Source organism: Streptomyces cavernae (genome assembly GCF_004023625.1).
Lineage (GTDB): Bacteria > Actinomycetota > Actinomycetes > Streptomycetales > Streptomycetaceae > Streptomyces > Streptomyces cavernae.
The window spans coordinates 112772-169136 of record NZ_RPDJ01000001.1 but is presented as its reverse complement, the minus strand read 5'-3'; the positions used below and the strand labels follow the sequence as shown (position 1 = coordinate 169136).

Below are 56365 nucleotides of genomic sequence, written 5' to 3'. Positions count from 1 at the left end.
CTGCTGGGTGATCCTGATCATCCAGGTGGTCACGATGTGCGTCTCGTTGTTGGGGCCGCCACCGGTCATCCCGAAGATCAGATCTGGGAAGTTGAAGATCCAGATGACCCGCAGCAGCACGGTGAGGGCGAGCGTGGTGCGGATGTACGGGATGGTGATGCTGAAGAGCGTGCGCACCTTGCCGGCACCGTCGAGTGCCGCCGCCTCGTACAGTTCGTCGGGGATGGACTGGAGCGCGGCCAGGATCATGATCGCGAAGAAGGTGACGCCGTACCAGGTGTTGGCGACGAGCACGGCGATCATCGCCTTGTCGGGATCGGCGAGCCAGGCGATCGGCTGGTCGATCAGTCCGGCCTTCTGCAGCAGGTCGTTGACGACACCGAACTCGCTGTTGAACATCCAGCGGAACAGGATGCCGATGAGGAACCCGGAGATCGCCCAGGGGAAGAAGACCAGCGCCTGGTAGAGGCCGCGGAACCGGAAACGGCGGCGCAGCCACAGGGCGAGCGCGAATCCGATCACCAGCTGCGGCACGATCGAACCACCCACCCACAGCCCGGTGTTGGCCAGCACGGTGCCCCAGGCGGGGTCGGCGAACACCTCACGGAAGTTCTTCCATCCCACCCAGGAGGTGTCCGTGAGATCGGTCAGCTTCCAGTTGCGGAACGCCATCTGGCTTCCCGCGATCATGGGGTAGTAGGTGAAGACCGCCACGAAGACCGCGGCCGGAGCCATGAAGGCGGCGATGAGCAGACCGCGCCGGGTGGTGAACTCCCGCCTGCGGCGGCCCGGTCGGGCGCCGCGGGCGGGCGGGGCGCCCCCCTTGCGGGAGAGGCGCCCCGGCCCGGATTCCGTCTTCGCCGTGGTGGACGAGGCGGCCATGTCTACTTCCACTTCTCGGTCCAGTACGTGTCCCACCCGGCCAGCAGCTTCTCGGGCGTCAGCTTGCCGAGGATCATCTTCTGCACGTCGGCGTCGGCCTTCTGCTGCCACTCGGTCCACCAGGAGACACCGCGCGGCTGGGTGACGACGAGGTACTTCTCCGGGTTCTCGGTCATGGTGACGTAGCTGGACCAGGGCCCGGTCTTGTAGAAGGGGTCCTCGTTCGCCGACTTGAGGATCGGCACCAGGCTGTTCTTCTTGGTGAACGTCGTGGATGCCTCGCCCTGGGACAGGAACTCGACCAGCTTCACCGCCTCGGGCTTGTTCTTGCTGCCCTTCGCGACGCCCCACCCGGCGGTGGCCAGCGCCTGCACGGTCTTGCCGGAGGGGCCTGCCACGAGTGGCGCGGTGTTCCACTGGTCCTTAGTGATCGACTTGGACTCCGAGACGGTGGCGATCACCTCGGGGTCCTGCAGCAGGAAGGCCGTGGACCCGTTGGAGAAGCCCTCGACCATCTCCGGATAGCCCCAGGACACCGACGACTTGGGCGAGGCCTTCTTGAACAGCTCGAGGTAGGTCTCCATCGCGTCGAGCGCCCCCGGCGCGGAAAAGATCGTCTTCCCGTCCTTCAGCTTGAAGCCGTTCGCCGGATCGACGTCGTCGGCGACATAGGCCTCGATGATCGCGGCGGCGTTGCCGTTGGCGTTGGCGCCGCCGCGGAAGGCGTAGCCGTACTGCCGCTTGGCGGGGTCCTGGATTGCGGAGGCCTGCTTCAGCAGGTCCTCCCATGTTGCCGGGGGCTCACTGAAACCGGCTTTCTCGATCAGGTCGGTGCGGTAGAAGAGGCTCAGCCCGTAGAAGCCGTACGGGATGAAGTACGTCTTGCCTTCGGTGTCCTGGGCGGCCTTGACGGCGTTCTCCGTCATCGCCTCCCAGCCCTTCCAGCCCGTCAGGTCCTTCTTCATGTCGTAGAGCCAGCCGTTGTTCGACCACGGCCCCACGGTGGTGTCCCGCACCTCCAGGGTGTCCACACCGGTGCCGGACTGGAGCATCTGCTGGATCTTCTGGTCGGCCTGCTCGGTGGGCGGCGAGATCAGGTTGACCTTGATCTTGGGGTTCTGCTTCTCGAAGTCGGCTATCAGACCCTTCAGCAGATCGGTTCGGGCGGGGTTGGTGAGGCTTTCGACCATGTTGAGGGTCACCGTTCCACCCGAACTGCTGGGGTTCATGGTGGAGCAGCCGGTCAGGACCAGTGCGGCGGCGGTGCCGAGGGCCAGGGCTGCCGTCCTTCTTTTCATCGTGCTGACCTCTTCGCATCAGGGAGGGGCATGCGGTGGTGCGCAGCTACGGCGTGCCGTGCTGCTCGCGGGCCGCGCGGGCCCACTCGCCGAGGACGGGGACGCAGGTCTCGGCGAAGTACTCGTAGTCCGTGGGGGTGTTGTAGACGTGTGCGGACAGCCGCAGATAGCCGTTGCCGTCGAAGCTGGTGAACGCGGCCTCCACGTTCAGTTCCTCGGCGACCCGGTCACGCAGCGCGTCGGCCTCGATCCGGCTGCCGCCCAGCCCGTCGGGCAGACGCACCAGCCGCATTCCGGGCACCGGCATGCCTACCTCGACCCGGCCGCCGATGCCGGTCAGTTCGGCGAACGCGGCACCGATGACGCGCTCGGCATAGTCGGCCAGGTCGTCCATGTAGCGGCGGGCGGCCTCCCAGCCCCAGGTGTCCTCGATGAGGTCGAGGGCGGTGGGCGCGGCGAGGGGGGCGGTGGCGTCGATCGTGCCCTGCTGGTCGAAACGGTCTGGGTAGGGGTCGGCGGCCGCCCAGGAGTCGATCAGGGGGTAGAGGTGATCGCGGAGCGGGCCACGGGCGACCAGGGCCGCGGTACCGCGCGGGGTGCAGCCCCATTTGTGGCAGTTGCCGACCCAGAAGTCGCAGATCAGACCGTCCAGGGGGGCGGCGATCAGGCCGGGGGCGTGCGCGCCGTCCACGAGCAGTGGGATACCGCGCCGGCGGGCCTCCGCGCCGATCCGTTCCACGGGCATCCGGCGCGCGGTCGCGGAGGTGATCTGGTCGACGACGATGAGACCGGTGGCCTCCCCCAGTTCGGCGGCCACGGCCTCGTACGCCTGCTCCTCGTCCGCGTCCAGGGGCACCCGGGCGGTCCGGACCCGGCCGCCCCAGCGGCGTGCCAGCCGCTCGGCGCCCATGGTGACGGCACCGTACCCGTGGTCGGTCACGACGATCTCGCCCCCGCGGCGGTGCGGCAGACCGGCGTAGACGACGCTGGCTCCGGCGCTCGCATTGGGCACCAGGGCGAGGTCGCCCGGTGCGGTGCGCAGAAAGGCCGCGAGTTCCACACGGACGGCGGCGAGCCGCTGCGGCAGCGCCGGGAACCAGACCACGGGCGAGCGCTCCATCTCCGCGCGCAGCAGGTTCTGCCGCTCCTGCGCCACGAGGGGCACGGCTCCGAACGAACCGTGGTTCAGGTGCAGTTGGGCGGGGTCCAGCGTCCATGCCCGGGCGGCGGGCCGGCCGTCGGCCAGCAGCAGGGGGCGCGGCGCGGTGGTGACCTCGGTCTCGCTCACATGACTCCATATCTGCCGTAACCGAGTGCCCTGTGGGCATCGGGCATCAGAGCACCAGACATCAGACCGTCAACAGGACTCATCTGATGACTCGGGATGATGGCACGATGAATTCCGGCCGACAAGGGGCAGGACAGGGAAAGTCATCAGATGAATCTCGGACGACACATGGGAGACATCTGATGACCGGGCTCGCTACAGTGCACCGAGGGCCACGAGACACAGTCGGCCCCGCACAGGAGGAGTCCGATGTCCGCAGTCGACAAGGCGTTCCACGGCCTACGGCACATGATCGCCACGGGTCGTCTCGGCGCGGGTGAGCGCATGCCCCCGGAGGGGGACCTCTGCGAGGAACTGGGCGTTTCCCGGGGGTCGTTGCGCGAGGCGGTACGGATGCTCACCGCCCTGGGTGTGGTCGAGCCGCGGCACGGCTCCGGCACCTTCGTGTCCCGGCTCAGACCGGAGGACGTCATCGGCAGCCTGTCGCTGACGCTGGAACTACTGCCCCTCACGGGCCTGTTGGAGGTCTACGAGATCCGGCGGGTGCTGGAGGCCCATGTCGCGGCGCAGGCGGCGGCACGCTGCACACCGGAGGCCGTGGAGAGGCTCTTCTCCCTCATCGAGGCCATGGAGGCCACGGACGACCCCGCCGACGCCTCCGAGCTCGACCACCGCTTCCACGCCGAGATCGCCAGGACCGGTGGCAACCCGACCCTGGCGACCCTGTTGTCGGTCTTCCGCGCCCGCTCCCGCAAGTACCAGGTCTTCACCCTCCCCCAGGGTCCGGAGCTGCGCCGCAAGAGCGACGAGGACCACCGCGTCCTGGCCACCGCCATCGCCGACCGCGACCCCGTGGCCGCCGCGGGCGCCGCACAGGCCCATGTCGCCCAGACGGAACGGTGGCTGCGCGCGTTCATGCCGCCCGTGGCGGAGGAGGAGGCTGCGGGCTGACGGCTCCCCGAACCGGGGCTGCGTCGACCGATGGTCGGCCCAGGCAAGTTGACACGAGCTACCTTGAGATCATGGACTCTGGACAGGGGAGATCGTGAAGGGGCGCAGGCCGACTCTGGAGGCAGTCGCGGCGCGTGCCGGGGTGGGGCGGGGCACGGCCTCACGCGTCATCAACGGCTCCGGGCACGTCAGCCAGGAGTCCCGCGCGGCGGTGCTCCGCGCCGTCGAGGAACTGGGGTACGTGCCGAACCAGACGGCCCGGGCGCTGGTGCGCCGGCGCACGGACACCGTCGCTTTCGTGGTGGTCGTGACCGAGGACAAAGGATTCTGGGCGGACCCCTTCTACTCGCAGCTGGTGCGCGGCGCCCAGGCCGCTCTCGCCGCCGAAGGCATCCAGCTGATCCTGGCGATCGCCCAGTCCCAGCAGGAACGCGAACAACTCAGCACATTTCTGACCGGTCGTCATATCGATGGAGTCCTGCTCACCTCACTCCACGACGACGACCCGTTACCGGGGCAGCTCGACGCCGGTGACATCCCGACCGTCATGGTGGGTGCGCCTACCGGCTACACCCCCGACTACGGCGTCGACCTCGACAACGCGGACGGGGCCCGGCGAGCCGCCCGGCATCTGATCGAGCGCGGCCGGCGCCGGATCGCCGTGATCACCGGCCCGCTCGGCATCCAGGCCAGTGTGGACCGCTGGACGGGTTTCCGGGACGCCCTCGCCGAGGCCGGTCTGGCCCAAGGGCCCGTCGAACACGGCGACTTCACCCTCGACTCCGGTGCCGAGGCCATGCGGCGGCTGCTCCTGCGTGACGATGCCGTGGACTCCGTTTTCGCCGCCAACGACCTCATGGCCGCCGGTGCCCTGCGTGTCCTGCGGGAGTCCCGGCGCCGGGTCCCCGAGGACGTCGCGGTGGTCGGCTTCGACGACTCCGCCGTCGCCACCACCACCGATCCCCCACTCACCTCGGTCCACCAGCCCATCGAGGAGATGGGCCGGGAGGTCGCCCGGCTGATGATGGCGCGACTCGGGCGGGAAGCCGCGCGGGAGCGGAAGGTGGTCTTCGCACCACGTCTTGTGGTCCGCGGGACCACCTAATGCGGGTGCTTGGCGGGACCACCTAGTGCCGGGGCAGTAGGCCTCGTCTCATGGCTGTCCGGGGTGGTGTCGGCCGCGTTCCAGGCCGGCTCTGATCCGTTCGGCGTCGTCGTCCAGGGCGGCACGGGAGCGCTCCTGCCACCTGACCTCCAGGCGGAAGGCGTCGTCCCAGGTGCGCGGGAAGACGTGCACGTGGAGGTGGAAAACCGTCTGTTCGGCGGCCTCTCCGTCGGCAAGGAACACGTTCACTCCCTCGCACCGCAGTCCTGACCGCCGCAGCCCTCGCGTCAGCAGATGCACCACCCGGAACAGATGGGCCATGAGGTCCTCGTCGACGTCCTCGAGGCCTTCCACGTGCGCCTTGGGGATGACGAGCAGGTCTCCGGGCGCGGCCGGGTGAATGTCCATGAAGGCCAGGACCCGGTCGTCCTCGTACACCCGGCTGGCTCGCTCCCCGCCGGAGACGATGGCGCAGAAGGCGCAGTCCGGGTCCACGGCGGACGGGCCCATGGGCCCAGCATGCGCCCTCGGCCCGCCCTCCGCCACAGCGAGTCCCGCCCTGCGATCTCCAGGCCGACGGCATGGCCGGCCACACCCGCGGCCACCGGGCCGGAGGAACCCCGACGGGGCGGCTCTCGCAGGCCGGCCGGGGGTCGGCCGCGCAGGCGTGGCTCCGCGTGCGCGGCCTCGACGTTGCCCGGGTGGCCGTACCGCCCTCGGCTCACGCCCCGCAGGAGCGCAGGAACTTCCGGGTGCGTACGGCGATGGGCAGCGGCTTGTCCGGCGGGCAGGGGTACATGTCCTGCTCGACGATGGCGAACAGGTCCACGCCCAGGCCCTGCGCCGCGCTCAGTACCGGCCCCAACTCCGGGACACCGGCGGGTGGTTCACACATCACTCCGCGCTGCACGGCGGGCCCGAACGGCACCTCGTTCTTGACCACGTCGGCGAGGATCTCCGGGTCGACCTGCTTGAGGTGGAGATAGCCGATGCGTTCGCCGTAGGTCTGGATCAGCTTGACGCTGTCGCCGCCGCAGTAGGCGTAGTGCCCGGTGTCCAGGCACAGGCTGACCAGGTCGGAGTCGGTGGAGTCGAGGAACTGCTCCACGTGCTGCTCGGTGTCGATGTGGGTGTCGGCGTGCGGGTGGACCACGATGTCGAGGCCGTAGTGCTCCTTGACCTCCTTGCCGAGCCGTTCCATGCCCTGGGTGAGGTGGGACCACTGCTCGGGTTCGAGCTCCGGCGGCTCGAGGATCTCGGCGGTCTTGTCGTCCCGCCAGAAGGACGGGATGACCACCAGGTGTCTGGCGCCCATGGCCTGGGTGAGCGCGGCGACCTGGCTCACGTGCTCCCAGGTGGACTCCCACACGGCCGGGCCGCGGTGCAGGCCGGTGAAGACCGTGCCGGCCGACACCTTGAGGTTCCGCTTGTCCACCTCGTCCGTGAGCCGGGCCGGGTCGGTCGGCAGATAGCCGTAGGGGCCGAGTTCGATCCAGGAGTAGCCGGCCTCGCTGACCTCGTCCAGGAAGCGTTCCCAGGGCACCTGCTGCGGGTCGTCGGGGAACCAGACACCCCAGGAGTCGGGGGCGGAGCCGATCCGGATGCGGTCCAGCGCGGGGCTGTCGGTCATGTCAAAGGGTCCCTTCCCAGGGCGGCGGCCGCGGTCATCAGGAGGTCTCCTCGGGGGCGGCCGCCACGGGCGCCGTGAGGTCCTCCTCCTCGGGGAGCTCGTCGACGTCCACACCGCGGACCTGCGCCAACTCGTGCTTGAGCGCGGCGAGTTCGGCGCCGCCGGCCATGTGGTTGGTGAGCTCTTCCAGGCTGACCTCGTCACGGGAGGCGGACAGTTCCATGGTGCCCAGGCGCAGCACGCTGAAGTGGTCGCCGACCATGTAGGCGTGGTGCGGGTTGTGGGTGATGAAGATGACGCCGAGGCCGCGGTCGCGGGCGGCGGCGATGTACTTCAGCACCACACCGGACTGCTTGACACCGAGCGCGGCGGTCGGCTCGTCCAGGATGAGCACGCGGGCGCCGAAGTAGACGGCGCGCGCGATGGCCACCGACTGCCGCTGGCCGCCGGAGAGGGTGCCGATGGGCTGGTCCAGGTCGTCGAGGACGATACCCATGGCGCGCAGTTCCTCGTCGGCGGTCTTCTTCATCCTGGCGATGTCGAGACGGCGTACCGGCCAGGGGCCCTTGGTCATCTCGGAGCCGAGGAAGAAGTTGCGCCACACCGGCATCAGCGGCACGGTGGCGAGGTCCTGGTAGACGGTGGCGATGCCCTTGTCGAGCGCCTCACGGGGGGTGGTGAAGTGCACCGGTTCGCCGTCGACGAGGAACTCGCCCTCGGTGTGCTGGTGCAGCCCGGAGATGATTTTGATCAGGGTCGACTTGCCGGCGCCGTTGTCACCGAGGACGCAGGTGACGCGGCTGGGGCTGACGGCGAGGCTGACGCCGTGCAGGGCGCGGACGTTGCCGTAGGACTTGCCGGCGCCGCGCAGTTCGACGATGGGCTTGCCGTCCTCGGGCGCGGTGTCCTTGGTGAGGGTGGCGCCGGGTGTGGATCCGTTGGTTGTCATGGGATCAGATCACCTCCGGGTCGCCTGGTGGCGGACCCACAGATTGACGAGGGCGGCGACCAGGAGCATCACGCCGAGGAACGCCTTGAACCAGTCCGGGTTCCAGTTGGCGTAGACGATGCCCTGGGAGACCATGCCGAAGATGAAGGCACCGATGACCGGGCCGATCGCCGAGCCGTAACCGCCGGTCAGCAGACAGCCGCCGATCACCGCCGCGATGATGTACAGGAACTCGTTGCCCACGCCCTCGCCGGACTGCACCGTGTTGAACGAGAACAGCAGGTGCATGCCGACGAACCAGGCGCCCGCGCCGACTCCCATGAACAGGGCGATCTTGGTGAGGTACACCGGGACACCGACCGCGCGGGCGCTGTCCTTGTTGCCGCCGACGGCGAAGATCCAGTTGCCGAACTTGGTGCGCAGCAGCAGCCAGGTCGCGACGGCCGCGAACAGCAGCCAGTAGAAGACCGTTATCTTGAAGTTGACGCCGCCGATGCTGAATTCGCTGGCGAAGACGCTCTTGGCCTGGTCGAAGCCGTCCATGTCGGAGATCGAGTCACTGGCGACGTTGCCGGTGAAGATCTTCGTCACCGCCAGGTTCGAGCCTTGCAGGATCAGGAACGAGCCCAGGGTGACCAGGAAGCTGGGCAGCCCGGTCTTGATCAGCAGCCATCCGTTGAACGCGCCCACGGCCAGCGAGACGATCAGCGCCACGATCACGCCGGTCCACACGTTCACCGTCAGCTGGAAGCTGAGGATCGCGGCGGTCAGCGCGGAGGTGGTGACCGCGACACCGGCGGACAGGTCGAACTCGCCGCCGATCATCAGCAGCGCCACCGGGATCGCCATGATGCCCATGACGGACGCCTGGTAGAGCACGGTGGCCAGGGAACCGGCCTCGCGGAACGACGGGGCGGCGGTGAAGAAGAAGACGTACACGCCGACCGCCGCTATCAGCGCACCGACCTCGGGACGGGCCAGCAGCCGGCGCCCCAGGGAACGTTCGGTGGTCCGGCCGTCCTTGTGAACGGCCGGCGAAGCCGGCGACGGGGAACCCGTCGCCGGTGCCGTTGCTTGGGTCATACCGAGATCACCGAGTACCCTTCGCGGCGAACTGGGAGACGGATTCGACGTTGCTCTTGTCGACGAAGGCCGGGCCGGTCAGGACCGGGGCCTCCCCACCGCCCATGTAGTTGCCGTTGTTCTTGTAGAGCCACAGGGAGTCGACCGACAGGTAGCCCTGCAGGTAGGGCTGCTGGTCGACGGCGAACTGGATGTCACCGTCGGCGATGGCGGAGGTCAGGTCCTTGTTCAGGTCGAAGGTGGCCACCTTCGCCTTGCTGCCCGCATCGGCCACCGACTGCACCGCGGTCAGCGCGAACGGGGCACCCAGCGTGACCACCTCGTCGATGGAGGCGTCCTGCTTCAGCTTGGCCGTGATCGTCGACTTCACCGACGGCATGTCGGTGCCGTTGACGTACAGGTTCTCGGTCTTGCCCTCGAACGTCTTCTTCACACCCCCGCAGCGGGCCTCCAGGGCGACATGGCCCTGCTCCTGGATGACGCATATGGCTTTCTTGGCGCCGAGCTCGTTGAGCTTGTTGCCCAGGGCCTCGCCTGCGATGGTCTCGTCCTGACCGAAGTACTCCAGCAGGCCCTGGTCCTTCCAGTCGTCCACGCCACCGTTGAAGCCGACGATCGGAATACCGGCAGCCTTGGCCTTGGCGACCACGGCCTTCATGGCGTCGGGCTTGGCAAGGGTGACCGCTATGCCGTCGACCTTCTGGTCGATCGCGTTCTGCACCAGGTTGGCCTGGTTGGCGGCGTTCGGGTCGCTGGAGTAGACGAGCTTGACGTTGTCCTTGGCGGCGGCAGCCTGGGCGCCCTTGCGGATGATGTCCCAGAAGGTGTCACCGGGCGCCGCGTGAGTGATCATCGCGACCGTCATCCGGGGCGTGCTCGCCTTGCCCGCGGAGGCCCCGCTGGTGTCCTCCTCCGACTTCTTGCCACCGGAACTGCTCGAGCAGCCGGCGACCAGCAGTGCGGACGCCGCGGCCATCGCGACGAGTGGGGCAAATCTGCGGGAACGGGGGTGAAGCGTGCGGTCCATCTTGCCTGCACCTCACTGTGCGACGGGAGAGGGAACTGAGCCGGGCGGTCGGGCCCGGGCCTGGAAGAGCCCGGGTCGAAACCCGGGTTCTGCGCCGTGATCCGGCTGTTTCGCTGGGACGGGATACAAGTCCCTGCGATACCCACCTGTCAATACTTTGTTAAGACATCATTTCACTTGCTAGTCCTAATGTAAGTACAAAGCCTTGACATGGGCTCGCTGGGAGGCCTACACCTGTGTGGACATCGGGCGCCTCGTTGCCCGCACTCCCCCGCATGAGGAGCGACGCGCATGCGTGAGCCCGCCGAAACTTTTGATCTCATCACCATGGGACGCATCGGTGTCGATCTTTACCCGCTGCAAGCCGGTGTACCGCTGCCACAAGTGGAGTCCTTCGGAAAGTTCCTCGGCGGCTCGGCGGCCAACGTCGCCGTGGCAGCCGCGCGTCTCGGCCGCGCCAGCGCGGTGATCACCCGCACCGGCAACGACCCCTTCGGCACCTTCCTACACCAGGCACTCCGGGAGTTCGGCGTCGATGACCGCTTCGTGACCTCGGTGGATGCCTATCCGACACCCATCACGTTCTGTGAGATCTTCCCGCCGGACGACTTCCCGCTGTACTTCTACCGCCGGCCCAAGGCCCCTGACCTGGAGATCAACACCGACGAGCTGGACTGCTTCGCCATCCGCTCCGCACGGATCTTCTGGATCACCGGAACGGGCCTCAGCGAGGAGCCCAGCCGCTCGGCCACCCTCGCGGCTCTGAAGGCGCGCGGCAAGTCGGGCACCACCGTCTTCGACCTCGACTGGCGGCCCATGTTCTGGACGGACCCCGACACCGCCCGCCCGTACTACACCGAGGCCCTGAGCCACGCCACCGTGGCCGTCGGCAACCTCGACGAGTGCGAGATCGCCACCGGCGTACGCGAACCGCGGGCCTGCGCCGAGGCCCTGCTGGACGCGGGCGTGGAACTGGCCGTGGTCAAGCAGGGCCCCAAGGGCGTGCTCGCCGTCCACCGCGACGGCACCACCGCCGAGGTCCCCCCGGTCCCGGTGGAGGTCGTCAACGGCCTCGGCGCGGGAGACGCCTTCGGGGGCTCGCTCTGCCACGGTCTGCTCTCCGGCTGGGACCTGGAGAAGACCATGCGGTACGCCAACGCGGCCGGCGCGCTCGTCGCCTCCCGGCTCGCCTGCTCCTCCGCCATGCCGACCGAGTCCGAGGTCGAAGACCTCCTCGCGCGCGGCTGACGGACGCCACACCCCGAACGGAGCGAAGTCTTGAGCATCAGCATCCCCGACCTCGTCACGGTGCGCGCCCGGCACCCCGAGGCCGTCGCCGAAGCGGCCGCCCGCCGCGTCCGCCGCCCGCTGGTCGGCGACAGCGGGCGTCTGATGATCGTGGCCGCCGACCACCCCGCCCGCGGCGCCCTCGGTGTCGGCGACCGCCGCATGGCCATGGCGAACCGTGCCGATCTGCTGGAACGCCTGTGCACCGCGCTGTCCCGGCCCGGCGTGGACGGGGTGCTCGCCACCGCGGACATCCTGGAGGATCTGCTGCTCCTCGGCGTCCTCGACGACAAGGTTGTCATGGGCTCCATGAACCGCGGCGGGCTGGCCGGCGCGTCCTTCGAGATGGACGACCGCTTCACCGGCCACCGCGCCGAGGACATCGAACGGCTCCGCTTCGACGCCGGGAAGCTGCTGCTGCGCATCGACTACGACGACCCGGGCTCCCTGCGGACCCTGGAGTCCACGGCACGCGCCGTCGACGACATGGCGGCCCGCCGGCTCCCGCTCTTCGTGGAGCCGTTCATATCGCGCCGGGTGGAGGGCAGGGTCCGCAACGACCTGAGCGCCGAGGCCGTCACCCGGTCCATCGCCATCGCCTCCGGCCTCGGCGGCACCTCCGCCTACACCTGGCTCAAGCTGCCCGTCACCACGGACCCCGACGACATGGCCGGGGTGCTGGAGGCGTCGACACTGCCCGTGGTGCTGCTCGGTGGCGAAGTGGGCGGGGACCAGGAGGCGGCTTACGAGAAGTGGCGCAAGGCGCTGCGGCTGCCCACCGTGCAGGGCCTGGTCGTGGGCCGTTCGCTGCTCTATCCGGCCGAGGGCAGCGTGGAGACGGCGGTGGACACCGCGGTCGGCCTGCTCTGAGGCCCCTCCCCTGGGACCCCACTTCCCTTGGGCGCCCCTTGGGACCCACTTCCCTTGGGACCCACTTCCTCCGAGACGCCACTTACGACCCTCCAGCCAGGAGACCGCATGCTGCGAAGAAGGGCATCATGACGACTGCGCACCACCTGCCCGCGGGCAAGGCCACGGGCGACGCCTACACCGTGAACGTGACCCCCGAGTCCGCCGGCTGGGGCTACTCCAGCCTTCGGGTGCTGGACCTGCCGCCCGGCGGCTGGCACAGCTTCGACACCGGCGACAGCGAGTGGATCGTGCTGCCGCTCGCGGGTTCCTGCTCTGTCGCCGTCGGCGGTGACACCTTCCGCCTGGCGGGGCGCGCGAGCGTCTTCAGCGGCGTCAGCGACTTCGTGTACGTGCCCCGCGACGCCCAGGTCTCCATCGCGGCGAAGGACGGCGGCCGTTTCGCCCTCACCGGCGCCCGCTGCACCCGCCGGCTGCCCGCCCGCTACGGGCCGGCCTCCTCGGTCCCGGTGGAGCTGCGCGGCACCGGCAGCTGCTCGCGCCAGGTCAACAACTTCGGCGCGGCGGGCGTCTTCGAGTGCGACAGGCTCATCGCCGTCGAGGTGATCACGCCCGGCGGGAACTGGTCCTCCTTCCCACCGCACAAGCACGACGAGCACCGGCCCGGCGAGGAGTCCGAGCTGGAGGAGATCTACTACTTCGAGTTCGCCGATCACGAGGGCACCCCCGGCCTCGGCTACCAGCGGGTCTCCCCGTCCGGCCAGGGCGGCAACACGGATGTGCTCGCGGAGGTGCGCGACGGGGACGTCGTCCTCATCCCGGACGGCTGGCACGGCCCTTCCATGGCGGTGCCCGGCCACCACATGTACTACCTCAACGTCATGGCCGGCCCCGATCCCGACCGGGCCTGGCTGATCTGCGACCACCCGGACCACGGCTGGATCCGCGACACCTGGCCCGAGCAGCCGGTCGACGCCCGTCTTCCGCTCTACCACGCCCCGTCCCCGTGAGCTCCAGTGAGGTCCCGATGAGCCGCCAGTCCCCCCAGCCAACGAGGCGTCTGACCGTCGCCCAGGCGCTGGTGCAATTCCTTTCCGCGCAGTACACCGAGCGCGACGGCGTCCGCAACCGGTTGATCGCCGGCACCTGGGGCATCTTCGGCCACGGCAACGTCGCCGGGATCGGCCAGGCGCTGCTGCAGGCCGGCGAGGACACCATGCCGTTCCACCAGGGCCGCAACGAGCAGGCCATGGTGCACGCCGCCGTCGGCTACGCCCGCCAGCTGAACCGGCTCTCCGCGCAGGCGGTCACCACGTCCATCGGCCCCGGTGCCACCAACCTGGTCACCGGCGCCGCGCTCGCCACCATCAACCGGCTGCCGGTATTGCTGCTGCCCGGCGACTACTTCGCCACGCGCCCCGCCGACCCGCTGCTGCAGCAACTTGAGCACCCGACCGAGGCCGATGTGTCCGTCAACGACACCCTGCGTCCGGTCTCCCGCTACTTCGACCGGATCACGCGCCCCGAGATGCTGATCCCGTCCGTGCTGAACGCGATGCGGGTGCTGACCGACCCGGCCGAGACCGGCGCGGTCACCCTCGCGATGCCGCAGGACGTGCAGGCTGAGGCGTACGACTGGCCGGAGGAATTCTTCGCCGCGCGCGTGTGGCGCGTACGCCGTCCCGCGCCCGACCCGGTGGAGCTCGCCGAGGCGGTACGCGCCATCCGCGCGGCGGAGCGCCCGCTGATCGTCGCGGGCGGCGGTGTGCACCACAGCGAGGCCGAGGATGCGCTCAAGGCGCTGGTGGACGCCACCGGCATCCCCGTCGCCTCCACACAGGCGGGCAAGGGCTCGCTGCGGCACGACCACCCCGCCGATCTCGGCGGAATCGGCCACACCGGCACCGCCGTCTGCGACGACATCGCCCGCGCGGCCGATCTGATCGTCGGTGTCGGCACCCGCTACAGCGACTTCACCACCGCCTCCAACACGCTCTTCCAGAACCCGGACGTCCGGTTCGTCAACCTCAACGTGACGGGGTTCGACGCCCACAAGCTGGCGGCCCGGACGGTGGTCTGCGACGCCCGGGCGGGCCTCACCGCGCTCACCGAGGCACTGGCCGGGCACCGGGTGGAGGCGTCGTACGAGGCCGAGTACCGCGCCGGGAAAGAGCGCTGGGACCAGGTGGTGGCAGCCGCCTACCGGGCCGACGACGAGCACGCCGTGCCCACCCAGACCCAGGTCCTGGGCGCCCTCGACGCGGTCGTGGGCGACGACGACGTGGTCATCAACGCGGCGGGCTCGCTCCCGGGCGATCTGCACAAGCTGTGGCGGGCCCGCTCGCCGCGCCAGTACCACCTGGAGTACGGCTACTCCTGCATGGGCTACGAGATCCCGGCCGGCATCGGCGTCCAGCACGCCGCACCCGACACACCGGTGTGGTCGCTGGTCGGCGACGGCACCTACCTGATGATGCCGACGGAGATCGTCACCGCGGTCCAGGAGGGCCTGCCGGTCAACCTGGTCCTGATCCAGAACCACGGCTACGCCTCCATCGGCGGCCTCTCCCAGGAGACGGGAGGCGAACGCTTCGGCACCGCCTACCGTTACCGGGCCGCCGACGGAAGCTTCACCGGCGCCCCGCTGCCGGTGGATCTCGCGGCGAACGCGGCCAGCCTCGGCATGGACGTGATCCGCGCCAAGACGGTGCGGGAGCTGCGCGACGCGGTCGCCGCGGCCCGCGCCTCGGACCGGCCGACATGCGTGTACGTCGAGACCGACCCGACGCCCACCGCACCCCCGGCCGCGGCCTGGTGGGACGTGCCGGTCGCCGAGACAGCGACCCGCGCGGCCGCCGTCGAGGCCCGCGAACGCTACGACCACCAGGTCGCCGACCGCCGCCGGCATCTGTGACGCCGGCCTGTCACCTCCGGCGTCGGCCAGTCACATCTGACGCCGGCCGGCCCCCGCAGTGACTGGCTGTGCGCTCGGCGACCGGCGGCGGGCCGTTACCGGCCGGCCGACGGCCCCGACACCCCTTCAGGCCCCCTCACGCCCCCTCACGCACCTTTACGAAAGGCCCCCCGCACCATGAAGACCATCACCCATTGGATCGGCGGCAAGCCCGTCGAGGGCACCTCCGGGCGCTTCGGCCCCGTCTACGACCCGGCCACCGGCGCCCAGGAGAAGCAGGTCGCCTTCGCCACCGTCGACGAGGTGGACGCCGCCGTCGCGACCGCGAAGGCCGCGTTCGTCAGCTGGGGCCAGTCCTCGCTCGCCAAGCGCACGTCGGTCCTGTTCAAGTTCCGCGAACTGCTGGACGCGCACCGTGACGAGGTCGCCGCGCTGATCTCCGCCGAGCACGGCAAGGTGCACTCCGACGCTCTCGGCGAGGTCGCCCGTGGCATGGAGATCGTCGAGCTGGCCTGCGGCATCTCCGAGAAGCTCAAGGGCGAGCTGTCCACCCAGGTCTCCACGCGGGTCGACGTCGCCTCCATCCGCCAGCCGCTCGGTGTGGTCGCGGGCATCACCCCGTTCAACTTCCCCGCCATGGTGCCGATGTGGATGTTCCCGCTCGCCATCGCCTGCGGGAACACCTTCGTGCTCAAGCCGAGTGAGAAGGATCCGTCGGCCTCCTTCCGGCTCGCCGAACTGCTCGCGGAGGCCGGGCTGCCGGACGGTGTGTTCAACATCGTGCAGGGCGACAAGGTCGCCGTGGACCGGCTGCTGGAGCACCCGGACGTCACCGCGGTCTCCTTCGTCGGCTCCACCCCCATCGCCAAGTACATCCAGCTGAAGGCGGTCGAGCACGACAAGCGCGTGCAGGCTCTCGGCGGCGCCAAGAACCACATGCTGGTGCTGCCCGACGCCGATCTGGACTTCGCCGCCGACCAGGCCATCAACGCGGCCTACGGTTCGGCCGGCGAGCGCTGCATGGCGGTGTCCGTGGTGGTGGCGGTCGGCGACACCGGAGACGAACTGGTCGCCAAGATCGCCGAGCGGGCGAAGGGTCTGCGCATCGGGCCGGGCAACGACCCGGCCTCCGAGATGGGTCCGCTGATCACGCGCGAGCACCGGGACAAGGTTGCCGGTTATGTGACGAGCGCCGCCGAGCAGGGCGCCGAGGTCGTCGTCGACGGCACCGGTTACTCGGTCGAAGGCCACGAGGGGGGCTTCTTCCTCGGTGTGTCGCTGCTGGACAAGGTGCCGGTGACCGCCGACGCGTACAAGGACGAGATCTTCGGCCCCGTGCTGTGCGTGGTGCGCGCCGACACCTACGACGACGCCATCAAGCTCATCAACAGCTCCCGCTGGGGCAACGGCACGGCGATCTTCACCCGGGACGGCGGCGCGGCCCGCCGGTTCCAGTTGGAGGTCCAGGCGGGCATGGTCGGCGTCAACGTGCCGATCCCGGTGCCCGTTGGCTACCACTCCTTCGGTGGCTGGAAGGACTCGCTCTTCGGCGATCTGCACATCTACGGCAACGACGGCATCGCCTTCTACACCCAGGGCAAGGTGATCACGACGCGGTGGCCGGACCCGGCCGACGGCGGCATCAACCTGGGCTTCCCCAGCAACACCTGAATGCTTCCACGTCGGACGGCGGCCGGTGCGGAGTCCCGCACGGACTCCGCACCGGCCGCGTTTCCGATCATTGTCAGGACAATGTGATGACACGGGTTCCTGTCAACCGGACGACCGGCTACTCTCGCCCCGTGACCACCACCGCGCCCACGGGCCTCGACTTCACTCTCGACCGCAGCAGCCCGGTCCCGCTCTACTACCAGCTCGCGCAGCAGCTGGAGGCGGCGATCGAGCACGGCGTGCTGAGCCCCGGTAGCCTGCTGGGCAACGAGATCGAGCTCGCCGGGCGGCTCGGCCTGTCCCGCCCCACGGTGCGCCAGGCCATCCAGTCCCTCGTCGACAAGGGCCTGCTGGTCCGCCGCCGCGGCGTGGGCACGCAGGTGGTCCACAGCCAGGTCAAGAGACCCCTGGAACTCAGCAGCCTGTACGACGACCTGGAGGCCGCGGGCCAGAGCCCCACCACCCTGGTGCTGCGCAACGCGGTCCGGCCCGCGCCCGCCGAGGTCGCGGCAGCGCTGGGGATCGCCGAGGGGCACCCGGTGCACCACATCGAGCGGCTGCGCCTCACCCACGACCAGCCCATGGCGTTCCTGTCCAACCACGTCCCGGAAGGCCTGCTGGACCTCGACACGGAGCAGCTGGAGTCGACCGGTCTGTACCGGATGATGCGCGGTGCGGGCATCACGCTGCACAGCGCCCGTCAGTCCATCAGCGCCCGTCTCGCCACTCCCGATGAGGCCGAGCGCCTCGGCGAACCGGAGGGCGCGGCGCTGCTCACCATGCAGCGCACGGCGTACGACGACACGGGCCGCGCGGTCGAATACGGCACGCACATCTACCGCGCCTCACGCTACGCCTTCGACTTCCAACTCCTCGTACGGCCCTGAGGATTGACCGTCACTCCGTCTCACCGCCGCACGTCGCACCGCGCTGCGTCGCACCGTCGCACCGCGCACCGTCGCACCGTCGCACCGTCGCACCGATGAGTCGAGCGTCGGCCGCACCGACACCGCTCACCCGACGCGGGCGGCGATGTCCCGCGCGCACCGCAGGGCCTCGGTGTGGGTCGTGTCCACCTCGAGGTCGTAGTCCACTCCCACGTGCACCTTCTCCGCCTGTGCGGCGGCCATCCCGGTGACGCGGTCGCCCCGCGCGACCTCCCGGCCGGCGGCGACCTCGCTCGCACACCGGACGCCGACCCACAGCACCCGCAGCCCGCGGAGCGCCTCCCGCCACCGCCGCTGGGACGCCGCACCGCCGAGGAAGACCTCGTCGACGATCACCCGCGCACCGGCCCGGGCCATCGCGGCGACTCCGGCGATCCACGCCGCCTCCAGCTCCCGGAACCGCGGCCCGACGCTCACCTCGCCGTCGGCGGCGAACTCGATCCCCGTGTCCGAGGCCCGCATGGCCGCGGGCATGGCGTCGACAAGCGTGTCGGTCCCGATGGTCAGCCAGGGGTCCGGCAGGACCGCCTGCAGACACCGGGCGATCCCGGACTTCCCGGAGCTGGAGCCGCCGTTGAGAATGATCACTCGAGTCGTCACCACGTCACAGCAGGGACAGCCCGAGGCAGCGCACACGGAGTTTTCCACGGCCCCCGTCCGCCCGCGTAAAACCGGCTGAATGTCCACGGTCACATCATTAGACTCACCACCCATGCCCGACATCGACGAGCACGGCCGCCCGGAGCCACCCCCGGCCGCCGACGAGACAGCCACACTTCTCGGTTTCCTGGACTACCAGCGGGCGACGTTGGCCTGGAAGTGCGCAGGGCTGGACGCGGACGGCCTGCGGGCCACCGTCGGCGTGTCGTCCATGACGCTCGGCGGCATGCTCAAGCACCTGGCCTACGTCGAGGACTCGTGGCTCTCCGAGGTCCTGCACGGGCGCGCGGCTCAGCCGCCGTGGAACACCGTGGACTGGAAGGCGGATCCCGACTGGGACTGGCACTCGGCCGCCGCGGACACCCCCGACCAACTGCACACGATGTGGCGGGAGGCAGTGGCCCGCTCACGCTCCCTCGTCGAGGAGGCCCTCGCCACCGGCGGGCTCGAGCAACCTGCCCGGCGTGCCAGGGCCAACGGCTGGACGCCGAGCCTGCGCTGGATCCTGTGCCACCTCATCGAGGAGTACGCGCGGCACAACGGCCATGCCGACCTGATCCGCGAGTCGGTGGACGGGCTCACCGGCGAGTAGCCGGCGAACGCGTCCCGGGCACCTGGCAGCTCATGCCAGGGGCACCCAGGTACCCTGCTCGACGGAGCGCGTCATGGCGTCCAGGGCGGCGGCGCTGTGCACGGCGTCGTCCAACGTGGCGCCGTAAGCGGTGTTCTCGGCGATGGAGCGCAGGAACAGGTACGCCTCGATGACCTTCAGGTCGTCGTAGCCCATGCTGTTGGCCGAGCCCGGCTGGAAGGCGGCGTACTCGCCGTGTCCGGGGCCGACGTACACCGTGCTCACGGCCTGGTCCTGGTAGGCCGTGCCGCGGCTGACGGCGAGTTCGCCCATGCGCCGGAAGTCCCAGAAGACCGCGCCCTGGGTGCCGTGCACCTCGAAGCCGTAGTTGTTCTGCTCGCCCACCGAGACCCGGCAGGCCTCCAGGACGCCCCGGGCGCCGGAGGTGAAGCGCAGCAGGCAGTTGACGTAGTCCTCGTTCTCCACCGGGCCGAGTTCACCGCCGGTGGCCCGGGTGTGGCCGGCGGTGGCGCCGGTGGGACGGGCCCGCTCGGGGATGAAGACGGCCGTGTCGGCGGTGAGCGAGGCGATGTCGCCGAGCAGGAAGCGCGCCAGGTCCACGCCGTGCGAGGCGAGATCGCCCAGCACGCCGCTGCCGCCGCGCTCGCGCTCGTACCGCCATGTCAGGGCGCCTTCGGGGTGGGCGGCGTAGTCGCTGAACAGCCGGATGCGGACATGGGTGACGGTGCCGATCCCGCCGGAGGCGATCAGCTCGCGGGCGTGTGCCACAGCCGGGGCGTTGCGGTAGTTGAAGCCGACGGCGCCCTGGACGCCGGCCTTGGCGACGGCGTCGGCGACCGCGCGGGCGTCGGCGGCGGTCAGGCCGACGGGCTTCTCGATCCAGATGTGCTTGCCCGCCTCCGCCATCGCGACACCGATCTCGCGGTGCAGGAAGTTCGGCGCGGCGATGCTCACGGCCTGCACGCGGGGATCGGCGGCGATCTCCCGCCAGTCATGGACCGCGGCGGTGAAGCCGTACTGCCCGGCGGCCTCCTCGGCGCGGCCCGGCACCTCGTCGGCAACGCAGACCAGTTCCGTGCGCACCGGCAGCTGCGGGAAATGGTGCGGCACACGGGCGTAGGCCTGGGCGTGCACCCGCCCCATCCAGCCGAACCCCACGACGGCGACGCCGAGCGTACTCACCATGACTGCCCTTCTTTGGACCGGTCCATTCCCTGCTGCCTCACAGTGAAGCCCACCTAGCCCCATGTCAACCCCGCAGCTGACCCGACGAATCCCCCTTTGACAGCGCCCGCCCGCTTGTGGAACGGTCCACTGCATGAGGTCACCGACGATCCGAGACGTCGCCGAACGGGCCGGCGTGTCGAAATCGCTGGTCTCGCTGGTGCTGCGCGGCTCCCCGCAGGTCAGCCCCGAGAAGCGGCGGGCGGTGCTGGCCGCCGTCGAGGAGCTCGGCTACCGGCCCAACGCCGCCGCGCGCAGCCTCAGCGAGCGACGCAGCCGGACGGTCGGGGTACTGCTGAACGACATGCGCAACCCGTGGTTCGTGGAGCTGCTCGACGGCCTCAACTCCCGGCTGCACGAGGGCGGTATGCGGATGCTGCTGGCCGACGGTCATCTCAACCGGCGTCTCGGCGACGACCTCACCCGTACCTTCATGGACCTGCGGGTCGACGGCCTCGTGGCCGTCGGCACGCTGCCGCCGTCGGAGGCGCTGCGCACGGCGGCCGGTCTGGTCCCCACCGTCGTCGCCGGCGCCCGCGAGCCCTCGCTGCCCGGCGTGGACATCGTCTCGGGCGACGACGAGCACGGCGCCCGCCTCGCCACCGAACACCTCATCGCCCTCGGCCACCGGCGCATCGCCCATATCGCCGGGCAGGGGGTGGTCGGCGCACTGCGGCGGCGCAGCTTCGAGACGGTCATGCGCGAGCACGGGCTGGCCGGGACGGCGATCGTGGCGCAGGGAGACCTGACCGAGGAGGGCGGTTACCGGGCCACCGTCCGACTGCTCAGCAGCGGCCAACGGCCCACCGCCGTCTTCGCGTTCAACGACATAGCGTGCGTCGGTGCCCTGTCGGCCGCCGAGGAGCTCGGCCTGCGCGTGCCGCGCGACCTGTCCCTCGTCGGCTACGACAACACCTATCTCTCACGGCTGCGGCATCTGTGGCTGACCACGGTGGACAACGCCAGCCACGAGGTCGGCCGCCGTGCCGCGGGGCGCCTGCTCGACCGGATCGCCGGCCCGGCCCGGCCCGGCGAGGTCGTCCTCACCACACCGGCCCTCGAGGTACGCGGAACGACAGCGCCTCCCGCGGACGGGCGCGAAGCCTGACGGCAGCCTGCCGAACCAGCCGTAACAGGCTCTGCTGCGTGGGGAGTTCAGCAGGGCGGAGCAGCCCTGGAGGCGCTCGACGAACTCCCGGGCCCGCTCCGCCGCGACCACGTCGCGCTGCAGCATGGCCTCCAGCGGCAGGCCGTGGTTGCGGGCGGCCAGCGGTCCCCACCGCGCTCCGGTCCTCCTCCCCTGCTTCGCCGGTGTGTCGTTCACGGCAGGAACCGGTAGAGGCCCGTGTTGCCCGGCGTCCGTCGGCAAAAGGCCGTTCCCATAGGCCGTTCCCATAGGCCGTTCCCATAGGCCGTTCCCATAGGCCGGGGCCCCGCGGGCACGGCCGATGCCCGCACTCTGCGCCCGGCGGACGCGCCGTCAATCGCGCGGCGGCGGGACAACGCCTGCTGGTTCACCCTTTCGAAGCAGGGGGTTGGGCTGTCAGACTGCGGAGGGTGCCCGACTTCGACATGCTCGTCATCGGATCCGGTCCGGGTGGCCAGAAGGCCGCCATCGCCGCGGCCAAGCTCGGCCGCCGGGTAGCCGTCGTCGACCGCCCCGACATGGTCGGCGGGGTCTCCATCCACACCGGCACCATTCCCTCCAAGACCCTGCGCGAGGCGGTGCTGTACCTCACCGGTCTCACCCAGCGCGATCTGTACGGCCAGAGTTACCGCCTCAAGGAGGACATCACCGTCGCCGACCTGACCGCGCGCACCCAGCACGTGGTCGGCCGCGAGGTCGACGTCATCCGCAGTCAGCTCTCACGCAACCACGTCTCCCTCTTCGCCGGCGTCGGCCGCTTCGTCGACGATCACACCATCGCCCTCGGCGAAGTGAACGGCAACGAGCGGCTGTTGAGCGCCGAGCACATCATCATCGCCACCGGCACCCGGCCCGCCCGGCCCGCGAGCGTCGAGTTCGACGGCCGGACGATCATGGACTCGGACAACGTGCTCAGCCTGGAGCGGGTGCCGCGTTCGATGGTCATCGTCGGGGCCGGGGTGATCGGGATGGAGTACGCGTCCATGTTCGCCGCACTCGGCAGCAAGGTGACGGTGGTCGAGCAGCGCCCCGGCATGCTCGACTTCTGCGACGTCGAGGTGATCGAGTCGCTCAAGTACCACCTGCGGGACCTGGCCGTCACCTTCCGCTTCGGGGAGACCGTCGCCGCGGTCGAACGTCATCCGCGGGGCACCCTCACCGTCCTGGAGAGCGGCAAGAAGATCCCCGCGGACGCGGTGATGTACTCAGCGGGCCGGCAGGGGCTCACCGACGACCTCGACCTCGACAAGGCGGGCCTGTCCGCCGACCGCCGCGGGCGGATCAAGGTCGACGAGTACTACCGCACGGAGGTGCCGCACATCTACGCCGTCGGCGACGTCATCGGCTTCCCTGCCCTGGCCGCGACCTCGATGGAGCAGGGCCGTACGGCGGCCTACCACGCCTGCGGCGAGCCGGTGAACCGGACGCACGGTCTCCAGCCGATCGGCATCTACACCATCCCGGAGATCAGCTTCATCGGGCGGACCGAGGACCAGCTCACGGAGGACTCCGTGCCGTACGAGGTAGGCATCTCCCGCTACCGCGAGCTGGCCCGGGGGCAGATCATCGGCGACTCGCACGGCATGCTCAAGCTGCTGGTCTCCCCGGAGGACCGCAAGCTGCTGGGGGTGCACTGCTTCGGCACCGGCGCCACCGAGCTGATCCACATCGGGCAGTCCGTGATGGGCTGCGGCGGCACGGTCGACTACCTGGTGGACGCGGTGTTCAACTATCCGACCCTGGCGGAGTCGTACAAGGTGGCGGCCCTGGACGCCACGAACAAGATCCGGCAGATCGACCGGCTCCGGGGGTGACCGGGGGGTGAGCGCGGGGGGGTGACCGTCACCCCGAGGGACACCGGATGCGGCGGTGACGCTGATCAAGGCATAGGCTCGGGGAATGGCCAGGTACTTCGACGTTCACCCCGACAACCCGCAGCAGCGCACCATCGGTCAGGTCGCCGACAGTATCCGCTCGGGTGCACTCGTCGTGTACCCGACGGATTCCTGTTTCGCACTGGGCTGCCAGCTCGGCAGCCGTGACGGCATCGACCGGATCCGTACGATCCGCCGCCTCGACGACCGTCACCATTTCACGCTGGTGTGCCGGGACTTCGCACAGCTGGGTCAGTTCGTGCGCATCGACAACGATGTGTTCCGCGCCATCAAGGCCTCCACGCCCGGCAGTTACACCTTCATCCTGCCCGCCACGAAGGAGGTGCCGCGCAAACTGCTCCATCCGAAGAAGAAGACGGTGGGCGTGCGCATCCCCGACCACGTGGTCGCCCAGGCCCTGCTCGCCGAACTCGGTGAGCCGCTGCTGTCCAGCACGCTGCTCCTGCCCGACGAGGAGGAGCCGATGACCCAGGGCTGGGAGATCAAGGAACGGCTCGACCACTCGGTGGACGCCGTGATCGACTCCGGCGACTGCGGCACCGAGCCGACGACGGTGATCGACTTCTCCAGTGGCGAGGCGGAGGTCGTGCGCAAGGGAGCGGGCGACGCGTCACGCTTCGAGTGACGCATCACGCTTCGAATGACGCCCCACGCTTCGAGTTGACGCCTCACATTTCGAGTGACCACCAACAAGCCCTGCCCGGAGGCTGTTTGACCCTGCCGCCACGTCAGGGTGCAGCCTGGACCCATGCCCTACTCGATCGGACAGGTGTCCGCCCTCGCCGGCGTCACGGTGCGCACCCTGCACCACTACGACCGGACCGGACTGCTCTCACCCGGCGGCCGCAGCGCGGGCGGCTACCGGCTCTACGACCACGCGGACCTCGCCCGGCTGCAGCAGATCCTCTTCTACCGAGCACTCGGCTTCCCCCTCGATGAGATAGCGGCGATCCTCGCCGACCCGCAGGCGAACGCCCTGGATCATCTGCGGGCCCGGCACCGGCTGCTGACGGAGGAGGTCAAGAAACTGCAGCGGCTGGTGGCGGTCGCGGAACGCGCGATGGAAGTACAGGCCACCGGGGTCGAGTTGACGCCCGAAGAGAGGGACGAGGTGTTCGGTGAGGTCACCTTCGATCTGAGCTACGCCACCGAGGCCGATCTGAAGTGGCGGAACAGCGCGAGTTACCAGGAGTCGATGGCGCGTGCCGCCGAGCACACCAAAGAGGACTGGACGCTGCTGATGGCCCAGGCCGCGAAGTGGCGGGAACGGCTCCTCAGCGCCTACGACAGCGGTGAACCCGCGCACGGCAGGCCGGCGATGGACCTGGCGGAGGAGCACCGGGCGCACATCACACGGTGGTTCACGCCGTGCCCGCCGGCGATGCACGTCCGCCTCCTCGACGACGCCCTGACCGACCCGCGGGCATTCGCGATCATCGTGCCGCCGCCCGAGCAACGCCCGGGTCTGGTCGAGTTCCTGCACACGGCGGTGCACGCCAACGCCCAGCGACAGCGGACCGACAGCGGGCGGGAGGCGTCGTGAAGGTCCTGATCGCGGTGGCCGGTTCCTACGGAGACGTGGCCCCGTACACCGGGCTCGGCGCCCGGCTGCTCGCCGCCGGACACGACGTGGTGTGCGCGGTCGACGACTCCTTCGCACCGCTCGTGCACGCCGCCGGACTCAAATCGCGTTCCCTGCCCGCCGATCCACGGAACGGCGGCTCGTCCCGGGACGGGCGGCCGACGCTGCGCACGGCCTCCGATTTCGTCGCGCGGTTGGGCTCGGGACTTGCCGACGCGGTGGACCCCGACACCGAGTTGCTGCTGCTGTCGGCGACCACGGCCCCGCTGGGACACCACGTGGCGGAGTCACTGGGTGTGCCGTCACTCGGCGTCTTCCTGCAACCCACCCATCCCACAAGGGAGTTCCCGCCGCCGGTGGGTGGGGCACGCTCGCTGGGGCGATGGGGCAACCTCGCCGCCGGACGGCTCGGGCAACGGGTGGTCGACCGGCTCTACGCGGACGCGGCGCGGGCCCTGCGTGCCCGGCTGGGTTTACCTCCGGCGAGCACACGAAGTGTCCGGCGGCGGCAGGAGGCAGCAGGCCGGCCCGTACTGCACGGGTTCAGCGAGGTGCTCGTGCGCCGGCCCCGCGACTGGCGGCCGGGCCTCCAAGTAGTCGGCAACTGGTGGCCGTACGTGGCACCGGACGCGCAACTGCCGTGGCATCTGGCGGACTTCCTGGCCGCCGGACCGCCACCCGTCTTCGTCGGCTTCGGGAGCATGGGCGCCGGACCCGCCGGAAGGGAAGTGACCGCCGAGGCCCGGTAGCGGGCGGCCACGGTCCGAACCGTGGACCCACAGCTCGTTCCGTCATCTCAGCACCGCCTCGCCGCGTTGCCAAAAGGTCCTAGTAGCTCCGCTACGAGGACCTTCCGGCGCCTTGCGATGCACGGCACCAGACCACGCGACCTGATCGGACGCTCATAGTGAAAGGACCCCTCAGGGCGTGCGGTCGTCGGCGCCAAATCCCGTTGAGATGTCGTCGTACCTGGGAAAGGGTCGGTGGCATGGAGTTCTTCTGCTACCACCGCGACCGGCCCGGCTCCCTCGATGTGCGCAAGGAACTGCAGGAGGAGCACTGGTCCTACATGGACCGGTACGCGGCGAAGATGATCGCTCGCGGCCCCACCTTCGCCGAGGACGGCGAAACGCCCACCGGCAGCGTGCACATCGTCGACCTGCCGGATCCCGCTGCCGCCCGCGCGTTCGTCTTCGACGAGCCCAGCTACCAGGCCGGCGCCTACCGGGACGTGCTGTTGCGCAGGTGGCGCAACCTGCTGGGGCGCACGATGTGGGATTTCCCCGGCGGCCGGACCGGTGGCAACCGGTACCTGGTGCTCGGCCTCGGCTCGGGCGAAGCCGCCGACCTCGTCGTGCCGCCCGACCGGGACGAGCTCATCGCGTACGGGCCGCTGCTGTCCGACGACGGCGCCACCTGGCTGGGTACGGCGGTGCTGCTCAGGGCGCCGGACCCGGACACGGCACGCGCAGTCCTGACCCCGGGCCGGTACGCCGACATCGAGGTCCACGACTGGGAGTTCGGCGGGCGGCCGTCATGAGCCTCATGTCATTGGTGAGCGGCACCGCTTGGAGAGTTGTGGCAGCGCTCAAGGGAGAGGAGCCGGACAACGATGCAGGCGTCTGAGGTCCGGCGTGCGGTGGCCGCGGCCATGGCGACCGCCTCATCACTCGACCTGCCAGTCGACGACGCGACCGTTCTTCATGACTCGAACAAGCTCACTCTGCGTCTGCTGCCTTGTGACGTCCTGGCCCGGGTGGCACCTGTGGCGCATCAGGTCGCACAGTTCGAAGTCGGGCTTGCTCAGCGGCTCGCCGAATCCGGATGCCCTGTGGCTGCTCTCGACCCCCGAGTGGAGCCACGCGTCCATGAGCGTGATGGCTTTGTGATCACGCTCTGGACCTACTACGAACCCGTGACACCGCAAGAGGTCTCACCAGCCGACTACGCCGATGCGCTCGAGCGGCTGCATGCCGGCATGCGCAAGCTCGATGTCCCGACGCCGCAGTTCACGGATCGAGTCGAGCGGGCCCAACAACTCGTGGCGAACCGCGACCGCACTCCGGCGCTCGCCGACGCGGACCGGGAGCTGCTCGGCGACACGCTACGAAGCCTGGGACGAGTGATCGGCGAGCGCGGCGGCACCGGGCAACTGCTGCACGGTGAGCCACACCCGGGCAACGTGCTCACCACGAAGAACGGGCTGCTGTTCATAGACTTCGAGACGTGCTGCCGTGGGCCCGTCGAATTCGACCTCGCCCACGCGCCCGAAGAAGTCAGCGCGCACTATCCGGGCGTCAACCAAGACTTGCTGCGCGAGTGCCGGATCCTCGTGCTGGCGATGATCACAGCATGGCGCTGGGATAGAGACGACCAACTCCCGAACGGGCGCCGGCTGGGCATGGAGTGGCTCGGCCGGATCCGAGCAGCCCTCGATCAAGACGGCGTGGACACCCAAGGCTGATCGCGGGCCTCCGAGGTGGTGGCCCGGTGCCGAGCACCGCGGGACGATGCGCGGCCGTACTCGGCGGTCGGTCGGGGTTCTGTTTCCGATGTTCGACATCGGACGCGGGACGCCGACACCTGAGATCGGCGTCTGCCGTCGCGCTTCGGTGGCCGGGGGTGTCCAGCGGCGCGGGCCCGCTCACCGAGCTCCGCCACCGTCTCGGCCAGGGTCTCGGGGCCGCGGGAGTGCGGTTGGCCACTCTCAGCGTCACAGTTGGCCGGAGAACAGCGATCGATTCGGGTAGCTGATGGGGGTTTTGGCGAAGTCGACCGCGATACCGGGTCGAGCGTCCTTGCTGGGTCGAGCGGCCGTGGACGAGGACCGACAGGTGGCCCGTGACCTTGCACCTGCCAGGTCAGGAGGCTGCCAGGGCCGGGGAGTTGGCCCCACTGGGCAGCCGCTCGCGTCATCGGTTCCCCGGACGACCGTGGGGGGTTGGGAAACTTTCGCTGTCTTCTTCGCCGAAGCGTGACGGGCGCCGATGCCACCGGGCCGCCGCCCGCCGCCGCAGGGGCGTTTCCCGGACGCCATCCTGTACGTGAACCGGACCGGGATCCCCTGGTGTTACCTCTGCTCGCCCACCCGCAACGGCTCGCGGCGTGGTAGGTTATAGGTCGACCACTAACGTAGGAGGGAAGATGACAGCCAAGGAAGACGACGCCGCCCGCCGCGCCGCTGCCCAGCACGCCCTGGCCGAGCACCTGCGCCTCACCGCCGCAGGACGCGTCGAGGAATGGGTGGAGCTGTTCGCCCCGGACGCGGTGCTCGAGTTCCCGTACGCGCCGGCCGGCGTGCCCCAGCGGGTAACGGGGCGAGACGCACTGGTCGCGCACATGAGCAACTTTCCCGAGACCTTCGACGTCGAGTTCGTCGACCTGGTGTTTCACGACACGGTCGACCCGAGTCTGGTGATCGCCGAATTCCGCTCGAAGGGCACGGCGCTGCCGACCGGCAAGCCGTACGAGCAGACGTGCATCTCCGTCGTCCGCACCGATGACGACGCGCGCATCACCCACTACCTGGACTACTGGAACCCGCTGGTGGCGATCGAGGCGCTCACACCCGACGACGTGCCGTCCGACCCCGACCTCAGCGTGACTTTTGGAAGCTGAACGGAGCCGTGTTTAACTGACGCCCATGCCCGCCCCCGGCACCAGCACGAAGAGCGACGAACGACGTCGGGCCATCATGGCCGCCGCGGTCGAATGCTTCGCGCGAAAAGGTTTCTACGGTACGACGACGCACGAGATCGCAGAGTGGGTCGGTATCTCTCAGCCGTATCTGTACCGCCTGTACCCGAACAAGGAAGCACTGTTCGCGGCGGCGGTCGACCACGTGTCCGTCGTCATGAACGAAAACTTGGTCGCGCACTCACCGGCCTCGGGTGGGGCAGGGCCGACGCCCGAGGCGGCGTTGGCTGCCGCACGCGGCGCCTACGCCGCGCTCGTCGCGGACCGGAACATCCTGCGTTTCCTCATGCACGCGAACTGTGCGGCCGGCGAGCCGCTGGTGGCACAGGCCGTGCGCCGGTGCTACGCCAAGCAGGTCGACACCGTCCGGCAACTGCTGGGCGACGACGACGCCGTGCGGCGCTGGTTCGGCGCCGGCATGCTCGACAACGTGGCCGCCGTGCTGGGCCTGGCCGACATCGACGAGCCGTGGGCGCACGTCCTCACCGCTCGATGACCCGACACCGGCAGTTCGGCGACGACGGTCCCGAGCCTTCCTCGTAGCTCAGCTCGGCCAGCGGGTTCAGGACCCGCTCGGCGACCACGAGCTCCTCCCGCTCACCCGCTCGTCCCAACCCATCCCCGCCCTCGCGCAGGGGCGGCCCCTCGGCCTGTATCACTCTTGCTCCGGAGGCTGAACTGTGGCTGACTGGTCGCGGCGCCGAGGGGGAGTGGATGGGCAACTGGGCCGTGGTCGCGCAGTACTACAGCGACATGTACAGGACCGAGTTCATCTGCCGTGGGCTGGAAACGAAGGACCAGGCGCTGAAGGCACTCCGTACAGCCATCCACACGTATGTACCGAGCAAACATATCGTCGAGAAGCGGCGTCACGTGTACCGCTTCGCCGACCAGGAGACATACCTGGTGGTGATCAAAGGCAAGCTGTCGGAGTGGGAGTGCACCCTGCGCATCGCGGAGCTGGTCGCGGACTCGACCGATCCGGCCGTGGCCAAGCCGGCGCAGATGGACGACGGCGCGGCAGAGGTGACTGACGGGCCGCAGGACCGGATCCCGCCCGGCTACTGAGCGGCGGACCGATCTCCGCTCAAGCCAGTCGCCCCGCAGAAAACCGTTGCCTGCGGCGCTCAAGCAGCCAACTCAAGCACTCAGCGGCCAGATCAGCCGCTCAGCCACAGCCCAAATGGCGCAGGACTCAAGTGGCCAACCATCGCTGTGCATGGCCAACCAACGCTGAGCATCACACCCCGTGTGACCTTCAGCGATAGTTGGCCAGAGACGGTGACAAAACCCCTGATGGCCGGCCTGTACTCAAGGACAGTTGGCCATTTCTCTCAAAGATAGTTGGCTACTGCGGCTTCGACGTCATCACAGAGGTGCGTGGAGGCGTGCTTCTTGGGGTGGAGCAACGTGCGAGACCTGCGGCTTCGACGCGCGTGAGCTGAGTGGCCTGGGCGAATGCCGTGAGGCGTTCGCCCAGGCCCAGGAGGAGCCGGCCCGAGGTGTAGGAGTCTTTGGACGTCCGAAGGCCGGTTCGTGCGAACAGCACGGTGGGCGAGAGGTCCAGGCGGTGGGCCAGCCTCAGGGTGAGCCCGGGCAGTCCTTCCCCGGGCAGCGGAGCCAGGCTCGCGGCAGCGGTTCAGGAAGTCGTGACAGGGCTGGTCACCGGTCCGCGGCGGCGGGGCCGCCGTCGTCAAGGACGGTGTTCCGGGCGGCTTTGGGTGGTGTCCTCGGGGTGGAGGATCCGGGGATGGATGGGATCTCCCCGGCCTGCGGGTCGCGGTCGGGATCGTCGAGACTGAGGATGATCTCGTCGAGCAGGTCCTCGTCGAGGGTCTCCTTGCCGCTGTCCATCGCCTCTTGGCAGCCGGCGGGCTGAGCGCCCTCCACTCGGCGAGGGTCAGCTTCGGCGCGGGCGCCCTTGTGCGTGCCGCCCCGGGCCGAGGGCACGTGGAAACGCGGGTCGTCCAGGACGACGGCGTGATACCAAAGTCCGCCGATCTTCACGCCGCGCCGGGGATGGACCTTGACGTAGTGGGCCTTGAGCAGGCGGTAGTAGAGCTCCGGCCTGGGGATCTGCAGGGCGAAACCGCCCTGCTGCATCGCCGCGGTCCTCGCCCGGCCCCCAGGCCGGGGCGTACTCGCCCAGGATCCGGTTCTGCCAGACGGCTTTACCGACCGAGGAAACCCGTAAGCCGACTCTGACCTGCGACGATCCATAGACTACATGTCCGCGACGGCGGGCCGGGTTGGTTGCTGCAGCTCGTCCGGGTGGTCTCAGGGGGTGTACTCCGCAGGCTCTGGCCTGTCTGCGCGGAGCGCCTCGTTGTCGTGGTGCGAGTGCCGATCACCCGGCCGGGCGGTCACCGTAGGGTGACTTCGCTCGGGCCATTGAACGGCGCCCAGGAAAGCACGGTCCTTGGTGTCCGCAGCCCGTCATTCTGCGTGAAGAGCTTCCGTGCCGCACCGAAGGGGACGTCGTCGCAGGCCGCCAGTGAGGTCCGGTCGTAGAGTTCACGGATCGCGTCCGTCATCTTCTCGTCGCTGTCCGGTCCCGTGCCCCATATGTCCCACAGCAGCGTCTCAACTTTGTTCAGCGCCGCGAGGTCGAGCCGAATGTTGCCTGCCACGAACCACTCCCCGAACAACGGCCCCTCCTGCGGTGGGTGGAGTCCGAAGGTCTTCGGGTCCGCCCCGCCCGCTCGGATGGCTTGCCACGCCTTGCCCGCGACCAGAAAGCGGTCGCGCGGCACGTCCATCGGGTCGAAATCGATCCTGAATGTGTCGATGACCATCGGGTCGGCCAATTGCGGATCGGCGAGCAGCCAGCCCCGCTCGTTGTCCCAGTACTCGGTCACCACGTGGTCGCCGTGGAACCCGTCCGAGCCGAAGTAGTCGGCGAAGCCGGACCGCAGGCGCGCGGGAATGCCCGCGTGGCGCATGAACGAGCAGTGCAGCAGCGCGAAGTCGCGGCAGACGCCGACGAAGCGGTCATCGACATCACGCCGCTGCGTCAGCGGGGCGTCGTTCCGCTCGATGATGATCCGCAAGATGTCGTCGAGGTAGCGCGTCTCGGCATCGTTGTGCAGGCGGTCCTGCGCGATGGCATAGCAGAACTGTTCGCCTTCCAGGCGGTGGATCATCAGATCGCGGGCAACGCAGGCGAGTTGAGCCGGATCATCGGGTAGGTTGGCATAAAGCGGGGCAAGGCTGCCAGGGTCAGAGAAGGCGCTCTGCGCGGCATAGAAGGCGGCAGCATCCGGTGCGAGGCGGGCGGATGGCATGGCTGGACCCCCAGAAGGCATCGGCCGCATGTTCGATTCCCGGGCCGGTGAACCTCACCGTGTCAAAATTCCCCCGCAATTGTCCAGACCACTGAACTGACAACTGAAACCCGGGACCCACAGCCTCCATCAGGGCGATTCCGCCTCATTGTTCGGCATGCCCTATCGACACTCTCATCGAACGGCACGTCCACCGAGACATTGGACGCGCCGTGAGGTGGTCAGCAGAGCTGGATCACATCACGATCCGGGGTCGACGACCTGGGCTTCGAGGTCGGCGATGCGTTGGTCTTGGAAGCGGAGGTTGGAGCGGGCGACTTTGAGTCGCTCGTCGAGGGTGCGGTTGTCGGCGGTGAGCTCGCGGACGCGCTGCTTAGGGCTTGCCGGGATACAACTTGCGTGCTCCGGGTCTTGACACTGCAGCTCAGGACAGATGCTCGCCGACGATTTATTTCCCGGCAAACCCTTAGGGGTCCTTTCACTATGAGCGTCCGATCAGGTCGCGTGGTCTGGTGCCGTGCATCGCAAGGCGCCGGAAGGTCCTCGTAGCGGAGCTACTAGGACCTTTTGGCAACGCGGCGATGGGGGTGCCCCTGCTCGAGCGCAGCCGAGAGCTGGGGGGAGCGGTGCCAGACCACGCAACCCGGGCGGGCATAGTGAAAGGACCCCTCAAGGGTGGTGTTCTCGGTGGTGATCCGTTGGATGGCTTCCTCAGCCCATTCGGCCTGCAAGTCCCGGATCTGCCCGAGGAGTTCCCCGATGCGGGTGCGCTGGGTGAGGATCTCGGCTTGGGCGACCTTGAGACCTTCCTCAGCGTTCAGGGCGCGTTCGCGCCAGGTCGCTTCGCGCTCGTCAACCTGCTCGGCGGGCAGGCGGGACCGGAGGTCGCTGGCCTCGGCCATCGCGGAGACGATGGCGGCTCTGGCCTCGGGGTTGTCGTAGAGGAAGGTGCGGGAGACTTCCGCGCGGCGGGCGACGGCGGCGACGTTGACCTGGGCCTTCTCGCGTCGGAGCCGGGTGATGGCCTGGTGAACCGGTTCCAGGGCTGTCTCAGTCTTGCGGCGGCGGGCGGCTAGGGCCGCTGCGGTGCGGGGCTCGGAAACGGTGGCGGGATTCATGCAACTTCCTGTTCGGGATCGTTGCCGTCGGCCGTGCACGTTTCGCTGTACTCGTCCTGCTCTGCTGCCCGCGTCGGCGAGGTCGGCGGTCCGGAAGGCGGTGGACCACACGCGGTGGAAGTAGTCCAAGGCCGGGTACCAGCAGCAGATCACCTACCAGCCCGCCGGTAACTTCTGGGCCCTGCAATGGGCCGAAACCGGGATCTACCTCGGCCTCACCGCGGGCCTAGCCGTCTTCTGCACCTGGTGGATCCGCCGTCGACTGACCTGCCCAGAAGACGGTCGGGCAGCCCGAAGCAGGGCTTGAATTTGCCGAGGGGCAGCCAACACCGGCTGCCCCTCGGCAGTCTTCAACGCTCAACTGTGCCGAAGCACGATAGGTGTCACCACCGGCATCCGCCGAACTGCGGCTTCAGTCGGGCGAAGCACAGTGGTTGTCACCGATACGGCGCGTTACGCGTCACCAGCAGACCCCGGCGTGATCAACGTGGTGAACGCGCTGCCGCAGGTCGTGGCGCCCGCCCTTGCCGCGCCGACCGTGACGTACCTGGGCGGCTACCGGGTGCTGTACCTGGTGGTGGCCGTGATCGGCGTGGCGGAGGCGGTGCTGGTGAGGCGGATCACAGGGGTGGACTGACCCGGCGCAGTGACCGTCACAGGGCTCCGGCGTCCCGGGCCGTCCAGACGCTCGGGTAGATCGGCCGGAAGCCGAGCTCCCGGCGGATCCGCTGGTTGGACATGATCCCGAACCACGGGTCGGGGTCCGTGAGCTCGTGGAGCCCAGCGGGCACCTCGACGCCGTTGAGCTGGTACAGCTCGACCGTCGTGACGGGGGCGTCATCGGCGATGTTGTAGATCCGGCCGGCGATGCCCGGCGCGTACAACAGACGCATCAGGCCCTGGGCGACGTCCGCGTGGTGGGCCATCTGCAGGCGCTGGTGCGGCGCCCAACGGGCGGCCCAGTGCAAGGAGTTGGCGAGGTGCGGGTCGCCCTCGCCGTAGACGAAGGGGAGCCGCCCGATGCGTACGTCCAGGCCCTTGAGCGCGAGCAGTTCGCGCTCGGCCTCGGCCTTGGACTCGGGGTAGGCGCCCCACATCTCGCCGCCCGGCCGGCTCTCGTCCGCCTCGGTCAGCGGGCGGCCCCGTCCGACGCCGTACACATTGCTCGTGCTGACCTGCACGAACCGCTCCACGCCGGAGGCCTGCGCGGCGCGGCCCAGGGCCACCGCGGCGTCCCGGTTGACGGCCCACGCCTCCTCGTCCGGCACCCCGCGGAAGGAGGCGGCGACGTTCACGACGGCGTCCACGCCGGCGAGCGCCTTGCCGAGTGTCTCCTCATCGCGCATATCTCCTACGGCGACCTGGGCGCCCAGCTCCTCGAAGCGCTCGCCGCGGGCCGCGTCCCGCACCAGGACTCGCACCTGCTCGCCCGGCTGCCGCTGGACCAGCAGCCTCGGCACGAAGCGGCGTCCGATCTGTCCCGTCGTACCGGTCACCAAGGTCAGCATGATGTGCTCCTCACGCACTGTGTCGCCTGTCGTCGGTGACCAGCCTCAGTGGATGCGGGAACGACCGGGAGAGACCTCTTCATCAGGGGATCGAGAGTCCCTGGATAAGCCGGCCGGCGTCCTACACCCTGGAGAGGTGAACCGAGCCGAACTCGCCGACTTCCTGCGCCGCGCTCGCGCCCGCCTGGACCCCTCCGACGTGGGTCTCACGGCCGGAGCCCGCCGCCGTACGCCGGGGCTGCGCCGCGAGGAGGTGGCCCAGCTGGCCGGCATGTCCGTGGACTACTACACGCGGCTGGAACAGTCCCGGGGCCCGCGCCCGTCCCGCCAGATGCTCACCGCGCTGGCCCGCGCCCTGCGCCTGACGGAGGACGAACGCGACCACCTCTTCCACCTGACCGGTGAAGAGCCGCCGCGCCGGGAGGCGACCAGCACGCACGTGCGCCCGGGCCTGCTCCTGGTGCTGGACCGGCTGCACGACACCCCGGCGATGGTGGTGACCGACTGCGGCGAGGTCCTGGCCCAGAACGCGCTGTCGCGGGCGTTGAGCGGAGACGTCCTCGCCCGCCCGCCCCGAGGACGCAACATGATCCGCCGCTTCTTCCTGGACCCGGCGGCCCAGGAGCTGTTCCCGCTCGAGGACCGCCCGGAGCGCGCCCGCGAGCAGGTCGCCGGCCTGCGAGCGGTGGCCTCGGCCCGTCCCACGGACCCCGAACCCGCCGCCCTCGTCGCCGAACTACGCGCCGCGAGCGAGGAGTTCGCCCACCTCTGGGACGAACACGAGGTCGCCGTACGCCGCGCCGCCACAAAACGCTTCCGGCACCCTGCGATCGGCATCCTCGAACTCGACTGCGAGATCCTCGTCAACTCCGACCACAACCAGCAACTCGTCATCCACACGGCCCGCCCGGGCACGGAGTCGTACGAGCGCTTGCAGTTGCTGCGGGTGGTGGGCTTGCAGGACCTGACGCCGACGAGCTCCTGACCGCGTGCGCATTTCGAGTTCGCTCCCTGCCCATCGCACATCGCCCACGGTCCCGAACTCCCGCGCCACCTGGGGCCGACAGCGGCACAACGTCTGCCACAGGCACAGGCACAGGCACAGGCACAGGCACAGGCACAGGCAGACGACCACCCCTACTACCGAGCACTCAAGCCCCTGCCCGACGCCCACACCGAGCAGCTGGCCAAGGCGATCCACAACACACCGCTGCCCGCCAGTGACAACAAGCCTGCCTATGTGACAACTATCGTGCTTCGGCTCATCAACTGAAGCAGTCGATGTACAGGACAGTGGCCAAGTAGCTCTGCGAGTGGCCAACTATCGCTGCGAGTCACGCCCCGGCGCATCACCACCGCACCAGTAATCGAACATGTGATTGAATTTGGCCCATGAAGTACTCGTCCCCCGGTGACCCGGTCCCGGCCCGACCGGCGTGTGGCGCCACCGACCGGGCCGTGCGGGTGGCGTCGCGGGGGCCCGGGCCCGGGTGGCGCGGGGAGCGGGCGATGGCCGGCTCCGTCGCGCGCCGCGGCGGTGTTCGCCATGTCCGCCCTACCGCCTGACGCGCCGCGCCTCCGCGCGATCCTGGTGCACCTCGAGGAGCAGGTGGCCGAGAACGAGACCGTCGGCGTCTACCTGCGGCTCCAGCTGCGTGCCGTACGACAGGCCCTCGCAGAGGCCGAGGCCGGGGCGGAGGCGGGGGCCGGGGCGGAGGCGGGGGCCGGGCCAGGGACCGGGGCAAGGCCAGGGGCCAAGCCACGGGCCGGGGCAAAGTCAGGGAGTCCCCGGTCGGAGCCCCCCTCGGCGTCGTCCCGCCGCGCCTCCCACCGCAGCGAACGGTCGTCCCCGGGATACGTGGTGCAGCGCAAGCGCACCCCGCCGGGCAGGGAAGCCGTCTGCGTCCACACGGACGACTGCACGATGGCCGACGGCTCCACGCGCCCAGTCAGCGCCCAGGACGCGCGGGGAGCGATCAGCGACCCCGCTGTCGAGGCCTGTTCGTTCTGCCGGCCGGACACCGAGCTCGGGCTGCTCGAGTGAAGGACCATGGACTATCGTCGATCACCGATGAGAACGCACGCCGAGCCGGTGCGGGTCGTCCCTCTCACCGCCACCCACGCGGAGCAGGTCCTGGAGATCTACCGGTTGGGCATCGACGAGGGCAACGCCACCTTCGAGACCGAGCCGCCGACCTGGGAGGCCTTCGACAGGTCCAAGCTGCCCGGCCACCGCTTCGTGGCCGTGGACGGTACTGACGACCGGGTCCTGGGCTGGGTCGCGGCCACCCGGGTCTCCGACCGCTGCGCGTACGCAGGTGTGGTGGAGCATTCCGTGTACGTCCACCCCGACGCCCGAGGGCGCGGCGTGGCCCGGGTCCTCCTGGACGCGCTGATCGAGTCCACCGAGGCGGACGGGATATGGACGATCCAGTCCGGCATCTTCCCCGAGAACACCGCGAGCCTCGCACTGCACGAGCGCGCCGGTTTCCGCGCGATCGGCATCCGTGAACGCATCGGCCGCCACCACGGCCGGTGGCGCGATGTCGTACTGGTGGAACGACGCAGCCCGCGCGTCGGCGACTGAGGGGTCCTTTCACTATGAGCGTCCGATCAGGTCGCGTGGTCTGGTGCCGTGCATCGCAAGGCGCCGGAAGGTCCTCGTAGCGGAGCTACCAGGACCTTTTGGCAACGCGGCGATGGGGGTGCCCCCTGCTCGAGCGCAGCCGAGAGCTTGGGGGAGCGGTGCCAGACCACGCGACCCGGGCGGGCATAGTGAAAGGACCCCTGAGGCACGGCCAGAGGTCCCCAGGGACTGTCCGCCACCGACAGGCCGGCCCCCGACTGCCGCCCCGGCTCGCGACCGGCCACCCCGGCCCGCGACCTCGACCGGGCCTCGGGGCGGCCGCCCGCAGATCAGCGGCGGCAGTGGTGCCACCTCCGGCTCGACGAGCGGGGGCGGGGCCGGCGGAGAACGACCCTCCGGCCGTGTCAGCTCACAGCGGTCGCAATCAGCCCGGCCGCCTCGGCCAGCAGGGGCTCGTCGGCCGGTGCCTCGGCGTCGGCCTTGGTGGACAGGACGGCCAGCACGATCGGCGCCCGGTGCGGGGGCCAGGCAATGCCCACGTCGTGGGTCGAGCCGTAGTCGCCGGTGCCCGTCTTCTCGGCCAGCGTCCAGTCCGCCGGGAGGCCCGCGCGCAGGCGGTTGGCGCCGGTCGTGTTCGCCAACAGCCAACCCGTCAACTGTGCACGGTCCTTGGGTTCGAGCGCGTCGCCGAGGGTGAGCCGGGCGTAGGTCCGTGCGATGGCGAGGGGGCTGGTGGTGTCGGCCACGCGCCAGGGCTCGGCCGAGTTCAGGTCGGGCTCGTACCGGTCGAGCCGGGTCGTCGGGTCCCCGATCGAGCGGCAGAAGCGGGTGACCTCGGTCGGGCCGCCGAGTTCGCGCAGCAGGAGGTTCATGGCGGCGTTGTCGCTGTGGGTGATGGCGGCGGCGCAGAGTTCCGCGACGGTCATGCCGTCCGCGATGTGCTCGGGCGTGCCGGTGATCGGGGCATGGCCCGCGTTCTCGACGTCCGCGGCGGTGTACCGGATGCGGCGGGCGAGGAACTCCCCGTCGCGGTCGAGGTCCCTGAGGACGGCTCCGACCGCGACTGTCTTGGCGACGGAGCAGACCGGGAAGAGTTCTCCGGCGCGGTGCCGCACGGTGGCGCCGGTGGCGGTGTCCAGGGCGAAGACGCCCAGCCGTGCGGAGTGTTGCCGCTCCAGGGCCGCCCACTTCCGGGAGGTGTCCCCCCGTTGTTGACGCGGTGCCGCCGAGGCGTCCGTGGCGGTCACCGCCGCGGCCAGTGCGGCTCCCGCTCCCAGGGCCAGTAACGAGCGGCGGGAGGTGCGTAGTTCCGTGGTCCGCGAGACCATGTCTTCCCTTCTACTGCTTTGCACTGCACGGGCGTTGGCCCCTCTTCGTCAAGGTGGTCCACCACCAACCTAGTGCCGCGGACGGTGGACAACCCGCTGCGGGCAGCGCCGCCCCCCGCGAAGAAGCTCGCGCCCTACTTTCCGTCCGGCAACTACGGGATTGCTCACGGCAGTAGCGCGGACGCCGCCACTCGTGCGCCACCGATCCTTTACACAACAGAAAACCAAATCCACCTCGTCAGAACCATTGACCGGTTAGGGCCCCACCCTTACCTTCTGGTCGAAGTTCCGCACATTGTTCGAAATGCCGGACAACCTTGTCGGAAGGGACCCGCTCGTGTTCCGCACGCGCCACTGGTTCGTCCTGGGGTCAGCGTTGCTGGCCCTGCTCGCTTCACTTGTGAGCAGCCCGGCCTCCGTCGCGGCGGAGGGCCGGCCGTACACCAATCCCATCAAGGCGCAGAAGGGCGCCGATCCCTGGCTGGAGTTCTACAACGGCAACTACTACTTGATCACGACCTCGTTCACCAACACACTGACCATGCGCAAGTCCCCCACGCTCGCCGGACTCGCCACCGCGCCCAGCGTGCAGGTGTGGTCGGACACCACTGCCGGGCGCAACGCGAACATCTGGGCACCGGAGATCCACTTCCTGAACGGCAAGTGGTACCTCTACTACTCGGCCGCGCAGAGCGGAGCCGCCTGTTGCGACACCCAGCGCACCCATGTGCTGGAGAGTGCCGGCACCGACCCCATGGGTCCCTACACCTACAAGAACATCCTCACCGGCTCCAACCTGACGCCCGGCGGCTGGCTCATCGACGCCTCCGTACTCAAGCACGACAACAACCTGTACCTGGTGGGCAGCGGCTTCATCGGCGGCAGTACCCAGAGCCTGGTCATCGCGCCGCTGAGCAACCCGTACACGCTCGCGAGTTCCAACTTCACCATCATCTCCAGCCCGACACTGAGCTGGGAGACCTCCGGCAACCCGGTCAACGAGGGCCCCGAGCCGCTCTACCACGACGGCCGGACCTTCCTCTCCTTCTCCGCCAGCTTCTGCCAGACCCCGGACTACAAGCTGGGGCAGCTCGAACTGACCGGCGGCTATCCGCTGAACCCTGCCTCGTGGACGAAGAAGCAGACTCCGGTCTTCCAACGCAATGACGCCGCCGGTGTGTACGGGCCGGGCCACAACGGGTTCTTCACCTCGCCGGACGGTACGGAGAACTGGATCGTGTACCACGCCAACAACGCCTCCAACGGAGGCTGTGGTAACGGACGCACCACGCGGGCGCAGAAGTTCACCTGGAACGCGGACGGCACGCCCAACTTCGGCACCCCGGTCGCCACCGGTACCACGCTCGCCGGTCCCGCCGGGGAGACCGCGGCGACCCCGACCGCGTACACGCTGGTGAACCGCAACAGCGGCAAGTGCCTCGACGTCTCGGGCGGCAACACCGCGGACGGCACCAACATCTTCCAGTGGTCGTGCAACGGCGGCGCCAACCAGAAGTGGCGCATCGAGGACCAGGGCAACGACACCAACCGGCTGGTGAACGTGGCCACCGGGAAGGTGATGGACGTCGCGGACTGCTCGACTGCCGACGGCGCGGACATCCGTCAGTGGTCCTGGCTGAACAACAACTGCCAGAAGTACCGCCTGGTCTACACGGCCACCGGTGACCACGTGCGCATCGTGAACGAGTCCACCGGAAAGGTCGCGGACGTCGCCGACTGCGGTACGGCGAACGGCACCGACGTACGCCAGTGGACCTGGCTGAACAACAACTGCCAGCAGTGGCGCCTGCAGCCCACCACCTGATCCGACCGACCTGGCCGGACCTGATCCCGGGAGTACCCACACCCATGAGACGTCTCGTCGTCCGCGTACTGACGGCGGTGCTCGCCGCGCTGGCCCTGCTGACCACCGGCACACCCGCCCATGCCGCCGCCCCCGCCTCCCCCGCGGTGACCTTCACCAACCCGATCGCCGAACAGCGCGCGGATCCGCACATCTACAAACACACCGACGGCTACTACTACTTCACGGCCACCGTGCCCGCCTACGACAAGATCGTGATGCGCCGGGCCACCACGCTTCAGGGCCTCGCCACGGCAGCCGAGACCACCATCTGGACCAAGCACGCCAGCGGTGAGATGGGCGCCCACATCTGGGCGCCGGAGATCCACTTCATCGACGGCAAGTGGTACGTGTACTTCGCCGCGGGCTCGTCCAACGACATCTGGAAGATCCGCCCGTACGTCCTGGAGACCAGCGCCGCAAACCCGCTGACCGGCACCTGGACCGAGAAGGGCCGCATCGCACTGCCGCTGGACACCTTCTCCCTGGACGCCACGACCTTCGTCCACAACGGCACGCGCTACCTGAGCTGGGCGCAGAACGACCCGGCCGTCGGCAGCGGCACCAACCTCTACCTGGCTCCGATGTCCAACCCGTGGACCATCAGCGGCACCCCGGTGCGGATCTCCACCCCCACCTACTCCTGGGAGACCGTCGGCCACCGGGTCAACGAGGGCCCGGCCGTCATCCAGAAGAACGGCAAGGTCTTCATGGCCTTCTCCGCCAGTGCCACCGACGCCAACTACTGCCTCGGCCTGCTGACCGCCAACGCCACCGCCAACCTGATGGACCCGGCGTCCTGGACCAAGACGTCCCAGCCGGTCTTCAAGAGCAACGACGCGACCGGACAGTACGGTCCCGGCCACAACACCTTCACGGTCTCCGAGGACGGAAAGTCGGACATCCTCGTCTACCACGACCGCAACTACAAGGACATCAGCGGCGACCCGCTCAACGACCCCAACCGCCGCACCCGTTACCAGAAGCTGTACTGGAACGCCGACGGCACACCCAACTTCGGCATCCCGGTGGCCGACGGTCTCACCCCGGTCCGCTTCTCCTCGTACAACTACCCGAACCGTTTCATCCGTCACTGGGAGTACCGGGCGAAGCTCGAAGCGAACGTCGCCAACCTCGCCGACTCGCAGTTCCGGATCGTCCCGGGTCTGGCGGGCAGCGGCACGGTGTCCCTGGAGTCGGCGAACTTCCCCGGCTACTACCTGCGGCACAAGAACTACGAGCTGTGGGTGGAGAAGAACGACGGCACCACTCTCTTCAAGAACGACGCGACGTTCACCCGGCAGGCGGGCCTAGCCGACTCCGCGGCCGGCGTCTCCTTCGAGTCGTACAACTTCCCCGGCCGCTACGTCCGGCACTACAACAACCTGATGTACATCCAGCCGGTCAGCACGACCGTCGACCGTGAGGACGCGACCTTCTACGCGGAGTAGTCCGCACGGTCCTGACGGCTCCGGGCCCCGCCGCCTCCCGCGGCGGGGCCCTTCCTCGTCCGGCTCAGGATCCGCCCGGGGCGAATCCCGTGGTCCTGAAGGACGTCTTGTCCCGGGACGTCGCGCCGTCGGTGATCCACCAGTACGTGGGGTACTCGCCGTAGTAGCCGAACAAACTGCCCGGGGCCCAGTTGAGGATCAGTTCGTCCTTGCCGTCGCCGTCGAAGTCGGCGGCCCCCGCGGGCCGGGCGTGCCGCCATTTCGCGGGCGTCTTCTCGCCCTCCGTCCTGGCGGGCCCTTCACGCAGTACGGAGGTACGCCGCTCGCCGTCGATCAGCGTGGCGCCCTCGTAGGTGGCGACGAGGATGCCGTCGCGGCCGTCGCCGTCCGGGTCGGCGGCCGCGATACCACCGGGCCCGTAGTCGGTCCTGCGGCCGTCGGGGGCTTCGGGCAGCCGGTGGGTGACCGGTTGGCCGCCGTCGCCGGGATACACGGCGAGCGAGCCGTCCACTTCGGGGCCCTCCGTCTCGTAGCCGGGCTCGTCGTTGCGGCTGCCGCTGTCGCCGATGGCCAGGTCACGTCGTCCGTCGCCGTCGAAGTCGCCGAACGCGTGGGTGTTGCCGAGGCGGAGTTGTCTGCCGTTCGCGGACAGGCCCCGGCCGGTGGTGGCCTGGTACAGGGTGTTGCCGGACTGCTCTCCGTCGCTGATTTCGTGGAGCAGCAGGGAGGTGGCGCGGGGCTCGCCGGTGGGGTCGATGTCGTCCGCGACGAGGGTTCCGTCCGCCCACGGCAGGCTGGTGTCGGTGCGGGCGGGTGCACCGGCGCGGGTGAACGGTCCGTACAGCACCACGGTGGACGACTGGTTGGCGGCGAGCGCCGCGAGGTCGTGGTGGCCGTCCCCGTCGAAGTCGCCGCGTACCACGGACTCCACGCCCAGTTTGGCGGCGCTCTGTGGCAGCCGCACGGCGGTCGCCGTCTCACCGGTGGGCCCGCCGGGGCTGCCCCAGGCCACATACAGGGTGTTGCGTCGAGCGATGACCTGAGCGTCCTGCAGCTCCTGGCCCGTGGCGGTCGTCGTGGCGAAGTCCGGGTAGCCGTCGCCGTCGAGGTCGGCCGTGGTCACCGAGCCGGCGGGCAGGCCGTGGCTCTGGGCCGCCCCGTCCATCGGGTCGGGCAGGCCCAGGTCGCCGCGTGAGTGGACGGTGCGCGTCGCGGGATCGGGCCCCTTGGCGGACCCGTAGACGACGCCGAGTTGTTGCTCGATGCCACCGGGGTTGTCCGGTGTGGCGCCCATGGTGACGGGCACGACGAGGTCGCGGTACCCGTCGCCGTTGATGTCGTCGGGGTCCTTGGAACCCTTGCCGCGGGCCGGCGCCCGGCTCTCGGTGGGCGCGGCGGGCACCCCGGCTCCGGCCGTGGGTGCCCGCGAGGCGGACTCGCGGGCCTGCCCGTCGTCGCCGCATCCGGTGAGCCCGGTGAGCGCGACGCAGCTGACGGCGAGGGACGCGAGGGCGGTGCGTGACATCATGCGCGCCACCCTCACATCCGGCGCCGGGCCTGCCCAGCCCAAGCGGAGGACTGTTGCGCAGTTGTCGCCGTGCGGGTCAGGCCAGCAGGTCGGCCACGCGTCGCCATTCGGCGCGCGGGAGGCCGTTCCGCGACTGGCCGGTGACCACCTGGAGGGCCACGTGGTCCGCGCCCGCGGCGTGGAAGTCCGCGATCCGGGTGCGGATCCGGTCCTCGTCGCCCCAGGCGAAGAGCGCGTCGATCAGCCGGTCGCTGCCGCCGTCGGCGAAGTCGTCGTCGGTGAAGCCGTAGCGCAGGAAGTTGTTGGTGTAGTTCGGCAGTTCGAGGTACATCGCGAGGCTGCCGCGGGCGAGGGTGCGGGCACGGTCCGGGTCGGTTTCCAGGACGACCTTCAGCTCCGGTGCGAGCAGGGGTTGTTCGCCGAGGATCTCCCGGGCGTCCGCGGTGTGTTCGGGGGTGACCAGGTACGGGTGCGAGCCGGCGGCCTGGTCGCCGGACAGCTTCAGCATCTTGGGGCCGAGGGCGGCCAGCACCCGGCGCTCGGCGGGCACCCCGGCGGCGTCCAGGGCGTCCAGATAGCCGGCCATGGCCGCGTAGGGGCGCCGGTACTGCTCTGCCAGCTTGGCGTGGCTCACGCCGAGGCCGAGCAGGAACCGGCCGGGGTGGGCGGCCTCGACCTCGGCGAAACGCGCCGCGGTGTCGGCGGCCTCGTACTGCCAGATGCTGAGGATCCCGGTGGCCACGGTCAGCCGGGACGTGGCCTCGATCAGTGGTACGGCGTGCCGCACGCCGCTGCTGCCGCCCAACCAGACGGCGCCGTATCCGAGTTCGTCGAGTTCGGCGGCGGCCTCGATGAGCTCGCCGCGTCGTTCCGGTTCGTCCGCGCGCAGTTCGAAGCTCCAGATGCCGTGGCGTCCGACCGCTGTCTTCAGCCCGCCGAGCCTGTACTCCGTCGTGACGTCGCTCATCGTCTCCAGTCCCCTTCCGGAGGTCTTCCTGTGTCTGGTTCCACGTATCTCAGCAGACACAGCCAAGGACCTCCGCCCGGATATTCCTTGATCCACACGGCGAATTTTTGTCCTATACGCCCCCATCTCCTTGCCCGTGGGCTGTCGGCGGGCCGGGTCCGGCGGCGTGTACGTGTCGGTGTTGAGGCGCCGTCCCGGTGGGGAAGGGCCGGGAACGGCGCCTCAACGAGGGGTGCCCGTCAGGGCAGTTCGGTCACCCGGTCGGTGCCCGGAGGCGCCACCGGGCTCTGGGCGGTGAGGTGGTCGGTCAGCGCCGCGATGTCGTCGCCGCCGCCGACCGGGTCGCTGCCCCGGGCGAAGGTGGTGAAGCCGTCGCCGCCCGCCGCGAGGAAGGTGTTGGCGGTGACGCGGTAGGTGGCGTCGGGCTTCAGCGTCTCGCCGTTGAGCTTGACCGTCGCCGGGTCGATGCGGTCACCGACGGGGGCGCTGCGGGAGTAGGAGTAGGTCAGGCCCTTGGACACGCCCAGGATGAGGGTGGGCGCCCGGGTGCCGGAGTCGTTGAACTGCTCCTCGAGGATCTTCTCGATCTGTGCTCCCGTCAGGTCCACGGAGACGAGGGTCCCGGCGAAGGGTTGCACGGCGAAGGCCTCCGCGTAGGTGATCTCGCCGGGTGCCTCGCCGCCCGTCGAGGTGGCGTACACCAGATCCGCGCGGACCCCGCCCGGGTTCATCAGCGCGATCTGGGCCCCGCCCTTCTCGGGTGCGGAGGTCGCGGCGAGCTGGGCGTCGGCGACGAGGTTCGCGAGGTCGGACTCGGCGTCGCGGGTCTCGGAGCGGGTGATGTCGGCGGTGACCTTGCCGACGACCCGGTTGGCCAGCGGCGCCGAGAGGGCCTTCCACTTGTCGATGACGGCGGTCTGGTCGGCGTCCTTGGTGACGGTGCGGGTGACGAGGTGGTTCATCGCGGCGACCTGGTCGCGTACGACGTCCCCGGTGCCGCGGTCGATCGGCAGCCGGGTCTCGGTGACCACGCGGCCGAAGGCGGAGGCCGAGGTGACCGTGCGCGGGTTGCCGGCCGGGTCGGGCAGGGAGCAGATGTACGGCTGGTGGGTGTGGCCGGTGACCACGGCGTCGATCGCCGGGTCCAGGTTCTTCGCGATGTCGACGACGGGTCCGGAGATCCCGTCGCACTGGCCGTAGCTGCCTGCCTGGACGCCGCCCTCGTGCAGCAGGACCACGATCGCCTCGACGCCCTGTTCCCGCAGCTTGCGCGCGGCGGCGTTGGCGGTCTCGGTCTCGTCCAGGAAACGTACGGACTTGATCCCGGACTGGCCGGTGACCTCGGGAGTGCCCTCCAGGGTCATGCCGATGAAGCCGAGCTTGATCCCGTCGACCTTCTTGACCCAGGTGGGGGCGAGGAGCGGCTTGCCGCTGGTGCGGTCGATGACGTTGGCGGCGAGCCAGGGGAACTGCGCTCCGTCGTAGGGTTCGCCGTCGATGTAGCAGCCGTCCTCGGGGTGGCAGCCGCCGTTCTGCATGCGCAGCAGTTCCCCGGTGCCCTCGTCGAACTCGTGGTTGCCGACGCTGGTGACGTCCAGGTGCAGCTTCTCCATGGACTCGACGGTCGGTTCGTCGTGGAAGAGCCCGGAGAGGAAGGGGCTGGCTCCGATGATGTCGCCCGCTGCGACGGTCAGTGAGGCCTCGGTGCCCTGGCGGAGCTGGCCGAGCCGGGTCGCGAGGTACTCCGCGCCGCCGACGGTGGTCGACTTGGGGTCCAGCCTGGAGCCGAGGTTGGCGTCGCGTCCGGTGGGCGGTTCCAGGTTGCCGTGGAAGTCGTTGAAGGACAGCAGCTGGACGTCGACGGTGTTCGCGGGCTTCGGGACGGTGGGCAGGCCGTGACCGGTGAAGAGACCGGGGCGGACGGACAGCAGATGGAACTTGGTGACGCTGCCGTTGAAGCCGAAGTTGTCGTCGGCGACGAGGACGAGGGAGCGGGAGCCGTCGGGCAGGGTCGGGCCCCAGGTGAGGCCCTCGACATTGTCGGCGGTGTCGGCGGTGCCCGTGGTGGTGAAGTCGTAGAGCAGCTTCTTCGGCATCGGCTGCTCGGAGCCGGACAGCTTTTCCCTGCCGCTGACGTCGGTGGCGCCGCGGGTGGTGGTCCAGTAGAGGCGGATGGAGAAGCCGACACCGGAGGCGAAGGACCGTTCGACGGTGAGGTAGTCGGTCTCGTTGATCGCGAGGATCTCGGAGACTCCCCGGTCGGCGGAGTAGGTGCCGACGGGGGCGGGCAGCGGCGCGGTGGGCGCGTCGGAGATCGGGTCGACCTCGTAGACGTGCTCGGCCTCGGCGGCCCCGGTCCCGCGGTCCATGACCAGCAGCCGGGACGGGCTCTTGGCGGTCAGCCCGGCGGCGGGACCGTCCTGGACGAGGGCGTTCTCCGTGATGGTGACGACCTTGCTGCCGTCGGCGGAGAGCGTGAGGCCTTCGAGGGCCTGGTTGTTGCGGACGCCCGCGGTGAGCGTCCCCGAGGAGTTGCGAACCGGTGCGTACGCCTTGGGCAGCGGCAGTTCGCGCTCGTGGTCGCCGGATGGGCTCGCCTCGCGGACGAAGGCGGGCTGGCCGGAGGCGGAGGCGCCCTCGCTGGTCCACAGCAGGCTCTTGCCGCCGGGGGCCCAGCGGATCGCCTCCGGGTCGACGGCCTTGGGCGCGAAGGGTTCGCCGGTGGTGTCGTCGAGCACGGTCAACGCGTCGAGGTCGGGCTTGTCGTGCGCGAACCCATCGCCGTCGACCGGCAGTCGAAGGGTGTAGAAGCGGGCCTTGCCGTTCTCCGAGCGGTCGTCGCTGAGGGCGACGTACTCACCGGACTTCTTGTCGTAGTCGATGCCGGACAGGCCGCCGAACGGCATGCCCAACTCGGTGGTTCCGGCGGGGACCGTGAGGGTGTCGAGGAGCCGTATGCCGTTCTGCTCGACGGCGGCTCCGGCCCCGGGCTCCGCCGCGAAGCCGTTGGCGAGGGTCAGTCCGCCGAGGAGCGCTGCCGCGGTGACCGCGCCCAGGAGTGCGCGCTTTCGCCGCGTTCGGAGTCTGTGTCGCATGCTGAGCTTCCTGTCTTGCGAGGGTTGGTCGTGCAGGAGGGGCTTGTCGTGCAAGGGGCCGCGGGGGGGGTGGGGATACGGGGTGCCCGCGGCGGACGGCGTGCGGCAGGCATGGCTTCGGCGGGGCCCGCGGGCGTTGGGCATGGGTGAACCGGGCCCGCGGCCGTTCACCGGGGCATGAGGGTGTGTTCGAGTTGCTCGGGTGAGGTCAGAGGGAGGCGGCGACCCCTCCGGCGAGACCGCGGCGCTTGCGGCGCCAGGCGTACAGGGCGAGCGCCACCAGCGTCATCGCGTAGGGAATCGTGGACACCAGCTGCGGCGGCACGTCGAGAGTGCCGAGCTGTACGGCCAGGGCCTCCGCCGCGCCGAAGCCGAGTGCGGCGAGGAAGACGCCCCAGGGCCTGAGGCCGCCGAGGAACACCGCGGCGAGGGCGATGAAACCACGGCCGGCCGTCATGTCCCGTACGAAGAAGGAGACGTAGCCCATGCTCAGGAAGACGCCGGCGGCTCCGGCGAGGGCGCCGCTGAGGGCGAGGCCCGTGTACTGGACCCGGCGGACGGGGATCCCGACCGATTCCGCCGCGTCCGGCGTCTCCCCCACCGCCCGCAGGTGGAAGCCGAAGCGGGTGCGGTAGAACAGCCAGGCCACCAGGGGCGCGGCGAGGAAGGCGAGCCAGGTGATCATGTTCTGGCCGCTGAGCACATCGCCGACGAGGGGGATGCTCTCGACTCCGGGCAGGGTGACGGTCGGCAGACTGCCGCTCTTCAGTCCGGAGGTGCCGCCCTTGTCGTCGAGGAGGGTGTAGACGGCGTACGCGGTGCCGCCGGAGGCGAGCAGGTTGAGGCCGATGCCCGCGATGATCGCGTCCGCGCCCAGTTCCAGGCGGAGCGCGGCCAGCAGCAGTCCCAGCAGTACGGCCAGCGCGACCCCGCACAGCGCGCCGAGGGCGACGGAGCCGCTGTAGCCGGCGACCAGTGCGCCCATGCAGGCGGCGGCCAGCATCTGGCCCTCCAGGGCGATGTTGCTGATGCCCGCGCGTTCGGCGACCAGTCCGCCGAACGCGGCCAGCAGGTACGGGGTGGCGATGCGCAGCACCGCGGCGAGGAAGGCGCTGCTGAGGACGACGTCGAGGACCGCGCTCATCGGGCGTCCCCCTGGATCGGCTGTCTCCGCTGCCGCCGCGCGATCCGGCGCTTGAGCAGGTCCGGCAGGGCCTGCGCGGTCACCAGCAGCACGATGACCGCCTGGATGACCACGACGATCTCGGTACCGACGTCCGTCTGCTGTTCCATGATGTCTCCCCCGGCGCGGAGGTAGGAGTAGAAGAGCCCGGCGACCACGACCACCAGGGGGTTGTTGCGCGCCAGCAGGGCGACCACGATCCCTTCGAAGGCGAGGCTTCCGGCGAGGCCCGGTTCCAGCCGCCCGTACACGCCCTGGACGAGGTGGGCCCCGGCGAGTCCGGCGACGGCGCCGCCGATGACGAAGCTCCACTCGATGGCGCGGGGCACCCGGATGCCGCCGTACTCGGCGAAGTCGGGATTGGAGCCGGTCATGCGGATGCGGTAGCCGAGCGGGGTGCGGGTGATGAGGAGCCACAGCGCGACGGCGGTGAGCAGCATCAGGAACAGTCCGACGTTGGCGCGCCCGAGCGGGATGCCGAACCATTCGGTCAGCGGGGTGAGCACGGAGTCCTGCTGGATGGACTTCGAGTGCACGGCGCTGCTGCCGGGCTCCTTCAGCGGGCCGTTGACGAGGTAGTCGTAGACGCGGACGACGATGGCGTTGAGCATCAGCGTGGCCACGATCTCGTTGGCGCCGAGGCGGGCCTTCATCGCGCCCGGTACGAAGCCCATCCCGGCGCCGGCGGTGGCCGCGGCGACCATGGGGACGACGACCGCGGCGACCGGCGGCAGCGGCAGGAAGATCGCGACGGTGGCCGCGGCGAGGGCGCCCGCGTAGACCTGGCTCTCGGCGCCCAGGCTGATCTGCCGGGCGCGGAAGGGGATCGCCACCGACAGTCCGAGCAGGGTGAGGGTGGTGGCGTCCTCCAGCCAGCGTCCGACGCGGAAGGAGCGGTCGAGCGGGCCGGTGAGCATGGCCTCGTAGGCCTGCACCGGGTCGTTGCCGGTCAGCAGCATGACGAGGAAGCCGATGGCGAGGGCGGCCAGGATGGTGGCCAGGGTCATGCTGAGGTCGACGGCGAGGTCGCGGCGGCGGGTGGCGCGGTACTCGCGGCGGTCCTCGCGCTCGACGCGGGTGGTGGGTGCGGTGGTCATGCGGCCGGTGCCTCCCCCGCGTCGTCCAGGCCCGCCACCAGCTGCTCCCGGTCGTGGTGTTCCACGCCCAGCATGTAGAGACCGACGTGTTTCTCGGTGAGTGCGGCGGTGTCGTCGAACCTGCCGACCAGGCGGCCGTCCTTGAGGACCAGCAGCCGGTCGGAGAGGGCGAGCAGTTCGGTCAGGTCGGCGGAGATCAGCAGCACGGCGGCGCCCGCGTCACGTGCGGCGACCAGCCGCTCGTACATGAACCGCATGGCGCCGATGTCCACTCCGCGGGTGACCTGGGAGGCGATCAACAGCCGTGGTCCGGCGGACAGTTCGCGGGCCACGATGACCTTCTGCATATTGCCGCCGGACAGTGAGCGCACGGGTACGGACGGGTCGGGGGTACGGATGGCGTACTCGTCGATGAGCCGCTCGGCGTGTGCGCGCACCGCTCGTGGGTGCAGGACGCCGCGGCGGGCGAGGGGCGGGCGGTCGTGGCGGTCGACGACGAGGTTGTCGGCGATGGACTCGTCGAGGGCGGCGCCGTTGTGCAGCCGGTCCTCGGGTACGTAGCCGATGCCGGCCCTGCGGTGTCCCGCGACGTCGAGTCCGGCGGTGTCGGTGCCGCCGACGCGGATCGAGCCGACGGTGGGTCGGCGCAACCCGGCGAGGATCTCCGCCAGTTCGCTCTGTCCGTTGCCCTCGATGCCCGCCACGCCGACGACCTCCCCGGCGGCGACGTCGAAGGCGATCTCCGACAGGGACTGCCCCGTGGCTGCCTCGTACGCCAAGTCCCGCACCCGCAGAGTGACTTCGGTCGGCCGGGCGGGGGTGCGCCCCACGTCCAGCGAGAGGTCCCGGCCTACCATCATGGCGGCCAGCGACCGTTCGGTGGCGTCGGCGGTGGCTACCGTCCCCACCAGGGAACCGGCGCGCATCACGCTGACCTTGTCGCTGATCTCGCGCACCTCGCGCAGTTTGTGCGAGATGAACAGCACGGTCATCCCGCCGTCGCGCAGCCGGCGCACGGCGGCGAACAGGTCCTCGGTCTCCTGCGGGGTGAGCACGGCGGTGGGCTCGTCCAGGATCAGCACGCGGGCCTTGCGGTGGAGGGCCTTGAGGATCTCGGTGCGCTGGCGCATGCCCACCGACACCTCGTCCACGCGGGCCTTCGGGTCGACGGCGAGTCCGGACTCCGCCGCGAGCCGGGCCGTGGTCTCGACGGCCGCCCTGGCGTCGACGAGACCGCGGCGGCCGGGTTCGACGCCGAGGACGACGTTCTGGGCGACGGTGAAGGAGGGCACCAGCATGAGGTTCTGGTGCACCATGCCCACGCCGAGGGCGATCGCGGAGGCCGGGCCGCGCAGGGTGCGGGACCGTCCGCCGACGATGATCTCCCCGGACGTGGGCTGTTCCAGTCCGTAGAACATCTTCATCAGCGTCGACTTGCCCGCGCCGTTCTCACCTACGACCGCGCGGATCTCGCCCGGCGGGACCTCGAGGTCCACGCCGCGCACCGCGCGCACCCCGTTGGCGTAGGTCTTGGTGACGGCGCAGGCGGCGACGGCGACGGAGCCGTCGACTCCCGCCGCCTCGCCCCGGGGCCGGTTCCCCGGCCCGTTCCCTGACTCGTTCATCCTGAAGGCCGATCGTGTGTCAGTTCGTGTGTCAGAAGGCGCTGGGAACCGTGACGGAGCCGGACTTCACCTGGTCCGCGGCTTCCTCGAGTTCGGTGCGGATCTTGTCCGGCACCAGTTCCTCGAAGTGGGCGTCGTCGACGTAGCCGACGGCGTCCTGCGCTAGGCCGACGGTCTCCACGGCGCCGTACTTCAGGGAGCCCGTCTTCTCGTCCTGCGCCGCCTTGTAGAGGGCGTTGCCGACGTTCTTGAGGATGGAGGTGACGACGGTGTCCTTCTGCGCGGGGTCGGCGAGGGTCTGGTACTGGTCGGAGTCGACGCCGAACGCGTACCGCTTGGCGGTGACCGCGGACTCGAAGGTGCCGAGGCCGGAGAGTCCGGCGACCGGCCACACCAGCGCGGCGCCCTGTCCGTACATCGCGGTGGAGATCTCCTTGCCCTTGGCGGGATCGCCGAACGGCTTGTCGCCGCCCACGTATTGGACGACGACGTCCGAGTTCTTTCCGCCGGCCTGCTTGAAGCCCGCCTTGAAGCCGACGATGAAGTCGTCGATGACGGGGATCTTCACGCCGCCCATCACTCCGACCTTCTTCAGCGATTCGGTTCCCTTGAGCGCTTTGCCGGCCACCAGCTTCTCGGCGAGGAATCCCGCGAGATAACCGCCCTCGTTCTGCTTGAAGGTGACGGAGTACACGTTCTCGCACTTGTTGGAACAGGCGCCGTTCTTGCCGCTGTAGTCGACCGGCGCGTCGAAAACCCAGAACTTCTTGTCGGGGAATTCGGGGGCGAGCTTGCCGATGTAGTCGGTGACGTCGAAGGTACCGGCGGCGAGGATGTCGTAGTCGTCGGCCGAGGCCGCGTCCTCGAAGCCGGGCTCCCATTTCGTGCGGTCGGAGCCGAGCTCCACCACCTTGAGCTCGTAGCCGAGCTCCTTCTCGGCGCGCTTCAGACCCTCGTGGGCGGAGTCGAAGAAGGACTTGTCGCCCAGCCCGCCGTTGATCACCAATTTGATGCGCAGCTTGCCCGAGGAGGTCGAGCCGGAGTTCTCTCCGCTCCCGCCGGATCCGCCGCACGCGGTCAGTGCAAGGGTCGCCACCACCGCGAAGGCGGCGCTTCTCCGGTATCTCATCTTCGATCTCCTGAACAAGTCGTCTGGGTCAGCGGATGCGTTGACAGTAGGAAGTGCAAAACGTTTTGGCTACGCCGCCGGGTTTCTGTTTCATTTCTTCTGCGGAAATTCAGACGCCGTCCAGCAGGGCCGTCGCCGCGAGGCTCAGGGCGTGGCCGAAGCAGGTTTCGCGTTCCTCCGCGGACAGGGTCCGGCCGGTGCGGATGTGGTCGGAGACGGTCAGTACGGCGAGCGCCTCGCCGCCCTCCGCCGCCGCCACGGCGTACAGGCCCGCGGCCTCCATCTCGACGGCGAGGGTGCCGTGGCGTTCCAGGGCGTCGAAGAGTGCGGGCCGGTCGAGGTAGAAGTGGTCGCTGCTGAAGACCGGGCCGATGTGCACCGTGCCCTCGCCGCCCTCGCCGCCCTCGCCGCCCTCGCCGCCCTCGTCGCCCTCGTCTTCCCTTCCGGCCGCGTCCGCCGCCGCCCGCAGCAGCCGGTAGGACGGGGCGAGCGAGAGGGTCACGCCGTCCACGAGGACACGGCTCAGGCTGGAGTCGGTGTGCGCGGCCGAGGCGACGACGACGTCCCGCAGGGCCACCGAGGCGGGGATCGCACCGGCGGTGCCGACCCGGACGATCCTGCGGACGCCGTAGTGGCGGAACAGCTCCGTCGCGTAGATGGACATCGAGGGGATACCCATGCCGGAGGCCAGGACGGACATCGGCACGCCCTGGTGGGTGCCCGTGTAGCCGACGATGCCGCGTACGTCGGTGACCAGCCGGGCGTCCCGCAGAAACGTTTCGGCGATCCGGCGGGCCCGGTACGGGTCCCCCGGCATCAGCACGAGGGAGGCGAAGTCGCCGGGTGCGGCGGCTATGTGGGGTGTGCCGGTGGTCCGGTCGTGCCCCTCGGTCACAGCTCGGCCCCCGCCAGCCAGCGCACCAGCCGGTCCCACAGCTCGGCGTACCCGTCCCAGTCCAGGAAGGGGGGCGGCGCCCAGTGCGGTGCCACGTCGGAGGTGAACGCCGCGGATCTGCCGCCGCCGTGCGTGCCGACCACGAGCAGCGGATGTCCGGCGCACTCGGCCAGCAGTGCTGCCTCGGGCCGGGCCGTGACCTCGTTCATACCGAGCAGCGCGGGCCAGGACCGCTCCAGCCCCCGTACGACCGCGTGCTCCCCCACCACCTCGGGCACCGCGCCGGCCGGGAGCTCCACCCGGTCGTCGCGGTCCACCATCGACACCGGCAGCGCGGCGGCGAGCGGGGTGCGCCCCCAGCGGGCGCGGGCGTCGATGCCGCTGAAGGTGAGATAGCCGCCGATCATCAGCACCCCGCCGCCGCGCTCCACGAAGTCACGCACCAGCTCGGTGCGGTCGGGGGCGGGTATGGACTGGCCGAAGGTCTCGGGCGGGAGCTGGAAGCTGTTGGCGCCGACGTCACTGATGATGACGACGTCGTAGGCGTCGAAGCCTTCGGCGGAGGCGGGGACCCGGGTGGGGATCTCGTGCGCGGGAACGTACGTCACCTCGTGGCCGCGTGAGCGCAGCGCGTCGAGGAAGACGCCTCCGCCTTCGGTGTACTCGGCGGTGTGGAAGGCGTCGAAGCCTTTCTGGTGGACCGTGTACGTGAACCAGGACTCGCCGACGACGAGGACTCTGGGCATGGCGAACCGCCTTTGCGGGGAAGAGTGGAGCAGCTTTGCGGGGAGGGGAAGCGGTGGGTCAGCGGGCGGCCGGTGCCGTGCTGCCCCGCACCCTGAGTTCGACGGGAAGGGTGTGCCGGGACGCGGGCGGGACCTCGCCCCGGGTGACGTACTGGAGCAGTTGCGCGGTGGCGGTTCGGCCGACGTCGTAGGCGGGCTGGTGGACGGTGGTCAGCGGCGGGTGGGCCAGTGAGGCGGCGCGGATGTCGTCGAAGCCGACCACGGAGATGTCCTCCGGCACCGACAGTCCCGCCTCCCGGAGCGCGGTGAGGGCACCGAACGCCATGAGGTCGTTGGCGGCGAAGACGGCCGTGCAGTCCAGGCCGCCGTCCTGGAGGAGTTTGGCCACCAGGCGGTAGCCGGAGCCCTCCTTGAAGTCGCCGACGCGCTCCACGACCTCGCCCCCGAAGGCCCGCACGAACCCGCTCGCCCGGGCGACGCTGCTCTTCAGGGCGCGCGGACCGGTCAGCATCAGGGCCCGGCGATGGCCGAGGGAACGCAGGTGCTCGCCGACCAGCCGGCCCCCCGCCTCGTGGTCGGCGGACGCGATCAGGGCGCCTTCGAGCCCCTCGACCTCCTCGTCGGCGAGGGCGATGGGGAACTTGCCCATCAGCGCCTCCAGGCGGCGCCTGGACGGCGGGGAGCCCGAGGCGTACACCATGCCGTCGATGAACCGGCTGCGGATCATGCCGAGGTAGCGGTCCTCGCGGTCGGCGTCGAACTCGGTGTTGCACAGGATCAGCCCGTAGCCCAGATCGTGCGCGGCGTCCTCGGCGCCCTTGGCGAGTTCGGCGAAGAAGGTGTTGCTGATGTCGGGGATCAGCAGCCCTATCACCGAGGTCGAGCCGGCCTGGAGGCTGCGTGCCAGTGACGCGGGGACGTAGCCGAGCCGGTTGACGACGCTGCGGACCCGCGCGGCGGTGTGCTCGTTGACGGGGCGGTTGCCGCTGAGGACGTGGGAGACGGTGGTGGGGCTGACCCCGGCCGCGGCGGCGACGTCCTTGATGGACGCGGGCCGGCGCACGGCCGTGTGGTGGTCGGCGCCGTAGGGCTCACGGGTCATAGTGCTGCACCGCCCTCCCGTGGGAGGTGTCGAGGATCCGGGCCACCCGGGCCTCGGCCTCCTCGATCAGGGCCCGTTCGTCCACGGTCAGCAGCTCACCGTCGCGCATCAGGACCCGGCCGTCGACGACCACGGTCCGTACGTCGGCGGCGCGGGCGCTGTAGACCAGCGCCGCGCGGGGGTCGTGCAGCGGGCGGCAGTGCGGTCCGCTCAGATCGGTGAGGACGATGTCGGCGCGCATCCCCGGCTCCAGTGCCCCGATGCGGTCGCCCAGGCCGAGGGCGCGTGCGCCGCCGCGCGTCGCGAGCCGCAGGGTGTCGGAGACGGTCATCCAGGTCGCGTCACGCACGGCCTGCTTCTGGGTGAGGGCGACCAGTCGCAGCGCCTCCCACACGTCGAGCGTGTTGTGCCCTGCGGCGCCGTCCGTGCCGACCGCGACCGTCACTCCGGTGTCGAGCAGTGCCCGGACGGGGGTGAGCGGGGACAGCGCGTGCTTGAGGTAGACCTTGGGGCAACAGGCCACGGCGGTCGTGCCTGCGTACTCGGCCAGCAGCGGCAGATCCTGCTCGACGATGCCGCAGCCATGGGCGATCAGCGCCCCGGCCTCGAGTACTCCGGTCTCGTGGAGCACCCTGATCGGTGTGATGCCGCGCCGCTCCAGACTGGACTCGGTCTGCTCCAGGTGTTCCGCGGCGTGGATGTGTATCCGCAGGCCGAGCCGCCGGGCGTGCCCGGACAGGGTCCGCAGATCGGCGTCGTCGACGGTGTACGGGGCGTGCGGCCCGAGGGACACGGTCACCCGGCCGTCGGCCGCGCCGTGCCAGTCCTCGGCGAACCCCACTGTCCCGTCGAGGGCTTCCGCGCCCCGGCTGCTGAAGAAGGTGGGTGCGATGTCGGCGCGCAGCCCGCTGGCGGCGACCGCCTCGGCGATCCGCTCGGGGAAGAAGTAGTGGTCGGCGAAGGTCGTGACCCCGGAGCGGATCATCTCGGCGCAGGCCAGCTGGGCGCCGATGTGCACGTCGGCCGGCGTGAGGTTGCTCTCCATGGGCCAGACCCGGTCGTTGAACCACGCCTCGACCGTCACGTCCTCGGCGGCGCCGCGCATCAGCACCATGGGGCTGTGCGTGTGCGCGTTCACCAGGCCGGGAACGGCGAGCAGG

At 69.9% G+C, this 56365-nt stretch carries 51 protein-coding genes and 1 pseudogene (2 of these 52 cut by a window edge); 25 read left to right on the top strand and 27 right to left on the bottom strand.

Features of this window, described 5'->3' with window-relative positions; genetic code table 11:
• The 3 genes in view from EF387_RS10705 to EF387_RS10695 are tightly spaced (at most 46 nt apart) and all read right to left on the bottom strand, a layout consistent with a single transcriptional unit that may run on beyond the window.
• Positions 1-882, bottom strand: partial view of a carbohydrate ABC transporter permease gene (locus EF387_RS10705; protein WP_128376284.1) — the 5' portion only. 111 nt of this gene lie to the left of the window's left edge; the window shows 882 of its 993 coding nt (coding positions 1-882); it begins with the start codon at positions 880-882; the stop codon falls past the left edge of the window.
• A gap of 2 nt (positions 883-884) precedes the next feature.
• Positions 885-2180, bottom strand: coding sequence for an ABC transporter substrate-binding protein (locus tag EF387_RS10700; protein WP_128376283.1), 1296 nt, complete (start codon positions 2178-2180; stop codon positions 885-887).
• 46 nt (positions 2181-2226) lie between these two features.
• Complete coding sequence (locus EF387_RS10695) at positions 2227-3468, bottom strand: aminotransferase class V-fold PLP-dependent enzyme (RefSeq protein ID WP_128376282.1); 1242 nt, start codon at positions 3466-3468, stop codon at positions 2227-2229.
• 249 nt (positions 3469-3717) lie between these two features.
• Here EF387_RS10695 and EF387_RS10690 point away from each other — a divergent pair, with 249 nt between their 5' ends.
• Together EF387_RS10690 and EF387_RS10685 are read left to right on the top strand one after the other, a co-directional pair.
• On the top strand, positions 3718-4419 hold the full coding sequence (locus tag EF387_RS10690) for a FadR/GntR family transcriptional regulator (RefSeq protein WP_128376281.1): 702 nt from the start codon (positions 3718-3720) through the stop codon (positions 4417-4419).
• A 94-nt stretch (positions 4420-4513) separates the two neighbouring features.
• Positions 4514-5524, top strand: a complete 1011-nt coding sequence (locus EF387_RS10685; protein ID WP_238431435.1) for a LacI family DNA-binding transcriptional regulator — start codon at positions 4514-4516, stop codon at positions 5522-5524.
• Positions 5525-5572: 48 nt separating this feature from the next.
• Here EF387_RS10685 and EF387_RS10680 read toward each other — a convergent pair whose 3' ends face one another.
• The 5 genes from EF387_RS10680 to EF387_RS10660 form a co-directional block, all read right to left on the bottom strand.
• The gene (locus EF387_RS10680) at positions 5573-6034 is read right to left on the bottom strand and encodes an HIT family protein (protein WP_128376279.1); all 462 of its coding nucleotides are present in this window, start codon (positions 6032-6034) and stop codon (positions 5573-5575) included.
• 211 nt (positions 6035-6245) lie between these two features.
• Positions 6246-7154 carry a sugar phosphate isomerase/epimerase family protein gene (locus tag EF387_RS10675; RefSeq protein ID WP_128376278.1) on the bottom strand — a complete coding sequence of 303 codons (909 nt, stop codon included), beginning with the start codon at positions 7152-7154 and terminating at the stop codon, positions 6246-6248.
• 37 nt (positions 7155-7191) lie between these two features.
• Positions 7192-8103 carry an ATP-binding cassette domain-containing protein gene (locus EF387_RS10670; protein ID WP_128376277.1) on the bottom strand — a complete coding sequence of 304 codons (912 nt, stop codon included), beginning with the start codon at positions 8101-8103 and terminating at the stop codon, positions 7192-7194.
• 9 nt (positions 8104-8112) lie between these two features.
• Positions 8113-9186, bottom strand: coding sequence for an ABC transporter permease (locus tag EF387_RS10665; protein ID WP_128376276.1), 1074 nt, complete (start codon positions 9184-9186; stop codon positions 8113-8115).
• 7 nt (positions 9187-9193) lie between these two features.
• Complete coding sequence (locus EF387_RS10660) at positions 9194-10213, bottom strand: substrate-binding domain-containing protein (RefSeq protein WP_128376275.1); 1020 nt, start codon at positions 10211-10213, stop codon at positions 9194-9196.
• A gap of 291 nt (positions 10214-10504) precedes the next feature.
• On the opposite strand from EF387_RS10660, the gene iolC reads away from it, so the two are divergent.
• From iolC to EF387_RS10630, 6 genes are all read left to right on the top strand, one after another.
• Entirely contained in the window at positions 10505-11461 is a 957-nt protein-coding gene (iolC, locus tag EF387_RS10655; protein WP_128376274.1) for a 5-dehydro-2-deoxygluconokinase, read from the top strand.
• A gap of 30 nt (positions 11462-11491) precedes the next feature.
• Positions 11492-12370: a Cgl0159 family (beta/alpha)8-fold protein gene (locus EF387_RS10650; protein WP_128376273.1), complete on the top strand. Its 879-nt coding sequence runs from the start codon at positions 11492-11494 to the stop codon at positions 12368-12370.
• A gap of 128 nt (positions 12371-12498) precedes the next feature.
• Entirely contained in the window at positions 12499-13380 is an 882-nt protein-coding gene (iolB, locus tag EF387_RS10645; protein ID WP_128376272.1) for a 5-deoxy-glucuronate isomerase, read from the top strand.
• Positions 13381-13397: 17 nt separating this feature from the next.
• A complete protein-coding gene (gene iolD / locus EF387_RS10640) occupies positions 13398-15284 on the top strand; it encodes a 3D-(3,5/4)-trihydroxycyclohexane-1,2-dione acylhydrolase (decyclizing) (RefSeq protein WP_128376271.1) in 1887 nt (628 codons plus the stop codon).
• 177 nt (positions 15285-15461) lie between these two features.
• The gene (locus EF387_RS10635; RefSeq protein WP_128376270.1) at positions 15462-16955 is read left to right on the top strand and encodes a CoA-acylating methylmalonate-semialdehyde dehydrogenase; all 1494 of its coding nucleotides are present in this window, start codon (positions 15462-15464) and stop codon (positions 16953-16955) included.
• Between the two features lie 86 nt (positions 16956-17041).
• Positions 17042-17842, top strand: coding sequence for a GntR family transcriptional regulator (locus tag EF387_RS10630; RefSeq protein ID WP_128376269.1), 801 nt, complete (start codon positions 17042-17044; stop codon positions 17840-17842).
• A gap of 126 nt (positions 17843-17968) precedes the next feature.
• Here EF387_RS10630 and cpt read toward each other — a convergent pair whose 3' ends face one another.
• Positions 17969-18490, bottom strand: a complete 522-nt coding sequence (cpt, locus tag EF387_RS10625; RefSeq protein ID WP_155589757.1) for a chloramphenicol phosphotransferase CPT — start codon at positions 18488-18490, stop codon at positions 17969-17971.
• Between the two features lie 124 nt (positions 18491-18614).
• Between cpt and EF387_RS10620 the strand changes: the two genes are divergently transcribed.
• Positions 18615-19154: a DinB family protein gene (locus tag EF387_RS10620; protein WP_128376267.1), complete on the top strand. Its 540-nt coding sequence runs from the start codon at positions 18615-18617 to the stop codon at positions 19152-19154.
• 30 nt (positions 19155-19184) lie between these two features.
• Here EF387_RS10620 and EF387_RS10615 read toward each other — a convergent pair whose 3' ends face one another.
• The gene (locus EF387_RS10615) at positions 19185-20339 is read right to left on the bottom strand and encodes a Gfo/Idh/MocA family protein (protein ID WP_128376266.1); all 1155 of its coding nucleotides are present in this window, start codon (positions 20337-20339) and stop codon (positions 19185-19187) included.
• Between the two features lie 133 nt (positions 20340-20472).
• On the opposite strand from EF387_RS10615, the gene EF387_RS10610 reads away from it, so the two are divergent.
• The 9 genes and pseudogenes from EF387_RS10610 (at position 20473) to EF387_RS10565 (ending at position 29194) form a co-directional block, all read left to right on the top strand.
• Positions 20473-21486: a LacI family DNA-binding transcriptional regulator gene (locus EF387_RS10610; protein ID WP_128376265.1), complete on the top strand. Its 1014-nt coding sequence runs from the start codon at positions 20473-20475 to the stop codon at positions 21484-21486.
• Between the two features lie 449 nt (positions 21487-21935).
• Complete coding sequence (gene sthA, locus EF387_RS10605; protein WP_128376264.1) at positions 21936-23339, top strand: Si-specific NAD(P)(+) transhydrogenase; 1404 nt, start codon at positions 21936-21938, stop codon at positions 23337-23339.
• 85 nt (positions 23340-23424) lie between these two features.
• A complete protein-coding gene (locus EF387_RS10600) occupies positions 23425-24045 on the top strand; it encodes an L-threonylcarbamoyladenylate synthase (protein ID WP_128376263.1) in 621 nt (206 codons plus the stop codon).
• Between the two features lie 123 nt (positions 24046-24168).
• Entirely contained in the window at positions 24169-24963 is a 795-nt protein-coding gene (locus EF387_RS10595) for a MerR family transcriptional regulator (protein WP_128376262.1), read from the top strand.
• A pseudogene (locus tag EF387_RS10590) lies at positions 24960-25727 on the top strand (glycosyltransferase family protein); the annotation flags it as partial. The gene EF387_RS10595 and the pseudogene EF387_RS10590, both read left to right, overlap by 4 nt.
• 263 nt (positions 25728-25990) lie before the next feature.
• Complete coding sequence (locus EF387_RS10585; protein WP_128376261.1) at positions 25991-26542, top strand: YciI family protein; 552 nt, start codon at positions 25991-25993, stop codon at positions 26540-26542.
• Positions 26543-26614: 72 nt separating this feature from the next.
• Complete coding sequence (locus tag EF387_RS10580) at positions 26615-27466, top strand: phosphotransferase enzyme family protein (protein WP_128376260.1); 852 nt, start codon at positions 26615-26617, stop codon at positions 27464-27466.
• 680 nt (positions 27467-28146) lie between these two features.
• Positions 28147-28620: a nuclear transport factor 2 family protein gene (locus EF387_RS10570; protein ID WP_128376258.1), complete on the top strand. Its 474-nt coding sequence runs from the start codon at positions 28147-28149 to the stop codon at positions 28618-28620.
• 25 nt (positions 28621-28645) lie between these two features.
• Positions 28646-29194, top strand: a complete 549-nt coding sequence (locus EF387_RS10565) for a TetR/AcrR family transcriptional regulator (protein ID WP_128376257.1) — start codon at positions 28646-28648, stop codon at positions 29192-29194.
• Here the strand turns inward: EF387_RS10565 and EF387_RS46635 are convergent.
• Positions 29181-29357, bottom strand: coding sequence for a hypothetical protein (locus EF387_RS46635; RefSeq protein WP_155589751.1), 177 nt, complete (start codon positions 29355-29357; stop codon positions 29181-29183). The two genes, EF387_RS10565 and EF387_RS46635, sit on opposite strands and share 14 nt — an antisense overlap.
• Positions 29358-29412: 55 nt before the next feature.
• On the opposite strand from EF387_RS46635, the gene EF387_RS10560 reads away from it, so the two are divergent.
• The gene (locus EF387_RS10560; RefSeq protein ID WP_128376256.1) at positions 29413-29766 is read left to right on the top strand and encodes a hypothetical protein; all 354 of its coding nucleotides are present in this window, start codon (positions 29413-29415) and stop codon (positions 29764-29766) included.
• Positions 29767-30360: 594 nt separating this feature from the next.
• Here EF387_RS10560 and EF387_RS49710 read toward each other — a convergent pair.
• From EF387_RS49710 to EF387_RS10540, 3 genes are all read right to left on the bottom strand, one after another.
• A complete protein-coding gene (locus EF387_RS49710; protein WP_338058102.1) occupies positions 30361-30801 on the bottom strand; it encodes a hypothetical protein in 441 nt (146 codons plus the stop codon).
• A 260-nt stretch (positions 30802-31061) separates the two neighbouring features.
• Complete coding sequence (locus EF387_RS10550; RefSeq protein ID WP_128376255.1) at positions 31062-31982, bottom strand: transglutaminase-like domain-containing protein; 921 nt, start codon at positions 31980-31982, stop codon at positions 31062-31064.
• 557 nt (positions 31983-32539) lie between these two features.
• Positions 32540-33100, bottom strand: a complete 561-nt coding sequence (locus EF387_RS10540; RefSeq protein ID WP_238431433.1) for a DUF6262 family protein — start codon at positions 33098-33100, stop codon at positions 32540-32542.
• Between the two features lie 478 nt (positions 33101-33578).
• On the opposite strand from EF387_RS10540, the gene EF387_RS10535 reads away from it, so the two are divergent.
• Positions 33579-33737 (top strand): hypothetical protein, encoded by a 159-nt coding sequence (locus tag EF387_RS10535; protein WP_274388931.1) that lies wholly within the window; start codon positions 33579-33581, stop codon positions 33735-33737.
• 16 nt (positions 33738-33753) lie between these two features.
• Here the strand turns inward: EF387_RS10535 and EF387_RS10530 are convergent, their stop codons facing one another.
• Positions 33754-34608 (bottom strand): NAD-dependent epimerase/dehydratase family protein, encoded by an 855-nt coding sequence (locus tag EF387_RS10530; protein ID WP_128376253.1) that lies wholly within the window; start codon positions 34606-34608, stop codon positions 33754-33756.
• Between the two features lie 136 nt (positions 34609-34744).
• On the opposite strand from EF387_RS10530, the gene EF387_RS10525 reads away from it, so the two are divergent.
• From EF387_RS10525 to EF387_RS10515, 3 genes are all read left to right on the top strand, one after another.
• Positions 34745-35593, top strand: a complete 849-nt coding sequence (locus tag EF387_RS10525; protein WP_128376252.1) for a helix-turn-helix transcriptional regulator — start codon at positions 34745-34747, stop codon at positions 35591-35593.
• 561 nt (positions 35594-36154) lie between these two features.
• On the top strand, positions 36155-36652 hold the full coding sequence (locus EF387_RS10520; protein ID WP_128376251.1) for a DUF6233 domain-containing protein: 498 nt from the start codon (positions 36155-36157) through the stop codon (positions 36650-36652).
• 27 nt (positions 36653-36679) lie between these two features.
• Positions 36680-37195: a GNAT family N-acetyltransferase gene (locus EF387_RS10515; RefSeq protein WP_128376250.1), complete on the top strand. Its 516-nt coding sequence runs from the start codon at positions 36680-36682 to the stop codon at positions 37193-37195.
• A gap of 404 nt (positions 37196-37599) precedes the next feature.
• On the opposite strand, the gene bla is transcribed toward EF387_RS10515, so the two are convergent.
• Positions 37600-38523, bottom strand: a complete 924-nt coding sequence (gene bla / locus EF387_RS10510; protein WP_128376249.1) for a class A beta-lactamase — start codon at positions 38521-38523, stop codon at positions 37600-37602.
• Positions 38524-38827: 304 nt separating this feature from the next.
• Here bla and EF387_RS10505 point away from each other — a divergent pair, with 304 nt between their 5' ends.
• The gene (locus EF387_RS10505; protein WP_128376248.1) at positions 38828-40348 is read left to right on the top strand and encodes a family 43 glycosylhydrolase; all 1521 of its coding nucleotides are present in this window, start codon (positions 38828-38830) and stop codon (positions 40346-40348) included.
• A gap of 44 nt (positions 40349-40392) precedes the next feature.
• Positions 40393-41838, top strand: coding sequence for a family 43 glycosylhydrolase (locus EF387_RS10500; RefSeq protein WP_128376247.1), 1446 nt, complete (start codon positions 40393-40395; stop codon positions 41836-41838).
• A gap of 64 nt (positions 41839-41902) precedes the next feature.
• On the opposite strand, the gene EF387_RS10495 is transcribed toward EF387_RS10500, so the two are convergent.
• The 11 genes from EF387_RS10495 to EF387_RS10445 all read right to left on the bottom strand — a co-directional run.
• A complete protein-coding gene (locus EF387_RS10495; protein WP_128376246.1) occupies positions 41903-43366 on the bottom strand; it encodes an FG-GAP repeat domain-containing protein in 1464 nt (487 codons plus the stop codon).
• A gap of 76 nt (positions 43367-43442) precedes the next feature.
• Positions 43443-44333, bottom strand: a complete 891-nt coding sequence (locus tag EF387_RS10490) for an LLM class F420-dependent oxidoreductase (RefSeq protein WP_128376245.1) — start codon at positions 44331-44333, stop codon at positions 43443-43445.
• Positions 44334-44572: 239 nt separating this feature from the next.
• The gene (locus EF387_RS10485) at positions 44573-47428 is read right to left on the bottom strand and encodes an esterase-like activity of phytase family protein (protein WP_162467113.1); all 2856 of its coding nucleotides are present in this window, start codon (positions 47426-47428) and stop codon (positions 44573-44575) included.
• Positions 47429-47636: 208 nt separating this feature from the next.
• Positions 47637-48572: an ABC transporter permease gene (locus tag EF387_RS10480; RefSeq protein ID WP_128376243.1), complete on the bottom strand. Its 936-nt coding sequence runs from the start codon at positions 48570-48572 to the stop codon at positions 47637-47639.
• Complete coding sequence (locus tag EF387_RS10475) at positions 48569-49708, bottom strand: ABC transporter permease (protein WP_128376242.1); 1140 nt, start codon at positions 49706-49708, stop codon at positions 48569-48571. The genes EF387_RS10480 and EF387_RS10475 overlap by 4 nt, the downstream gene beginning before the upstream one ends.
• On the bottom strand, positions 49705-51333 hold the full coding sequence (locus tag EF387_RS10470) for an ABC transporter ATP-binding protein (RefSeq protein WP_128376241.1): 1629 nt from the start codon (positions 51331-51333) through the stop codon (positions 49705-49707). The genes EF387_RS10475 and EF387_RS10470 overlap by 4 nt, the downstream gene beginning before the upstream one ends.
• A gap of 31 nt (positions 51334-51364) precedes the next feature.
• Positions 51365-52462 carry a BMP family lipoprotein gene (locus EF387_RS10465; RefSeq protein ID WP_128376240.1) on the bottom strand — a complete coding sequence of 366 codons (1098 nt, stop codon included), beginning with the start codon at positions 52460-52462 and terminating at the stop codon, positions 51365-51367.
• A gap of 109 nt (positions 52463-52571) precedes the next feature.
• The gene (deoD, locus tag EF387_RS10460) at positions 52572-53357 is read right to left on the bottom strand and encodes a purine-nucleoside phosphorylase (RefSeq protein WP_128376239.1); all 786 of its coding nucleotides are present in this window, start codon (positions 53355-53357) and stop codon (positions 52572-52574) included.
• Positions 53354-54103 (bottom strand): glutamine amidotransferase, encoded by a 750-nt coding sequence (locus EF387_RS10455; RefSeq protein WP_128376238.1) that lies wholly within the window; start codon positions 54101-54103, stop codon positions 53354-53356. The genes deoD and EF387_RS10455 overlap by 4 nt, the downstream gene beginning before the upstream one ends.
• Before the next feature lie 58 nt (positions 54104-54161).
• A complete protein-coding gene (locus EF387_RS10450) occupies positions 54162-55205 on the bottom strand; it encodes a LacI family DNA-binding transcriptional regulator (protein ID WP_128376237.1) in 1044 nt (347 codons plus the stop codon).
• Positions 55195-56365: the 3' portion of an amidohydrolase gene (locus EF387_RS10445; protein ID WP_128376236.1), read on the bottom strand. 203 nt of this gene lie beyond the right edge of the window; only the last 1171 of its 1374 coding nucleotides appear in the window; its start codon lies beyond the right edge, outside the window — the gene reads right to left on this strand; its stop codon occupies positions 55195-55197. Before EF387_RS10445 ends, EF387_RS10450 begins: the two co-directional genes overlap by 11 nt.

What these genes read in the sequence shown, in the direction of transcription:
- EF387_RS10670 (WP_128376277.1), bottom strand. Translation starts at nt 8,103, where the DNA reads ATGACAACCAACGGATCCACACCCGGCGCCACCCTCACCAAGGACACC.
- EF387_RS10530 (WP_128376253.1), bottom strand. Translation starts at nt 34,608, where the DNA reads ATGCTGACCTTGGTGACCGGTACGACGGGACAGATCGGACGCCGCTTC.
- EF387_RS10465 (WP_128376240.1), bottom strand. Translation starts at nt 52,462, where the DNA reads ATGAGATACCGGAGAAGCGCCGCCTTCGCGGTGGTGGCGACCCTTGCA.
- EF387_RS10570 (WP_128376258.1), top strand. Translation starts at nt 28,147, where the DNA reads ATGACAGCCAAGGAAGACGACGCCGCCCGCCGCGCCGCTGCCCAGCAC.
- EF387_RS10500 (WP_128376247.1), top strand. Translation starts at nt 40,393, where the DNA reads ATGAGACGTCTCGTCGTCCGCGTACTGACGGCGGTGCTCGCCGCGCTG.
- EF387_RS10550 (WP_128376255.1), bottom strand. Translation starts at nt 31,982, where the DNA reads ATGCCATCCGCCCGCCTCGCACCGGATGCTGCCGCCTTCTATGCCGCG.
- EF387_RS10585 (WP_128376261.1), top strand. Translation starts at nt 25,991, where the DNA reads ATGGAGTTCTTCTGCTACCACCGCGACCGGCCCGGCTCCCTCGATGTG.
- EF387_RS10475 (WP_128376242.1), bottom strand. Translation starts at nt 49,708, where the DNA reads ATGACCACCGCACCCACCACCCGCGTCGAGCGCGAGGACCGCCGCGAG.
- EF387_RS10700 (WP_128376283.1), bottom strand. Translation starts at nt 2,180, where the DNA reads ATGAAAAGAAGGACGGCAGCCCTGGCCCTCGGCACCGCCGCCGCACTG.
- bla (WP_128376249.1), bottom strand. Translation starts at nt 38,523, where the DNA reads ATGGTCTCGCGGACCACGGAACTACGCACCTCCCGCCGCTCGTTACTG.
- EF387_RS10480 (WP_128376243.1), bottom strand. Translation starts at nt 48,572, where the DNA reads ATGAGCGCGGTCCTCGACGTCGTCCTCAGCAGCGCCTTCCTCGCCGCG.
- EF387_RS49710 (WP_338058102.1), bottom strand. Translation starts at nt 30,801, where the DNA reads ATGCAGCAGGGCGGTTTCGCCCTGCAGATCCCCAGGCCGGAGCTCTAC.
- EF387_RS10560 (WP_128376256.1), top strand. Translation starts at nt 29,413, where the DNA reads ATGGGCAACTGGGCCGTGGTCGCGCAGTACTACAGCGACATGTACAGG.
- EF387_RS10665 (WP_128376276.1), bottom strand. Translation starts at nt 9,186, where the DNA reads ATGACCCAAGCAACGGCACCGGCGACGGGTTCCCCGTCGCCGGCTTCG.
- EF387_RS10675 (WP_128376278.1), bottom strand. Translation starts at nt 7,154, where the DNA reads ATGACCGACAGCCCCGCGCTGGACCGCATCCGGATCGGCTCCGCCCCC.
- iolC (WP_128376274.1), top strand. Translation starts at nt 10,505, where the DNA reads ATGCGTGAGCCCGCCGAAACTTTTGATCTCATCACCATGGGACGCATC.
- iolD (WP_128376271.1), top strand. Translation starts at nt 13,398, where the DNA reads ATGAGCCGCCAGTCCCCCCAGCCAACGAGGCGTCTGACCGTCGCCCAG.
- EF387_RS10455 (WP_128376238.1), bottom strand. Translation starts at nt 54,103, where the DNA reads ATGCCCAGAGTCCTCGTCGTCGGCGAGTCCTGGTTCACGTACACGGTC.
- EF387_RS10520 (WP_128376251.1), top strand. Translation starts at nt 36,155, where the DNA reads ATGTCCGCCCTACCGCCTGACGCGCCGCGCCTCCGCGCGATCCTGGTG.
- EF387_RS10515 (WP_128376250.1), top strand. Translation starts at nt 36,680, where the DNA reads ATGAGAACGCACGCCGAGCCGGTGCGGGTCGTCCCTCTCACCGCCACC.
- EF387_RS10680 (WP_128376279.1), bottom strand. Translation starts at nt 6,034, where the DNA reads ATGGGCCCGTCCGCCGTGGACCCGGACTGCGCCTTCTGCGCCATCGTC.
- EF387_RS10450 (WP_128376237.1), bottom strand. Translation starts at nt 55,205, where the DNA reads ATGACCCGTGAGCCCTACGGCGCCGACCACCACACGGCCGTGCGCCGG.
- EF387_RS10580 (WP_128376260.1), top strand. Translation starts at nt 26,615, where the DNA reads ATGCAGGCGTCTGAGGTCCGGCGTGCGGTGGCCGCGGCCATGGCGACC.
- EF387_RS10620 (WP_128376267.1), top strand. Translation starts at nt 18,615, where the DNA reads ATGCCCGACATCGACGAGCACGGCCGCCCGGAGCCACCCCCGGCCGCC.
- EF387_RS10490 (WP_128376245.1), bottom strand. Translation starts at nt 44,333, where the DNA reads ATGAGCGACGTCACGACGGAGTACAGGCTCGGCGGGCTGAAGACAGCG.
- iolB (WP_128376272.1), top strand. Translation starts at nt 12,499, where the DNA reads ATGACGACTGCGCACCACCTGCCCGCGGGCAAGGCCACGGGCGACGCC.
- EF387_RS10540 (WP_238431433.1), bottom strand. Translation starts at nt 33,100, where the DNA reads ATGAATCCCGCCACCGTTTCCGAGCCCCGCACCGCAGCGGCCCTAGCC.
- EF387_RS10660 (WP_128376275.1), bottom strand. Translation starts at nt 10,213, where the DNA reads ATGGACCGCACGCTTCACCCCCGTTCCCGCAGATTTGCCCCACTCGTC.
- EF387_RS10595 (WP_128376262.1), top strand. Translation starts at nt 24,169, where the DNA reads ATGCCCTACTCGATCGGACAGGTGTCCGCCCTCGCCGGCGTCACGGTG.
- EF387_RS10690 (WP_128376281.1), top strand. Translation starts at nt 3,718, where the DNA reads ATGTCCGCAGTCGACAAGGCGTTCCACGGCCTACGGCACATGATCGCC.
- EF387_RS10495 (WP_128376246.1), bottom strand. Translation starts at nt 43,366, where the DNA reads ATGATGTCACGCACCGCCCTCGCGTCCCTCGCCGTCAGCTGCGTCGCG.
- EF387_RS10470 (WP_128376241.1), bottom strand. Translation starts at nt 51,333, where the DNA reads ATGAACGAGTCAGGGAACGGGCCGGGGAACCGGCCCCGGGGCGAGGCG.
- EF387_RS10485 (WP_162467113.1), bottom strand. Translation starts at nt 47,428, where the DNA reads ATGCGACACAGACTCCGAACGCGGCGAAAGCGCGCACTCCTGGGCGCG.
- EF387_RS10630 (WP_128376269.1), top strand. Translation starts at nt 17,042, where the DNA reads ATGACACGGGTTCCTGTCAACCGGACGACCGGCTACTCTCGCCCCGTG.
- EF387_RS10615 (WP_128376266.1), bottom strand. Translation starts at nt 20,339, where the DNA reads ATGGTGAGTACGCTCGGCGTCGCCGTCGTGGGGTTCGGCTGGATGGGG.
- EF387_RS10635 (WP_128376270.1), top strand. Translation starts at nt 15,462, where the DNA reads ATGAAGACCATCACCCATTGGATCGGCGGCAAGCCCGTCGAGGGCACC.
- EF387_RS10505 (WP_128376248.1), top strand. Translation starts at nt 38,828, where the DNA reads ATGCCGGACAACCTTGTCGGAAGGGACCCGCTCGTGTTCCGCACGCGC.
- EF387_RS10565 (WP_128376257.1), top strand. Translation starts at nt 28,646, where the DNA reads ATGCCCGCCCCCGGCACCAGCACGAAGAGCGACGAACGACGTCGGGCC.
- EF387_RS10600 (WP_128376263.1), top strand. Translation starts at nt 23,425, where the DNA reads ATGGCCAGGTACTTCGACGTTCACCCCGACAACCCGCAGCAGCGCACC.
- EF387_RS10610 (WP_128376265.1), top strand. Translation starts at nt 20,473, where the DNA reads ATGAGGTCACCGACGATCCGAGACGTCGCCGAACGGGCCGGCGTGTCG.